The 57,671-nt window shown below is 71.2% G+C and carries 50 protein-coding genes and 1 pseudogene (1 of these 51 only partly in view); 36 read left to right on the forward strand and 15 right to left on the reverse strand.

Going from position 1 to position 57,671, the window contains the following annotated elements; translation table 11 throughout:
• Positions 1–71: 71 nt before the first annotated feature.
• The 4 genes from ACZ7GZ_RS10685 to ACZ7GZ_RS10700 form a co-directional block, all read right to left on the reverse strand.
• A complete protein-coding gene (locus ACZ7GZ_RS10685; protein WP_471022747.1) occupies positions 72–2,456 on the reverse strand; it encodes a transglutaminase TgpA family protein in 2,385 nt (794 codons plus the stop codon).
• The gene (locus ACZ7GZ_RS10690) at positions 2,453–3,814 is read right to left on the reverse strand and encodes a DUF58 domain-containing protein (RefSeq protein ID WP_471022748.1); all 1,362 of its coding nucleotides are present in this window, start codon (positions 3,812–3,814) and stop codon (positions 2,453–2,455) included. Before ACZ7GZ_RS10690 ends, ACZ7GZ_RS10685 begins: the two co-directional genes overlap by 4 nt.
• On the reverse strand, positions 3,814–4,857 hold the full coding sequence (locus tag ACZ7GZ_RS10695) for an AAA family ATPase (protein ID WP_471022749.1): 1,044 nt from the start codon (positions 4,855–4,857) through the stop codon (positions 3,814–3,816). The genes ACZ7GZ_RS10690 and ACZ7GZ_RS10695 overlap by 1 nt, the downstream gene beginning before the upstream one ends.
• Before the next feature lie 246 nt (positions 4,858–5,103).
• Positions 5,104–5,652: a beta-class carbonic anhydrase gene (locus ACZ7GZ_RS10700; RefSeq protein ID WP_471022752.1), complete on the reverse strand. Its 549-nt coding sequence runs from the start codon at positions 5,650–5,652 to the stop codon at positions 5,104–5,106.
• Between the two features lie 420 nt (positions 5,653–6,072).
• Between ACZ7GZ_RS10700 and rsmH the strand changes: the two genes are divergently transcribed.
• The 16 genes from rsmH to ACZ7GZ_RS10780 all read left to right on the forward strand — a co-directional run bounded on the left by rsmH (position 6,073) and on the right by ACZ7GZ_RS10780 (position 24,017).
• Positions 6,073–7,029, forward strand: coding sequence for a 16S rRNA (cytosine(1402)-N(4))-methyltransferase RsmH (rsmH, locus tag ACZ7GZ_RS10705; protein WP_471022753.1), 957 nt, complete (start codon positions 6,073–6,075; stop codon positions 7,027–7,029).
• A gap of 42 nt (positions 7,030–7,071) precedes the next feature.
• On the forward strand, positions 7,072–7,641 hold the full coding sequence (gene ftsL, locus ACZ7GZ_RS10710) for a cell division protein FtsL (RefSeq protein WP_471022755.1): 570 nt from the start codon (positions 7,072–7,074) through the stop codon (positions 7,639–7,641).
• A gap of 202 nt (positions 7,642–7,843) precedes the next feature.
• A complete protein-coding gene (locus tag ACZ7GZ_RS10715) occupies positions 7,844–9,808 on the forward strand; it encodes a peptidoglycan D,D-transpeptidase FtsI family protein (protein WP_471022757.1) in 1,965 nt (654 codons plus the stop codon).
• 164 nt (positions 9,809–9,972) lie between these two features.
• Positions 9,973–11,493: a UDP-N-acetylmuramoyl-L-alanyl-D-glutamate--2,6-diaminopimelate ligase gene (locus ACZ7GZ_RS10720; protein ID WP_471022759.1), complete on the forward strand. Its 1,521-nt coding sequence runs from the start codon at positions 9,973–9,975 to the stop codon at positions 11,491–11,493.
• Between the two features lie 28 nt (positions 11,494–11,521).
• Positions 11,522–12,928 (forward strand): UDP-N-acetylmuramoyl-tripeptide--D-alanyl-D-alanine ligase, encoded by a 1,407-nt coding sequence (locus tag ACZ7GZ_RS10725; protein WP_471022761.1) that lies wholly within the window; start codon positions 11,522–11,524, stop codon positions 12,926–12,928.
• Positions 12,925–13,998, forward strand: a complete 1,074-nt coding sequence (gene mraY / locus ACZ7GZ_RS10730; protein WP_450796611.1) for a phospho-N-acetylmuramoyl-pentapeptide-transferase — start codon at positions 12,925–12,927, stop codon at positions 13,996–13,998. The genes ACZ7GZ_RS10725 and mraY overlap by 4 nt, the downstream gene beginning before the upstream one ends.
• Positions 13,980–15,416, forward strand: a complete 1,437-nt coding sequence (murD, locus tag ACZ7GZ_RS10735; RefSeq protein WP_471022764.1) for a UDP-N-acetylmuramoyl-L-alanine--D-glutamate ligase — start codon at positions 13,980–13,982, stop codon at positions 15,414–15,416. The genes mraY and murD overlap by 19 nt, the downstream gene beginning before the upstream one ends.
• A 68-nt stretch (positions 15,417–15,484) precedes the next feature.
• Positions 15,485–16,846: a putative lipid II flippase FtsW gene (ftsW, locus tag ACZ7GZ_RS10740; protein ID WP_471022767.1), complete on the forward strand. Its 1,362-nt coding sequence runs from the start codon at positions 15,485–15,487 to the stop codon at positions 16,844–16,846.
• Positions 16,847–16,852: 6 nt separating this feature from the next.
• Positions 16,853–17,941 (forward strand): undecaprenyldiphospho-muramoylpentapeptide beta-N-acetylglucosaminyltransferase, encoded by a 1,089-nt coding sequence (gene murG, locus ACZ7GZ_RS10745; protein WP_471022768.1) that lies wholly within the window; start codon positions 16,853–16,855, stop codon positions 17,939–17,941.
• A 26-nt stretch (positions 17,942–17,967) separates the two neighbouring features.
• Positions 17,968–18,765: a cell division protein FtsQ/DivIB gene (locus tag ACZ7GZ_RS10750; protein ID WP_471022769.1), complete on the forward strand. Its 798-nt coding sequence runs from the start codon at positions 17,968–17,970 to the stop codon at positions 18,763–18,765.
• A 279-nt stretch (positions 18,766–19,044) separates the two neighbouring features.
• Entirely contained in the window at positions 19,045–20,253 is a 1,209-nt protein-coding gene (gene ftsZ, locus ACZ7GZ_RS10755; RefSeq protein WP_471022770.1) for a cell division protein FtsZ, read from the forward strand.
• Positions 20,250–20,978: a peptidoglycan editing factor PgeF gene (gene pgeF, locus ACZ7GZ_RS10760; protein ID WP_471022773.1), complete on the forward strand. Its 729-nt coding sequence runs from the start codon at positions 20,250–20,252 to the stop codon at positions 20,976–20,978. Before ftsZ ends, pgeF begins: the two co-directional genes overlap by 4 nt.
• 6 nt (positions 20,979–20,984) lie before the next feature.
• The gene (locus ACZ7GZ_RS10765) at positions 20,985–21,704 is read left to right on the forward strand and encodes a YggS family pyridoxal phosphate-dependent enzyme (RefSeq protein ID WP_471022774.1); all 720 of its coding nucleotides are present in this window, start codon (positions 20,985–20,987) and stop codon (positions 21,702–21,704) included.
• Between the two features lie 128 nt (positions 21,705–21,832).
• Positions 21,833–22,474 (forward strand): cell division protein SepF, encoded by a 642-nt coding sequence (locus ACZ7GZ_RS10770; RefSeq protein WP_471022775.1) that lies wholly within the window; start codon positions 21,833–21,835, stop codon positions 22,472–22,474.
• 60 nt (positions 22,475–22,534) lie between these two features.
• Complete coding sequence (locus ACZ7GZ_RS10775) at positions 22,535–22,825, forward strand: YggT family protein (RefSeq protein ID WP_363218714.1); 291 nt, start codon at positions 22,535–22,537, stop codon at positions 22,823–22,825.
• Between the two features lie 52 nt (positions 22,826–22,877).
• A complete protein-coding gene (locus ACZ7GZ_RS10780) occupies positions 22,878–24,017 on the forward strand; it encodes a DivIVA domain-containing protein (protein ID WP_471022776.1) in 1,140 nt (379 codons plus the stop codon).
• Between the two features lie 168 nt (positions 24,018–24,185).
• On the opposite strand, the gene ileS is transcribed toward ACZ7GZ_RS10780, so the two are convergent.
• On the reverse strand, positions 24,186–27,329 hold the full coding sequence (ileS, locus tag ACZ7GZ_RS10785) for an isoleucine--tRNA ligase (protein WP_471022778.1): 3,144 nt from the start codon (positions 27,327–27,329) through the stop codon (positions 24,186–24,188).
• Positions 27,330–27,935: 606 nt separating this feature from the next.
• Here ileS and ACZ7GZ_RS10790 point away from each other — a divergent pair.
• From ACZ7GZ_RS10790 to ACZ7GZ_RS10815, 6 genes and pseudogenes are all read left to right on the forward strand, one after another.
• Complete coding sequence (locus tag ACZ7GZ_RS10790) at positions 27,936–29,144, forward strand: TraR/DksA family transcriptional regulator (RefSeq protein ID WP_471022780.1); 1,209 nt, start codon at positions 27,936–27,938, stop codon at positions 29,142–29,144.
• 59 nt (positions 29,145–29,203) lie between these two features.
• Positions 29,204–29,803, forward strand: a complete 600-nt coding sequence (gene lspA, locus ACZ7GZ_RS10795) for a signal peptidase II (RefSeq protein ID WP_471022781.1) — start codon at positions 29,204–29,206, stop codon at positions 29,801–29,803.
• A gap of 64 nt (positions 29,804–29,867) precedes the next feature.
• On the forward strand, positions 29,868–30,812 hold the full coding sequence (locus tag ACZ7GZ_RS10800; protein WP_471022783.1) for an RluA family pseudouridine synthase: 945 nt from the start codon (positions 29,868–29,870) through the stop codon (positions 30,810–30,812).
• Positions 30,809–31,294: a GNAT family N-acetyltransferase gene (locus ACZ7GZ_RS10805; protein ID WP_471022784.1), complete on the forward strand. Its 486-nt coding sequence runs from the start codon at positions 30,809–30,811 to the stop codon at positions 31,292–31,294. The genes ACZ7GZ_RS10800 and ACZ7GZ_RS10805 overlap by 4 nt, the downstream gene beginning before the upstream one ends.
• 76 nt (positions 31,295–31,370) lie before the next feature.
• A complete protein-coding gene (locus ACZ7GZ_RS10810; protein ID WP_471022786.1) occupies positions 31,371–32,957 on the forward strand; it encodes a Na+/H+ antiporter in 1,587 nt (528 codons plus the stop codon).
• Positions 32,958–32,973: 16 nt separating this feature from the next.
• Positions 32,974–33,063: pseudogene (locus ACZ7GZ_RS10815) on the forward strand (oxidoreductase); the annotation flags it as partial.
• Positions 33,064–33,131: 68 nt separating this feature from the next.
• Here the strand turns inward: ACZ7GZ_RS10815 and ACZ7GZ_RS10820 are convergent.
• Positions 33,132–34,238 (reverse strand): mechanosensitive ion channel family protein, encoded by a 1,107-nt coding sequence (locus ACZ7GZ_RS10820; protein ID WP_471022788.1) that lies wholly within the window; start codon positions 34,236–34,238, stop codon positions 33,132–33,134.
• A gap of 104 nt (positions 34,239–34,342) precedes the next feature.
• Here ACZ7GZ_RS10820 and ACZ7GZ_RS10825 point away from each other — a divergent pair, with 104 nt between their 5' ends.
• Positions 34,343–34,921 carry a dienelactone hydrolase family protein gene (locus ACZ7GZ_RS10825; RefSeq protein ID WP_471022790.1) on the forward strand — a complete coding sequence of 193 codons (579 nt, stop codon included), beginning with the start codon at positions 34,343–34,345 and terminating at the stop codon, positions 34,919–34,921.
• A gap of 7 nt (positions 34,922–34,928) precedes the next feature.
• Here the strand turns inward: ACZ7GZ_RS10825 and ACZ7GZ_RS10830 are convergent, their stop codons facing one another.
• The 4 genes from ACZ7GZ_RS10830 to ACZ7GZ_RS10845 form a co-directional block, all read right to left on the reverse strand.
• On the reverse strand, positions 34,929–36,599 hold the full coding sequence (locus ACZ7GZ_RS10830; protein ID WP_471022792.1) for an alkaline phosphatase D family protein: 1,671 nt from the start codon (positions 36,597–36,599) through the stop codon (positions 34,929–34,931).
• Between the two features lie 106 nt (positions 36,600–36,705).
• Positions 36,706–37,518 carry a DsbA family protein gene (locus tag ACZ7GZ_RS10835; RefSeq protein ID WP_471022794.1) on the reverse strand — a complete coding sequence of 271 codons (813 nt, stop codon included), beginning with the start codon at positions 37,516–37,518 and terminating at the stop codon, positions 36,706–36,708.
• A gap of 80 nt (positions 37,519–37,598) precedes the next feature.
• Positions 37,599–38,288: a hypothetical protein gene (locus ACZ7GZ_RS10840; RefSeq protein ID WP_471022795.1), complete on the reverse strand. Its 690-nt coding sequence runs from the start codon at positions 38,286–38,288 to the stop codon at positions 37,599–37,601.
• A 68-nt stretch (positions 38,289–38,356) separates the two neighbouring features.
• Positions 38,357–39,682: a DUF2252 domain-containing protein gene (locus ACZ7GZ_RS10845; protein WP_471022797.1), complete on the reverse strand. Its 1,326-nt coding sequence runs from the start codon at positions 39,680–39,682 to the stop codon at positions 38,357–38,359.
• A 223-nt stretch (positions 39,683–39,905) separates the two neighbouring features.
• On the opposite strand from ACZ7GZ_RS10845, the gene dnaE reads away from it, so the two are divergent.
• Complete coding sequence (gene dnaE / locus ACZ7GZ_RS10850) at positions 39,906–43,445, forward strand: DNA polymerase III subunit alpha (RefSeq protein ID WP_471022798.1); 3,540 nt, start codon at positions 39,906–39,908, stop codon at positions 43,443–43,445.
• A 71-nt stretch (positions 43,446–43,516) separates the two neighbouring features.
• Here the strand turns inward: dnaE and ACZ7GZ_RS10855 are convergent, their stop codons facing one another.
• On the reverse strand, positions 43,517–43,693 hold the full coding sequence (locus ACZ7GZ_RS10855; protein ID WP_450796587.1) for a hypothetical protein: 177 nt from the start codon (positions 43,691–43,693) through the stop codon (positions 43,517–43,519).
• A gap of 226 nt (positions 43,694–43,919) precedes the next feature.
• Here ACZ7GZ_RS10855 and ACZ7GZ_RS10860 point away from each other — a divergent pair, with 226 nt between their 5' ends.
• The 4 genes from ACZ7GZ_RS10860 to ACZ7GZ_RS10875 all read left to right on the forward strand — a co-directional run bounded on the left by ACZ7GZ_RS10860 (position 43,920) and on the right by ACZ7GZ_RS10875 (position 47,900).
• Positions 43,920–45,134, forward strand: a complete 1,215-nt coding sequence (locus ACZ7GZ_RS10860) for an NYN domain-containing protein (protein WP_471022799.1) — start codon at positions 43,920–43,922, stop codon at positions 45,132–45,134.
• 112 nt (positions 45,135–45,246) lie between these two features.
• Positions 45,247–46,260 (forward strand): ABC transporter ATP-binding protein, encoded by a 1,014-nt coding sequence (locus ACZ7GZ_RS10865; RefSeq protein WP_471022801.1) that lies wholly within the window; start codon positions 45,247–45,249, stop codon positions 46,258–46,260.
• Positions 46,261–46,408: 148 nt separating this feature from the next.
• Positions 46,409–47,230 carry an ABC transporter permease gene (locus tag ACZ7GZ_RS10870; protein WP_471022803.1) on the forward strand — a complete coding sequence of 274 codons (822 nt, stop codon included), beginning with the start codon at positions 46,409–46,411 and terminating at the stop codon, positions 47,228–47,230.
• 34 nt (positions 47,231–47,264) lie between these two features.
• Positions 47,265–47,900, forward strand: a complete 636-nt coding sequence (locus ACZ7GZ_RS10875) for an AAA family ATPase (protein WP_471022805.1) — start codon at positions 47,265–47,267, stop codon at positions 47,898–47,900.
• A gap of 95 nt (positions 47,901–47,995) precedes the next feature.
• On the opposite strand, the gene ybaK is transcribed toward ACZ7GZ_RS10875, so the two are convergent.
• The 4 genes from ybaK to ACZ7GZ_RS10895 form a co-directional block, all read right to left on the reverse strand.
• Entirely contained in the window at positions 47,996–48,550 is a 555-nt protein-coding gene (ybaK, locus tag ACZ7GZ_RS10880) for a Cys-tRNA(Pro) deacylase (protein ID WP_471022808.1), read from the reverse strand.
• A 17-nt stretch (positions 48,551–48,567) separates the two neighbouring features.
• Positions 48,568–49,308: an LON peptidase substrate-binding domain-containing protein gene (locus ACZ7GZ_RS10885; RefSeq protein ID WP_471022810.1), complete on the reverse strand. Its 741-nt coding sequence runs from the start codon at positions 49,306–49,308 to the stop codon at positions 48,568–48,570.
• An 11-nt stretch (positions 49,309–49,319) separates the two neighbouring features.
• Positions 49,320–50,405 carry a hypothetical protein gene (locus tag ACZ7GZ_RS10890; RefSeq protein ID WP_471022812.1) on the reverse strand — a complete coding sequence of 362 codons (1,086 nt, stop codon included), beginning with the start codon at positions 50,403–50,405 and terminating at the stop codon, positions 49,320–49,322.
• 123 nt (positions 50,406–50,528) lie between these two features.
• Positions 50,529–52,106, reverse strand: a complete 1,578-nt coding sequence (locus ACZ7GZ_RS10895) for an oxidoreductase (protein ID WP_471022813.1) — start codon at positions 52,104–52,106, stop codon at positions 50,529–50,531.
• Between the two features lie 163 nt (positions 52,107–52,269).
• Here ACZ7GZ_RS10895 and hisD point away from each other — a divergent pair, with 163 nt between their 5' ends.
• The 8 genes in view from hisD to hisF are tightly spaced (at most 25 nt apart) and all read left to right on the forward strand, a layout consistent with a single transcriptional unit that may run on beyond the window.
• A complete protein-coding gene (gene hisD / locus ACZ7GZ_RS10900; protein ID WP_471022815.1) occupies positions 52,270–53,595 on the forward strand; it encodes a histidinol dehydrogenase in 1,326 nt (441 codons plus the stop codon).
• On the forward strand, positions 53,592–54,698 hold the full coding sequence (locus tag ACZ7GZ_RS10905) for a histidinol-phosphate transaminase (RefSeq protein WP_471022817.1): 1,107 nt from the start codon (positions 53,592–53,594) through the stop codon (positions 54,696–54,698). The genes hisD and ACZ7GZ_RS10905 overlap by 4 nt, the downstream gene beginning before the upstream one ends.
• A 3-nt stretch (positions 54,699–54,701) precedes the next feature.
• Entirely contained in the window at positions 54,702–55,295 is a 594-nt protein-coding gene (hisB, locus tag ACZ7GZ_RS10910) for an imidazoleglycerol-phosphate dehydratase HisB (protein WP_031166423.1), read from the forward strand.
• A 4-nt stretch (positions 55,296–55,299) separates the two neighbouring features.
• Positions 55,300–55,464 (forward strand): hypothetical protein, encoded by a 165-nt coding sequence (locus tag ACZ7GZ_RS10915; RefSeq protein WP_351247034.1) that lies wholly within the window; start codon positions 55,300–55,302, stop codon positions 55,462–55,464.
• Positions 55,461–56,105, forward strand: coding sequence for an imidazole glycerol phosphate synthase subunit HisH (gene hisH / locus ACZ7GZ_RS10920; protein ID WP_471022820.1), 645 nt, complete (start codon positions 55,461–55,463; stop codon positions 56,103–56,105). Before ACZ7GZ_RS10915 ends, hisH begins: the two co-directional genes overlap by 4 nt.
• Before the next feature lie 3 nt (positions 56,106–56,108).
• Positions 56,109–56,831 carry a bifunctional 1-(5-phosphoribosyl)-5-((5-phosphoribosylamino)methylideneamino)imidazole-4-carboxamide isomerase/phosphoribosylanthranilate isomerase PriA gene (gene priA / locus ACZ7GZ_RS10925; protein WP_471022822.1) on the forward strand — a complete coding sequence of 241 codons (723 nt, stop codon included), beginning with the start codon at positions 56,109–56,111 and terminating at the stop codon, positions 56,829–56,831.
• 16 nt (positions 56,832–56,847) lie between these two features.
• Positions 56,848–57,240, forward strand: coding sequence for a RidA family protein (locus tag ACZ7GZ_RS10930; protein WP_471022823.1), 393 nt, complete (start codon positions 56,848–56,850; stop codon positions 57,238–57,240).
• Positions 57,241–57,265: 25 nt separating this feature from the next.
• Positions 57,266–57,671 carry the 5' portion of an imidazole glycerol phosphate synthase subunit HisF gene (gene hisF, locus ACZ7GZ_RS10935; RefSeq protein WP_471022824.1) on the forward strand. It continues 350 nt past the right edge of the window, so 406 of the gene's 756 nt are visible here — the first part of the coding sequence; it begins with the start codon at positions 57,266–57,268; its stop codon lies off the right edge, out of view.

Raw genomic sequence — 57,671 nt, forward strand, 5'->3', positions numbered from 1 at the left:
GAACAGGAAAAACACCCAGATAAAAAAAGTAGGGGGACACCCAAAGGGGGGGGCCCCCCCTCGGCGTTGTCTCAGCCCTGCTGTTGCGACGGCCGGCGCAGGCCGGGCCTGGCCGCCGCCGCCCGCGCCCGGAGCGCCGACCAGCGGGCCGCCGCCGCCCACAGCACCCGCACCGACGACCGGGGCAGGAACAGGGCCCGTAGCCGGGTGCCGGTGCCCACCGTGCCGCGCAGCCCCTCGATCACCCGGCGCACGTCCTCGACCGCGCCGGCCGCGGGGCGCGGCCGAGGCGCGTACAGCACCTGCTCCACCGCGTCCGCGACCCGGTGCACCGCGGCACCGGCCGCCGGGTCCAGCTGCCCGAGCCCGACGATCCGGGCGGCCGCCCTGCGCGGGGTCAGCGACTCGTCCGGCGGGATGCCGTGATCCCAGGCGCTGTCCGTCAGCTCCTGCCAGGCGGCCAGGGTGTGCGCCGCCGCGCCCTGCTCGGTCCGGGCGTGCCCGCCCAGCCGCACCGACCGCACCCGCAGCCGCCACAGCAGCGGCGACAGCGGCACCGCCAGCACCAGCAGCGCGGCCAGGCCGATCAGCAGATACCACCCCGGGCCCGGGCCCCCGCCGCTGCTGCTGGGGGCCGCCGCGGCGGACGCCGTGTCGCAGCCCTGCACCTTGACCAGCTGGGGCGTGCAGCTCTCGCCCGCCGAGGGCGCCGCCGAGGGCGCCGTGGACGAGTGGTGCGAGGGCAGGTCCTGGTCCGGCAGCGACGTGCCGGGCGTGTCCGACTGGGTGTACGACGGCGTCGTACCGCGGGTCGGGGTCGGCTCGAAGCGGGTCCAGCCGACGCCCTCGAAGTACAGCTCGGGCCAGGCGTGCGCGTCCTTCTGGCTCACCGCGACCGTGCCGTCCGCCTGCGGGGTGCCCGGCGCGAAGCCCACCGCGACCCGGGCCGGGATGCCGAGGGTGCGGGCCATCGCCGCCATGGCGAAGGAGAAGTGGACGCAGAAGCCCTCCTTCTTCTTCAGGAAGTTCGCGATGGCGCCCGGGCCGCGGCCGACCTCCACCTGCGTGTCGTACTGGAAGCCGCCGTTGACGGAGAAGTAGTCCTGGAGCTTGACCGCTTCCTCGTAGTGGCTCCTCGCGCCCTCCGTGACGTCCTTGGCGGTCTTGGCGACCACCTTCGGCAGCGCGGACGGCACCTGGGTGTACTCGCGCTTGAGGGCCGCGGGCGGCTCCGGCGCTGAGGACAGCTGCTCCGCGGTCGGCCGCACGTCCAGGCTGGTCACCTGGTAGGCCGCCCCGCGCGTGGTCTGGCCGTGGTCGCCGACGACGGTCATGCCGACCGGCTCGTAGCGCCAGCGTCCATCGATCTTCACCCCGCTCGGCGGGTACGGCATCGGCAGCCAGTCCTGGGCGTACCAGTCCGCCGCCGTGACCGTGGTCGTCACCGTGCTGCGCTTGACGTCCGGGCCGAGGCCGATGGGGGTGGGGAACCGGTCCGGTACCCCGACGATGCGCCGCTGGGCCGGCTTCCAGGTGGTGCCGTCGAAGTCGTCCAGGGACGCGATCCGCAGATACAGGTCCGAGGTGTCGTTGCTGCTGGTCTTCAGGGACAGCACCTGGCGGTCGTTGTCCGTGTTCAGGTTGTCGCGCAGCGCCACCAGCAGGTTGACCGAGCCGACCCCGCTTCCCCGGCCGCTGCCCACACCCACGCCCGTGCCGGCGGCGTCCAGCAGGCCACCCTGCATCGCGGGCAGGGCCAGCGGGACCATCAGGGACACACCCAGCGCGACCGCGCCGATCCGGCGTCCGGTGCGCACCGGGGCCACCGCGCCGCCCTCGGGGGAGCCGGTCGGACGGGCAGCGCCGCCGAAGACCCGGCCCCACTGGGCCAGCCGGTCCCGGCCCTCGGCGAGCAGCAGCATCAGATAGCCGGCCGCCGCCACCAGGAACCACAGCCAGTCGGCCCCGCCGTTGGACAGCCCGGCGGCCACCGAGTACAGCGCGAGCAGCGGCAGCCCGGCCGGGGCCGCGCTGCGGAAGGTGACCGCGAGCGTGTCCACCAGCAGACCGATCAGCAGGGCACCGCCGATCAGCATCAGCTTGATGCCGTCGGTGAGGGGCGCCGGTATCGCGTACTCGCTGACGTCGTTGGAACCCTGCTGGAGCAGGTCGGCGAAGTGCCGGAACGCTTCCGGGCCGGGGATCAGTCCAATGACCGCGTGCTGCCGTGCGAAGACCAGGGTCAGCAGCACCAGCGTGGCCAGCGCCTGCGCCGCCACGGTCAGCAGCCGGCCCAGCGGCACCCGGCGGGCCGCCGCACCCACCCCGGTCTGCACGGCCACGAGCGGCACCAGCTGCAGCAGCCAGGTCGGCTCGGCCACCAGGGGCAGCAGCGCGCAGGAGGCCATCAGCGTGGCCGCTGCCGCGCACAGTGCCAGCCGTGCCCGCCCGCTCATGCCCTCGCCTCCCCGCTCACGGCGGCCAGACCGGAACGCTCCCGGTCCGCCTGCTGCCACAGTGCGTTCAGGGCGGCGCCACGCGGCACGCCCAGGGCCGTCCAGCCCGCCTCGCGCAGCATGCGCAGCCGCTCGGCGTGCCGGTCGTCCGGCCGCGGCACCTCGGTCGCCTCCCGCACCCAGGTGTCCGGGTCCAGGACGAAGGCGACGGCACCGCCGCTGCGCCGGCTCATCTTGGCGACCGTCGCGGCCTGCTCCTCGTCCAGATCGCCGAGGAAGGCGACCAGCAGCCCCTCGTTGCCGCCGCGCAGCACGTCGTAGGCCCGGGACAGGCCCGTGCCGTCGGAGTGGTCGATCACCGCGAGGGTGTCCATCATCAGCCCGGCCGCCTCCGCGGTCTCCTGACCGGTGCCCGCGAACCCGTCGGCCCCCTCGCCGGGCACCACGCTGCCGCTGTCGGTCAGCATCCGTACGGAGAAGCCGCGTTCGAGCATGTGCACCAGCACCGAGGCGGCAGCGGAGACGGCCCACTCGAAGGCCGAGTCGGGGCCCGCACCCTCGTAGGCACCGCCACGGGTGTCCAGCAGCACGGTGCAGCGGGAACGCCGGGGCTGCTCCTCGCGGCGCACCATCAGCTCGCCGTAGCGCGCGGTGGACCGCCAGTGCACCCGGCGCAGATCGTCGCCGTAGCGGTAACCGCGCGGGATCACGTCGTCCTCGCCGGCCAGGGCCAGCGAGCGCTGGCGCCCGTCGCCGTACCCCTGGGCCTCGCCGCTGAAGCGGACCGGGGCGAGCGGTTCCACGCGCGGTATGACCGTGAGGGTGTCGAACGTCGAGAAGGAGCGGGTCAGTTCGCACATCCCGAAGGGGTCCGTCAGCCGCAGCTGGAGAGGGCCCAGCGGGTAGCGGCCGCGCAGGTCGGAGCGGACCCGGTAGGACACCTCGCGGCGGCCGCCCGGCTCCACCCGGTCCAGCACGAACCGGGGACGCGGCCCCAGGACGTACGGCACCCGGTCCTGAAGCATCAGCAGTCCGGTGGGCAGCCGGGAGACGTTGTCCATGCGCAGATGCACCCGTGCCTCGCTGCCGGCCGGTACCCGCGCGGGGGCGAGGCGGCGGGTGCCGGCCACCCGGTAGCGCGTGCGGTACACCACCGTCGCGCAGATCAGCGGCAGCGCGGCCAGCAGCAGGCCGACCCGCAGCAGGTCGCTCTGGCCCAGGACGTACGCGCAGACGGCGGCCGCGATCCCGGCCGCCAGGAAGGAACGGCCACGGGTCGTCAGACCCGCCAGGGCCGTACGGACGCCGCCCGTCTCCCCGCGGTCGGCCTCCGCCTGCCCGGTCCCCCCGGCACTCATCACAGACTCCGCGGGGGCTGCCGGGGATACGCCGGGACGGCCCGCCCGAGGCCGCCGAAGCCCGGTGCCTGCTGTCCCGGTGCCGCGGGCACCGCGGTGCGCTGGAGGATCTCCTGCACGACCTGCTCGGCCGTACGGCGGTTCAGCTGGGCCTGCGCGGTGGGCAGCAGGCGGTGCGCGAGGACGGCGACGGCGAGCGCCTGGACGTCGTCCGGCAGCGCGTACTCCCGGCCGGCGAGAGCCGCGGACGCCTTCGCCGCGCGCAGCAGATGCAGCGTCGCGCGCGGGGAGGCGCCGAGTCTGAGGTCGGGGTGGCTGCGGGTGGCGGCGACCAGCTCCACCGCGTACCGCCGGACCGGCTCGGAGACGTGCACGGTGCGCACCGCCTCGATCAGCTTCACGATCTCGTGGGCGTGCGCCACCGGCTGCAGGTCCTCCAGCGGGCTCACCCCGCCGTGGATGTCGAGCATCTGCAACTCGGCCTCCACGCTGGGATAACCGACGGAGACGCGGGCCATGAAGCGGTCGCGCTGGGCCTCGGGCAGCGGGTAGGTGCCCTCCATCTCGACCGGGTTCTGCGTGGCCACCACCATGAACGGGCTGGGCAGTTCGTACGTCTGCCCGTCGATGGTGACCTGCCGCTCCTCCATGGACTCCAGCAGCGCCGACTGGGTCTTGGGCGAGGCGCGGTTGATCTCGTCGCCGATCACGATCTGCGCGAAGATGGCGCCCGGCTTGAACTCGAAGTCCCGGCGCTGCTGGTCCCAGATGGACACACCGGTGATGTCCGAGGGCAGCAGGTCCGGTGTGAACTGGATGCGCCGCACCGAGCAGTCGATGGACCGCGCCAGCGTCTTGGCAAGCATCGTCTTGCCGACCCCGGGAACGTCCTCGATCAGCAGGTGGCCCTCGGCGAGCAGCACGGTCAGCGCGAGCCGTACGACCTCGGGCTTGCCCTCGATCACGCCCTCCACCGAACCGCGTACCCGCTCCACCGTGGCGGTCAGATCAGTGAGGCTCGCTCGATCGTCATAGGTCGTCACCCGGCCCTCCTCGGCCCGTACTTTCCGGGCCGACGCTGCTTGCGAAACCGGCCCACCCCGAAACACGGACACCACGCGGGAAAAGTTCCGCGTGATGCCACACCCCGCATTCTTGCCGCCGTTACCGATTCGTGTCACTCGCCTGTGGACAACTGCCCGCACGATGTCGGCCTTACGTCTTTTTCGACCGCATTTTCGATACGAGGGCGGCGGGATGTCTTCGGGGCGGCCGGCCGGTGTGCCCGGTCAGGCCCGGTCGACCTCGCGCAGCGCGCCGGTGCGCACGTCGAACACGAAACCGCGCACGTCGTCGGTGTGCAGCAGGAACGGCGAGGTGCGCACGCGCTGCATGGACTGGCGCACGTCCTGGTCGACGTCCCGGAACGCCTCCACCGCCCAGGCCGGGCGCTGGCCGACCTCCATCTCGAGGTCGTGCCGGAAGTCCTCGGTGATGGACTCCATGCCGCAGCCGGTGTGGTGGATGAGTACGACGCTGCGGGTGCCGAGCGCGCGCTGGCTGATGGTCAGGGAGCGGATCACGTCGTCGGTGACGACACCGCCCGCGTTGCGGATGGTGTGACAGTCGCCGAGTTGCAGGCCGAGTGCCTTGTGGAGGTCGAGCCGGGCGTCCATGCAGGCCACCACGGCGACCTGGAGAACGGGACGGGCGTCCATGCCGGGGTCGGCGAACTCGGCGGCGTACCGCTGGTTGGCCTCCACCAGGCGATCCGTCACGGTGCCGCCGTTCGTTATGGCGCCTTCGGATCCAGTGGGAACTGCTGCGGAAGTCGTCATACTCATGACGTTACTGGTCACGCCCGGTCCCGGCCCGCTGTGAGTCGGGACAAAGAACGTCATCGCGGCTTGTTGTGAGCCAACCCACAGGTGGGGTAAACCTGGTCCGGACGGGTGAACCCCGCCGAATTGCGGCTCCCGCCGCGATGCGGTAGGCGACGCGCAGGCCGGTTGATTGACCGCGAGACACGGTGGACTAAAGTGGCGCGAAGCGGGAGACGCGGCTCTCCCTGCTGGTGAAACCCCCGGAGACGCCGGCTCACACCGGGCCGTCTCCCCACGTGCGCGGCGCGTACGTACGGCTCGGCCTCCTCCCGCTCCCGGTCCGGCTGACGCTTCCGGCGCCGGCAGGCCTCCCCTTCACGAGCTGGCGGGGACCCGGCGGTGCGTGCGGCCCGCGCCGGAAGATGAGAGGCCCCCTTGAGCCAGAGTCGACACGTCCCGGTGATGCTCCAGCGGTGCCTGGACCTGCTGGCGCCCGCCCTGGAGCGCCCGGGAGCGGTGGTCGTCGACTGCACACTCGGCCTCGGCGGACACAGCGAGGCGCTGCTGACCCGGTTCCCCGAGGCGCGGCTGGTCGGCCTCGACCGGGACAAGGAGGCGCTGCGGCTGTCCGGCGAGCGGCTGGCGCCCTTCGGTGAGCGCGCCAGCCTGGTGCACGCCGTCTACGACGAGCTGCCCGACGTCCTGCACCGGCTTCGCATCGCACGCGTGCAGGGTGTCCTGTTCGATCTCGGGGTCTCGTCCATGCAGCTGGACGAGGCCGGCCGCGGCTTCGCCTACGCCCAGGACGCGCCGCTGGACATGCGGATGGACCAGACGAGCGGCATCAGCGCCGCCGAGGTCCTCAACACCTATCCGGCAGGCGAACTCGTGCGCATCCTGCGCGCGTACGGCGAGGAGAAGCAGGCCAAACGGATCGTGGCCGCGATCGTGCGCGAGCGCGAGAAGGAGCCGTTCAGCAACAGCGCCCGGCTGGTCGAGCTGATCCGCGACGCGCTCCCGCAGGCCGCCAAGCGCACCGGCGGCAACCCCGCCAAGCGCACCTTCCAGGCGCTGCGCATCGAGGTCAACGGGGAACTGTCCGTCCTGGAGCGGGCGATCCCGGCGGCGGTGAAGGCCCTCGACGTCGGCGGGCGCATCGCCGTCCTGTCGTATCACTCGCTCGAGGACCGCCTGGTCAAGCAGGTGTTCGCGGCCGGCGCCGCGTCGACCGCGCCGCCCGGGCTGCCGGTCGTGCCCGAGCGCTACCAGCCGCGGCTCAAGCTGCTCACCCGGGGTGCCGAACTTCCCACCGAGGAAGAGGTCGCCGAGAACCGCCGGGCCGCACCGGCCAGGCTGCGCGGCGCCGAGCGCATCAGGGAGGACGCCGAGTGAGCGAGACGGGTCGGTTGGATTCCCGAACTGACCGGGGGAGCCGTGAGTAGGAAACCCGCGCTGAGGGGGCGGGCCGCGCGGCTCGCCCGGCTCTTCCCGGCCGGCCGCGCCCGGGCCGCCCGCACCCCGTTCGTCCTTCTCGTCGTCCTGCTGCTCGGCGGCGGCCTCATCGGGCTGCTGGTGCTGAACTCCGCACTCAGCGAAGGCTCGTTCAAGCTCGACGCCCTGCAGAAGGAGACGAGGAGCCTCACCGACCAGGAACAGGCCCTCCAGCGGGACATCGACGCCTACTCGGACCCCGCCGCCCTCCAGCGCCGGGCCCGCGAACTCGGCATGGTCCCCGGCGGAGACCCGGCCTTCCTCAATCCCGACGGCACCGTCAAGGGTGTACCGGGCGTCGCGAGCCCCGGGCCCGCCGCCCTCACCGCCCCGGTCGCCCCCGAGGCCCTGACCCCGGCCGCCGCCTTTTCCGCGCCCCCGTCCGCACCCGTCTCCGCCCCACCGGCGCAGGGACAGCCCCAGCCCGTCCCCGCACTCTCCGCCCCGGCAGCGGTCGCACCCCCGCCGCCCGCCATCCCCCAGCCCCTCCCGACCCCGACCCCCGGCAGGTGACGGAAGTGTCCGACAGGGAAGCGCCGCGCCGTCGTGTGCCCGGGTTTGCGTATGCGCTCGGCTCGGGTGCCGGCGGGGGTGGATGCCGGTTCCGGTACGGCGCCGGTGCGGTCCCGCGCGCGTGGCGGCGTCGTCCGGTCCGGGCCCAGGTGTCCGCCGCCCTCCAGTCCATCCCGACCCCGACCCCCGGCAGGTGACGGAAGTGTCCGACAGGGAAGCGCCGCGCCGTCGTGTGCCCGGGCCTGCCAAGCCGCCGCGGCCGAGGAGTGCCGTGCGGCGGCAGCCCGGGCCCGGGGCGCGTCCGGCCCGGCGGCCGGGCGGCGCACGGCCGCCGGCCCAGCGCCCCCTCCGGCTCGGCAGCGCGCGGCCCCGGCTGCGCATGGTCAGCCTCGCCCTGACCCTGGTCCTGCTCGCCTTCGTCGTACGGCTGCTCCAGGTGCAGGCCGTCGACGCCAGCGCGTACGCCGCGCGGGCCGAGCAGAACCGGTATGTCGTGCACACGCTGGCCGCCGACCGCGGCGGGATCACCGACCGCAACGGCGTGGCCCTCGCCATCAGCGAGGACGCGTACGACATCACGGCCGACCCCACGATGTTCAGCAGGAAGCAGCTGAAGATCGACGACGGTCCGGAGCAGGCCGCCGCGCTGCTCTCGCCGATCCTCGGGCGGAGCCAGGCCGAGATCGTGCACAAGCTGCGGCCCGAGAACAGCACCTCCCGGTACGCCCGGCTCGCCACCCGGCAGACCCCGCAGGTCTGGAAGCAGATCAAGGATCTGAAGGCCGCGCTCGCCAAGAAGGCGGAGACGGACAACAACACCGCCAACGTGCTGGCCGGCGTCTTCGCCGACCCCAGCAGCCAGCGCGTGTACCCCAACGGCGACCTCGCCGCCGGCATACTGGGCTGGGTCAACTCCGACGGCCAGGGCGGTGGCGGCGTCGAGCAGGAGATGAACAAGCAGCTGGCGGGCAAGGACGGCAAGATCCGCTATGCCCAGTCCGGCGGGCGCGAGGTGCCCACGGCCGGGTCCAACGAGACCCCCGCCGTGCCCGGCTCCGCCGTCGAGCTGACCATCGACCGCGACATCCAGTGGGCCGCGCAGAACGCCATCACCGAGCAGGTGAGGAAGTCCAGCGCGGACCGCGGGTACGTCGTCGTCCAGGACACCCGCACCGGCCAGATCCTGGCCATGGCCAACGCGCCCGGCTTCGACCCGAACAACCTGTCGAAGGCGGACGCGGAGGCCATGGGCAACGCGGCCCTCCAGGACGCCTACGAGCCCGGCTCCACCGCCAAGGTGATGTCCATGGCGGCCGTGCTGCAGGAGAACGCCGCGACCCCGCTCACCCACGTCGTCGTACCCAACCGGCTGCACCGCGGCGACCGGCTCTTCTCGGACGACGTCGACCACGACACCTGGTACCTCACCCTCAACGGCGTCCTCGCCAAGTCCAGCAACATCGGCACCATCCTGGCCACCGGCCAGCTCGGCAGAACGCAGGCCGAGGCGAACAAGGTCCTCTACTCCTACCTGCGCAAGTTCGGCATCGGCAGCTACACCGGGCTCGGCTTCCCCGGCGAGACCCCCGGCATCCTCTCGCCGTACCGGAAGTGGTCCACTTCGCAGCAGTACACGATTCCTTTCGGCCAGGGCTTCTCCCTCAACGCCCTGCAGGCCGCCTCCGTGTACTCGACCATCGCCAACGGCGGGGTCCGGATCCAGCCGACCCTGGTGCGCGGCACCAAGGGCCCCGACGGCCGCTTCACCCCGGCGCCCAAGCCCAGGCAGACCAGGGTCGTCAGCCAGAAGACCGCCACCTCCCTCGCCCAGATGCTGGAGTCCGTCGTGGACGACGAGCAGGGCACCGGCATCAAGGCACGCATCCCCGGCTACCGGGTCGCGGGCAAGACCGGCACGGCCAACCGTGTGGATCCGGCCACCGGCAGGTACCACGGTTACACCTCGTCGTTCGCCGGCTTCGCGCCCGCGGACAACCCCCGCATCACCGTGTACTGCGCCATCCAGAACGCCACCTCCGGCAGCTACTACGGCGGCCAGATCTGCGGTCCCATCTACAAGCAGGTGATGGAGTTCGCGCTGAAGACCCTGCAGGTGCCGCCGACCGGGGCGCAGCCCGCCAACCTGCCCGTCGACTACAAGCCCTGATCAGCACCGGAAACACCAGGAACCAGCCCGTGACAACGATCACCCCGGAACCCGGGAACCAAGGCGCCCCGCGCCCCTCACTTCGCTCCGGAGCGGGTGTGCCGGGTACGCTCACCGCCGTGCCACACGCTGATCAGTCCCAAACCACCCAGAAGGGCGCTTCCGTGACATATCCGGGACCGCCGCGACCGGTCGAGGTCTCCGCCACACCCCTCGCGGAACTGGCCGATCAGCTGGGTGCCGCCGTCCCGGACGCCGCCGCCGAGATCACGGGGATCACCCACGACTCGCGCGCCGTCCGCCCCGGCGACCTGTACGCCGCCCTGCCGGGCGCCCGACTGCACGGTGCCGACTTCGTCACCCAGGCCGCCGGACTCGGCGCGGTCGCCGTGCTCACCGACCCGACGGGCGCCGAGCGCGCCGCCGCGACCGGACTGCCGGTCCTCGTCGTGGACGGCCCACGCGCGCGGATGGGTGAACTCGCGGCCACCATCTACGGCCACCCCGGGCACGACCTGCTCCAGATCGGCATCACCGGCACCTCCGGCAAGACCACCACGGCCTACCTGGTCGAGGGCGGTCTGCGGACCGCGAAGTCCACCGGTCTCGTCGGCACGGTCGAGATGCGCATCGGCGACGAACGCATCAAGTCCGAGCGCACCACCCCCGAAGCCACCGACCTGCAGGCGCTCTTCGCCGTCATGCGCGAACGCGGCGTCGACGCGGTCGCCATGGAGGTCTCCAGCCACGCCCTGGTCCTCGGCCGGGTCGACGGCTGCGTCTTCGACATCGCCGTGTTCACCAACCTCAGCCCGGAACACATGGAGTTCCACTCCGGCATGGAGGACTACTTCCGGGCCAAGGCGCAGCTGTTCACGCCGGAACGCAGCAGACTCGGCGTGGTCAACGCCGACGACGAGTACGGCCGCCGGCTCGCCGAGGAGGCGAGCGTCCCGGTCGTCACCTTCTCGGCCGAGGGCCACCCCGACGCCGACTGGCGCGCCGAGCACGTCCAGGTCGGCCCCATGGACTCGACGTTCACCGTCGTCGGCCCGAACGGCGAGCGCGTACACGCCAAGTCGCCACTGCCGGGCCCCTTCAACGTGGCGAACACCCTCGCCGCCATCGTCGCCCTCGCCGCCGCCGGCCTCGACCCGCAGACCGCCGCCGACGGCATCGCCGCCGTACCCGGGGTCCCCGGCCGCCTGGAGCGCGTGGACGCCGGGCAGCCCTACCTCGCGGTCGTGGACTACGCCCACAAGACCGACGCGGTCGAGTCGGTGCTCAAGGCCCTGCGCAAGGTCACCAAGGGCCGGCTGCACGTCGTCCTCGGCTGCGGCGGCGACCGTGACCAGACCAAGCGCGCCCCGATGGGTGCCGCGGCGGCCCGGCTCGCCGACACGGCCGTACTGACCTCCGACAACCCCCGCTCCGAGGACCCCCTGGCGATCCTCGCGACCATGCTCCAGGGCGCGGCCTCCGTGCCCGCGCACGAGCGCGGCGAGGTGGTCCTCTTCGAGGACCGGGCCGCCGCGATCGCCGCCGCCGTGGGCCGCGCCCAGGCCGGTGACACCGTGCTGGTCGCGGGCAAGGGCCACGAGCAGGGCCAGGACATCGCCGGCGTGGTCCGTCCCTTCGACGACCGCCAGGTGCTCCGCGAAGCCATCCAGAAAACCCAGGGATGAAAATCCAGAAGACCCAGGGGATGAACTTGTGATCGCCCTCTCCCTCGCCGAGATCGCAGCAGTCGTCGGCGGGCAGACGCACGACATACCGGATCCGTCCACGCAGGTCACGGGCCCGGTCGTCCGGGACTCCCGAGAGGTGGAGCCCGGCAGCCTGTTCGCCGCCTTCGTCGGCGAGCGCGTGGACGGCCACGACTTCGCGGCGCGGGTCGTCGAGGCGGGCGCGGTCGCCGTACTGGCGTCGCGCCCGGTCGGCGTGCCCGCGATCGTCGTCGAGGACGTCCAGGCCGCCCTCGGCGCCCTCGCCCGGCACGTGGTCAAGCGGCTCGGCGCGACCCTCGTCGCCCTGACCGGCTCGGCGGGCAAGACCAGCACCAAGGACCTGATCGCGCAGGTGCTCCAGCGCAAGGCGCCGACGGTGTTCACGCCGCAGTCGCTCAACAACGAGATCGGGCTGCCGCTGACCGCCCTCACCGCCACCGAGGAGACACAGTTCCTCGTGCTGGAGATGGGCGCCCGCGGCGTCGGGCACATCCGCTACCTCACCGACCTCACACCCCCGAGGATCGGCGTCGTCCTCAACGTCGGCACCGCCCACATCGGCGAGTTCGGCGGCCGCGAGCAGATCGCGCAGGCCAAGGGCGAGATCATCGAGGGCCTCCCGGAGGACGGCGCGGCCGTCCTGAACGCCGACGACCCGCTGGTCAGGGCCATGGCACCGCGTACCAAGGCGAAGGTGGTCCTTTTCGGAGAGTCGGCCGAAGCGGACGTACGCGCCGAGAACGTACGTCTCACGGACAGCGGACAGCCCTCCTTCAGGCTTCTCACACCCTCCGGTGCATGCGATGTGACCATGCGCCTGTACGGTGAGCACCACGTGTCGAACGCGCTCGCCGCGGCCGCCGTCGCCCATGAGCTGGGCATGTCCGCGGAAGAGATCGCCACCGCGCTCTCCGAGGCGGGCACCCTCTCCCGCTGGCGCATGGAGGTCACCGAGCGCCCGGACGGCGTGACCATCGTCAACGACGCCTACAACGCCAACCCCGAGTCCACGCGGGCCGCCCTGAGGGCGCTCGCGGCCATGGGCAAGGGGCGCCGCACGTGGGCGGTGCTCGGCAAGATGGCCGAGCTGGGGGACGAGGCGCTCGCCGAGCACGACGCCGTCGGACGGCTCGCCGTCCGGCTCAACGTCAGCAAGCTCGTCGCCGTCGGGGGGATTGAGGCCTCCTGGCTGCAACTGGGCGCATATAACGAGGGTTCGTGGGGTGAGGAGTCGGTGCACGTGTCCGACGCACAGGCGGCGATCGACCTGTTGCGCAGCGAGTTGCGCCCGGGGGACGTCGTACTCGTGAAGGCGTCCCGTTCGGTGGGGCTCGAGAGCGTTGCCCAGGCGCTCGTCGAGACCGGTGCCGAGGGTGAGGTTGCCGCCCGATGATGAAGCAGATCCTGTTCTCAGGAGTCATTGGCCTCTTCCTGACGCTGATCGGCACCCCGCTGCTGATCAAGCTCCTCGCCCGCAAGGGCTACGGCCAGTACATCCGTGACGACGGCCCGCGCGAGCACGCCAGCAAGCGCGGTACGCCGACGATGGGCGGCATCGCCTTCATCCTGGCGACGATCGCCGCGTACTTCCTGAGCAAGCTCATCACCGGTTACCCGCCCACCTACTCCGGGCTGCTGGTCCTCGGCCTGATGTTCGGCATGGGCCTGGTCGGCTTCCTCGACGACTACATCAAGATCGTCAAGCGGCGTTCGCTGGGTCTGCGGGCCAAGGCGAAGATGGCCGGCCAGCTGATCGTCGGCATCGGCTTCGCGGTGCTGTCGCTGATGTTCGCCGACGCGCGCGGCAACACCCCCGCTTCCGACAAGCTGTCGTTCATCACCGACTTCGGCTGGAAGATCGGCCCGGTCCTGTTCGTGATCTGGGCGCTGTTCATGATCCTCGCGATGTCGAACGGCGTGAACCTCACCGACGGTCTGGACGGTCTGGCCACCGGCGCCTCCGTGCTCGTCTTCGGCGCCTACACGTTCATCGGCGTCTGGCAGTTCCAGGAGTCCTGCGCCAACGCGCAGACGCTGACCAACCCGGCCGCCTGCTACGAGGTGCGCGACCCGCTCGACCTCGCGGTGATCGCCTCCGCGCTGATGGGTGCCTGCCTGGGCTTCCTGTGGTGGAACACCTCGCCGGCGAAGATCTTCATGGGCGACACCGGCTCGCTCGCCCTCGGCGGTGTCCTCACCGGCCTGGCCATCCTCTCCCGCACGGAGCTGCTGCTGGCCATCATGGGCGGCCTGTTCGTCCTCATCACCATGTCGGTCGTCATCCAGGTCGGCTCCTTCCGGCTCACCGGAAAGCGCGTGTTCCGGATGGCGCCACTGCAGCACCACTTCGAACTCAAGGGCTGGTCCGAAGTCCTGGTGGTGGTCCGGTTCTGGATCATTCAGGGCATCTGTGTGATCGTCGGACTGGGCCTTTTCTACGCAGGATGGGCAGCGGACAAGTGACCACCTCCTCGGCGTCCTCCGACTTCCAGGGCAAGCACGTCACCGTCGCGGGGCTCGGCGTCTCCGGCGTCCCGGCGGCCAAGGTGCTGCACGCGCGCGGGGCGATCGTCACGGTCGTCAACGACGGCGACGACGCACGCGCGCGTGAACAGGCCGCGGAACTCCAGGCGCTCGGCGTCACCGTGCGCCTGGGAGACGGGGCCACCCTGCCGGAGGGCACCGAGCTGATCGTCACCGCGCCCGGCTGGCAGCCCGACAAGCCGCTGTTCCTGGCGGCCGGGAAGGCGGGCGTGCCCGTCTGGGGCGACGTCGAGCTGGCCTGGCGCCTCAGGGGCCCCGACGCGGCGCCCTGGCTGGCCGTCACGGGCACCAACGGCAAGACCACGACCGTGCAGATGCTCGCGTCGATCCTGAAGGCCGCGGGCCTGCGCACGGCCGCCGTCGGCAACATCGGCGTGTCCCTGCTGGACGCGGTCCTCGGCGAGGAGCAGTACGACGTCCTCGCCGTGGAGCTGTCCAGCTACCAGCTGCACTGGGCGCCCTCCCTGCGGGCGCATTCGGCCGCGGTTCTCAACCTCGCGCCCGACCACCTGGACTGGCACGGCTCCATGGAGGCCTACGCCCGCGACAAGGGACGTATCTACGAGGGCAACCGGGTCGCCTGCGTGTACAACGTCGAGGACAAGGCCACCGAGGACCTGGTCCGCGAGGCCGACGTGGAGGAGGGCTGCCGGGCCATCGGGTTCACCCTCGGCGCCCCCGCGCCCTCCCAACTCGGCGTCGTCGACGGCATCCTGGTCGACCGCGCCTTCGTGGAGAACCGGCAGAAGAACGCCCAGGAGCTGGCCGAGGTCTCCGACGTCAACCCGCCGGCCCCGCACAACATCGCCAACGCCCTTGCCGCGGCGGCCCTCGCGCGCGCCTTCGGGGTGCCCGCCAAGGCCGTACGCGACGGTCTCAGGTCCTTCCGGCCGGACGCCCACCGCATCGCGCACATCGCCGACATCGACTCGGTGGCGTACGTGGACGACTCCAAGGCGACCAACACGCATGCCGCCGAAGCGTCGTTGGCGTCATATGAGTCGATTGTATGGATTGCGGGTGGTCTGGCGAAGGGCGCGACCTTCGACGAGCTCGTCGCCAAGTCGGCGAAGCGACTTCGCGGTGCCGTCCTGATCGGCGCCGATCGCGCCCTGATCCGCGAGGCCCTCGCGCGACACGCGCCGGAAGTACCCGTCGTGGACCTCGACCGGACCGACACTGGGGCGATGCTCCAGGCGGTGACGGAAGCGAAGCGGCTCGCGCAGCCCGGTGACACGGTGCTGCTGGCCCCGGCCTGTGCCTCCATGGACATGTTCACCAACTACAACCAGCGCGGTGACGCGTTCGCGGCGGCGGTCCGCGAGCTCGAAGCCTGACCCCGGCCGCCTGCCGGGCGGATCATGGGAGGGACGCGTGGGACGGTCGACGTTCAGTGGAGGCGCCGATGCCCAGTAGCCGTACCGGCCGGCCGCCCGTGCAGCGGGCGTCGGGGCGTCCCGCCGTTTCCCGGTCCTCGCGCGACAACCCCGTACGACGGTTCTACACGCGCGCGCAGAAGGCCTGGGACCGCCCGCTGACCGCCTACTACCTGATCCTCGGCGGCAGTGTGCTGATCATCGTGCTGGGCCTGGTGATGGTCTACTCGGCCTCCCAGATCACCGCGCTGCAGATGTCGCTGCCGGGCTCGTACTTCTTCCGCAAGCAGCTGCTGGCCGCCGTGCTGGGCGGCGTACTGCTGTTCGTGGCCTCCCGCATGCCGGTGAAACTGCACCGGGCGCTGGCCTACCCGATCCTGGCCGGTGCCGTCTTCATGATGGCCCTGGTGCAGGTGCCGGGGATAGGGATGGCGGTCAACGGCAACCAGAACTGGATCTCCCTCGGTGGCTCCTTCCAGATCCAGCCCAGTGAGTTCGGCAAGCTGGCCCTGGTGCTGTGGGGCGCGGACCTGATCGCCCGGAAGCAGGAGAGGAAGCTGCTGACCCAGTGGAAGCACATGCTGGTGCCGCTGGTACCGGTCACCTTCCTGCTGCTCGGGCTGATCATGCTCGGCGGCGACATGGGCACCGCGATCATCCTCACGGCGGTCCTGTTCGGCCTGCTGTGGCTCGCCGGGGCGCCGACGCGGCTGTTCGCCGTGGTGCTGCAGATCGCCGCCCTGATCGGTTTCGTCCTCATCAAGACCAGCCCCAACCGGATGGCCCGGCTCTCCTGTATCGGTGCGACCGAGCCCAAGGCGGGTGCCGCCGACTGCTGGCAGGCCGTGCACGGCATCTACGCCCTCGCCTCCGGCGGACTCTTCGGTTCCGGGCTCGGCGCGAGTGTGGAAAAATGGGGACAACTCCCGGAAGCCCACACCGACTTCATCTTCGCCGTCACCGGTGAGGAACTGGGCCTGGCGGGGACGCTGTCGGTGCTCGCCCTGTTCGCGGCTCTAGGCTATGCGGGTATCCGCGTGGCCGGACGCACGGAGGACCCCTTCGTGAGGTACGCCGCGGGAGGCGTGACCACCTGGATCACCGCCCAGGCAGTGATCAACATCGGTGCGGTGCTCGGTCTGCTGCCGATCGCCGGCGTCCCCCTCCCGCTGTTCTCCTACGGAGGGTCCGCCCTGCTGCCGACCATGTTCGCCATCGGGCTGCTGATCGCCTTCGCACGTGACGAGCCCGCTGCGCGGGCAGCGCTTGCGATGCGGCAACCTCGCTTTGGTAGAAAGCGGGCGGGAGGCTCCGGCGGTGCGCGGGGGCCTCGGAGATGGAACACGATGCGACGGCGTGCCTCGGTGGCGCGTTCGTCCGGAGAGCGGTGAATTTCGGTGCATGTCGTACTCGCCGGCGGGGGCACCGCGGGCCACATCGAGCCCGCGCTCGCCCTCGCGGACGCCCTGCGCAGGCAGGACCCGACCGTGGGGATCACGGCCCTGGGCACGGAGCGCGGTCTGGAGACCCGGCTCGTCCCGGAGCGCGGCTACGAGCTGGCGCTGATCCCGGCGGTGCCGCTGCCCCGCAAGCCAACCCCCGAGCTGATCACCGTCCCGGGCCGGCTGCGCGGCACGATCAAGGCCGCCGAGCAGATCCTCGAGCGCACCAAGGCGGACGTCGTGGTCGGCTTCGGCGGTTACGTCGCCCTGCCCGGCTACCTGGCCGCCAAGCGGCTCGGCGTGCCCATCGTGATCCACGAGGCGAACGCCCGCCCGGGGCTGGCCAACAAGATCGGCTCCCGGTACGCCGCCCGGGTCGCCGTCTCCACGCCGGACAGCAAGCTGCGCGACGCCCGCTACATCGGCATCCCGCTGCGCCGCTCCATCGCCACCCTGGACCGTGCCGCGGCCCGTCCCGAGGGCCGCCACCGTTTCGGCCTCGACCCGAACCTGCCCACGCTGCTCGTCTCCGGCGGCTCCCAGGGCGCCCGGCGCCTCAACGAGGTCGTCCAGCAGGTCGCGCCCTGGCTGCAGCAGGCCGGCATCCAGATCCTGCACGCGGTCGGCCCGAAGAACGAACTGCCGCAGGTGCAGCAGATGCCGGGGATGCCCCCCTATGTCCCGGTAAGTTACCTGGACCGGATGGACCTCGCGTACGCCGCGGCCGACATGATGCTCTGCCGTGCGGGCGCGATGACCGTCGCCGAACTCTCCGCCGTCGGGCTCCCGGCCGCCTACGTCCCGCTGCCCGTCGGCAACGGCGAACAGCGGCTCAACGCCCAGCCGGTGGTGAAGGCCGGCGGCGGACTCCTCGTCGACGACGCGGAGCTGACGCCCGAGTGGGTGCAGCAGAACGTCCTGCCCGTGCTCGCCGACCCGCACCGGCTGTACGAGATGTCCCGCGCGGCAAGCGAGTTCGGCCGCCGGGACGCCGACGAGCTGCTCGTCGGCATGGTGTACGAGGCGATCGCCTCGCGCCGTTAGGACCGTATGACGAAAGGGCAGTAAGGGTGGCCGGACCGACTACCGCCGAGCGCGGTGAACGCCAGCAGGAGTCGTCCGGCCCGCCGCCCGGGCGCCGGTCCGGGAAACTGCGCCTTCGTACGATCGTCATCCTGGCTGTGGCAGCCGCCGTGCTCCTCGTCGCCGGTGCGGCATGGGTGTTGTACGGCTCCGCATGGCTGCGCGTCGGCCATGTGTCGGTGTCCGGCACGCGCGTGCTGACGTCCGCCGAGGTGCGCGACGCGGCGGCCGTGCCGGTCGGGGCCCCGATGATTTCCGTCGACACCGACGGCATCGAGGCCCGATTGCGCCGGAGACTGCCCCGGATCGACAGGGTTGACGTGGTCCGTTCCTGGCCCGATGGAATCGGGCTGAAAGTGACCGAGCGCACTCCGGTTCTGCTGCTCCGAAAGGGCGGGAACTTCACCGAAGTCGATGACGAAGGTGTCCGTTTCGCCACGGTTTCGCAGGCGCCGAATGCCGTACCGATGCTGGAATTGTCCGTCTCCCGCACGGGTTCCGGCGCCGCGGGCTTCCGGCGTTTCGGCACCGACCGGCTGGTGCGCGAGGCGGTCCGGGTCGCCGGTGACCTGCCGGCCGCCGTGGCGAAACGGACCCGCACCGTCCAAGTCCGTTCCTTTGACGCCGTCTCGCTGGAGCTGGCCGACGGCCGCACGGTCTTGTGGGGAAGTGGCGAGAACGGCCGCGCCAAGGCACGGACCCTCACAGCTCTCATGAAAGCAGCTCCCGCCGCGCGGCACTTCGATGTCAGCGTTCCCATCGCCCCTGCGTCATCGCGGAGTTGACGCACATCAGCGCAGGCCAGCACCCTGGTTGGGCACTGCTATGGCTGATCACATAGGGTGAAAAGAAAAACGGGAGGTTCGGCGTGTTCGTTGAACGGGCGCCACTTGTCGACTTAGTGTCCTGTTCAGAAGACTCCAGGGAACAGACACACTGGTAACCCTAAACTTCAGGGTTAGGGTTCGGGTCGGCGCTACGGACCGTCCCATTCGGCATCCGTCGTCCCGGCGCGGGGCACCGCACGGCGGCGACAACGTAATTCGAGGCGAGAGGCCTTCGACGTGGCAGCACCGCAGAACTACCTCGCAGTCATCAAGGTCATCGGTGTCGGCGGCGGTGGTGTCAATGCCATCAACCGGATGATCGAGGTCGGTCTCAAGGGCGTCGAGTTCATCGCCATCAACACCGACGCACAGGCGCTGTTGATGAGCGATGCCGACGTCAAGCTCGACGTCGGCCGGGAACTCACCCGCGGACTCGGCGCCGGAGCCAACCCGGCCGTCGGCCGCAAGGCCGCAGAGGACCACCGCGAGGAGATCGAGGAGGTCCTCAAGGGGGCCGACATGGTCTTCGTGACGGCCGGAGAAGGCGGCGGCACCGGCACCGGCGGCGCACCCGTCGTGGCCAGCATCGCGCGCTCCCTCGGCGCCCTGACCATCGGCGTGGTCACGCGCCCGTTCACCTTCGAGGGACGGCGCCGCGCGAACCAGGCCGAGGACGGCATCGCCGAACTGCGCGAAGAGGTCGACACCCTCATCGTGATCCCCAACGACCGGCTGCTGTCCATCTCGGACCGCCAGGTCTCGGTCCTGGACGCCTTCAAGTCCGCCGACCAGGTCCTGCTCTCCGGCGTCCAGGGCATCACCGACCTCATCACCACCCCGGGCCTGATCAACCTCGACTTCGCCGACGTGAAGTCGGTCATGTCCGAGGCCGGTTCGGCGCTCATGGGGATCGGCTCGGCCCGCGGCGACGACCGCGCGGTGGCCGCCGCCGAGATGGCGATCTCCTCGCCGCTGCTGGAGGCGTCCATCGACGGCGCCCGCGGCGTGCTGCTCTCCATCTCCGGCGGCTCCGACCTGGGCCTGTTCGAGATCAACGAGGCGGCCCAGCTGGTCAGCGAGGCCGCCCACCCCGAGGCCAACATCATCTTCGGCGCGGTCATCGACGACGCCCTCGGCGACGAGGTCCGGGTCACCGTGATCGCGGCCGGCTTCGACGGCGGCCAGCCGCCGGCCCGCCGGGACAACGTGCTCGGCTCGGCCTCGGCTTCGACGGCACCCCGTCGCGAGGAGCCCGCCCCGGCACGGCCGGCCGAGCCCAGCCGGCCGACCTTCGGCTCGCTCGGCAGCGTGACGCCGAAGGAGGAGCCGGAGCCGGCGCCCGAGCCGGTGCCCGACATCCCGGTCGCCCCGCCGGTCACGCCGGCGCCGCGGACCTACTCGGACAGCGCGGCCGAGGAACTGGACGTTCCGGACTTCCTCAAGTGATAGGACGGCGCGAGAGCGTGAGCGGCGCGCACTTCGCCTTCACCGACCGGTGGGGCGGGGTGAGCGCCGCTCCGTATGAGGAGCTCAACCTGGGCGGCGCGGTCGGCGACGACCCGGAGGCCGTACGGACCAACCGGGACATCGCCGCCAAGTCGCTCGGTCTCGACGCGGACCGGGTCGTCTGGATGAACCAGGTGCACGGCGCCGGCGTGGCCGCGGTGGACGAGCCCTGGGCCGACGGCCCGGTCCCGGAGGTCGACGCGATCGTCACCGCCCGCCGCGGACTCGCCCTCGCCGTCCTCACCGCCGACTGCGTGCCGGTGCTGCTGGCCGATCCCGTCGCCGGGGTCGTGGCAGCCGCGCACGCCGGACGGCCCGGCATGGTCAGGGGGGTCGTTCCCGCCGCCGTACGGGCCATGGCCGAACTCGGCGCCGAGCCCGGCCGGATCGTCGCGCGCACCGGACCGGCCGTCTGCGGGCGGTGCTACGAGGTGCCGGAGCCGATGCGCGCCGAAGTGGCCGCCGTCGAGCCGGCGGCGCACGCTGAGACGAGCTGGGGTACGCCGGCGGTCGATGTGAGCGCCGGGGTGCACGCGCAGCTCGACCGGCTCGGGGTGTGCGACCGGGCGCAGTCACCGGTGTGCACGCTGGAGTCGGGCGACCACTTCTCGTACCGCCGCGACCGCACGACCGGGCGGCTCGCGGGCTATGTGTGGCTGGACTGATGGGGCATGACGGACCGTAAGACCGAACTCGCCGCAAACCTGGCGAAAGTGGAGGAGCGCATCACCGCCGCGTGTGTGGCGGCGGGGCGCAGGCGGGAGGAGGTGACCCTGATCGTGGTCACCAAGACCTACCCGGCGAGCGATGTGCGGATCCTGTCGGAACTCGGTGTGCGTCATGTCGCCGAGAACCGTGACCAGGACGCGGCTCCGAAGGCCGCCGCGTGCGCGGATCTGCCACTGAAATGGCATTTTGTCGGTCAATTGCAGACCAACAAGGTGCGTTCGGTGGTCGGTTACGCCGCTGTCGTGCAGTCCGTCGACCGCGCCCGGCTCGTCACCGCGCTGTCGAAGGAGGCGGTGCGGGCGGAGCGCGAGGTCGGGTGCCTGATCCAGGTCGCGCTGGACGCGGGCGTGAGCGGCCGGGGTGAGCGCGGAGGCGTGTCCCCGGACGGAATCGAAGAGTTGGCCGACCTCGTCGGCGAGGCGCCGGGGCTGCGGCTCGACGGACTGATGACCGTCGCTCCGCTCACCGGGGAGTACGCGGGACGCGAACAGGAGGCGTTTCAGCGGCTCATGGATTTGTCGACTGACCTGCGCCGAGCCCATCCGGCTGCAACCATGGTGTCAGCAGGGATGAGTGCGGACCTCGAACAGGCCGTGGCCGCCGGGGCGACACATGTGCGCGTCGGCACTGCGGTACTCGGAGTCCGCCCCAGGCTCGGGTAACGTCGCCAGGAAGTCGGACCACAGCAGAAAATATGGTCAATGCCCGTGAATGCGGGCACAACGGCCACGTGGATCGCGGGCACTTGGCAGTCGTCAGTCGATCCACCACAGAGCGGAGGACTCAGAGCATGGCCGGCGCGATGCGCAAGATGGCGGTCTACCTCGGCCTCGTGGAGGACGATGGGTACGACGGCCGCGGATTCGACCCCGACGACGACTTCGAACCCGAGCTGGACCCGGAGCCCGAGCGGGACCACCGACGGCATGAATCGTCACACCCGTCGCACAGCGCACATCAGCCCCAAAGGGACGAAGAGGTGCGAATCGTGCAACCGCCCGCGCCGCGCGAGCCGGTGGCCCGTTCGACGGCGCTCGCCGCGGAATCCGGACGTCCGGCGCGGATCGCGCCCGTGGCATCCATCACACAAGAACGTCAGTCCCTCGAGAAGAACGCACCGGTGATCATGCCCAAGGTTGTGTCCGAGCGAGAGCCTTACCGGATCACCACGCTTCACCCGCGGACCTACAACGAAGCCCGTACCATCGGGGAACACTTCCGTGAGGGAACCCCGGTGATCATGAATCTGACTGAGATGGATGACACAGACGCGAAGCGACTTGTCGACTTTGCGGCCGGTTTGGTGTTTGGTCTTCACGGCAGCATCGAGCGGGTGACGCAGAAGGTGTTCCTGTTGTCTCCTGCTAACGTCGATGTCACGGCGGAGGACAAGGCCCGCATCGCAGAGGGCGGGTTCTTCAACCAGAGCTGAGACACACAACCGGATCGACGTTCGGAAGAGCACGGAGCAGGGGAGAGGGAAGCGCAGGCCATGAGCGTGTTCGTCACGGTGGTCCACACCGCGCTACTGGTGTTCCTCGCCGTGCTCATCTTCCGACTGGTCATGGATTACGTGTTCCAGTTCGCCCGCTCGTGGCAACCCGGCAAGGCGATGGTGGTCGTACTGGAGGCCACCTACACTGTCACCGATCCACCGCTGAAGCTTCTGCGGCGGTTCATCCCGCCGCTGCGTCTCGGGGGCGTGGCGCTCGACCTGTCCTTCTTCGTACTGATGATCATCGTCTACATCCTCCTCTCGATCACGGGGAACTTCGTGGGATGAGGATGGACGATACGGTCTTGCCGACTGCCGATGACTACGTTGAGGTGAAGAGATGCCGTTGACCCCCGAGGACGTGCGGAACAAGCAGTTCACGACCGTCCGCCTCCGAGAAGGCTATGACGAGGACGAGGTCGATGCCTTCCTCGACGAGGTCGAAGCCGAACTGACCCGTCTGCTCCGCGAGAACGAGGATCTGCGCGCCAAGCTGGCCGCGGCGACCCGTGCGGCCGCGCAGAACCAGCAGAACATGCGCAAGGGCCCGCCGGAGCAGGACCAGCAGCAGCACCCTCAGCAGCAGCATCCTCAGCAGCAGGGCATGCGAGGTCCCGGCGCGCCGGTGCCCGCCGGCATATCGGGCCCGCCGCAGCAGCAGATGGGTGGCCCCATGGGTGGTCCGCCCCAGCTGCCGAGCGGTGCCCCGCAGCTGCCCGCCGGTCCCGGCGGCCAGGGCGGCCCGCAGGGTCCCGGTCCGATGGGCCAGGGTCCGATGGGTCAGGGCCCGATGGGCGGTCAGCCGCCCATGCAGCAGCAGATGGGCGGTCCGATGGGCGGCCCCATGGGCGGTCCGATGGGCGGCCACGGTCAGGGCCCCGGTGGCGACAGTGCCGCCCGTGTCCTCTCGCTGGCCCAGCAGACCGCCGACCAGGCGATCGCCGAGGCCCGCTCCGAGGCCAACAAGATCGTAGGCGAGGCCCGCAGCCGCGCCGAGGGTCTGGAGCGTGACGCCCGTGCCAAGGCCGACGCCCTGGAGCGGGACGCGCAGGAGAAGCACCGCGTCGCGATGGGCTCCCTGGAGTCCGCCCGCGCCACGCTGGAGCGCAAGGTCGAGGACCTGCGCGGCTTCGAACGCGAGTACCGCACGCGCCTGAAGTCGTACCTCGAGTCCCAGCTGCGCCAGCTGGAGACCCAGGCCGACGACTCGCTGGCCCCGCCGCGCACCCCGGCCACCGCGTCCCTGCCGCCGTCCCCGGCGCCCTCCATGGCTCCGGCCGGCGCGAGCGCCCCGTCGTACGGCGGCAACCAGACGATGGGCGGCAACCCCGCTCAGTCCGCTCCGTCCTACGGCGGTCAGCAGCAGATGACCCCGGCCATGACCCAGCCCATGGCCCCGGTCCGTCCGCAGGGTCCGTCCCCGATGGGCCAGGCACCCTCGCCGATGCGTGGGTTCCTGATCGACGAGGACGACAACTGACCGGTCACTGAGACCAGTACGACAACGGCGTCGGCAGCGTCCAAAAGGGCGGGCCCCCGGACTTCGGTCCTGGGGGCCCGCCCTTTTTACGCGGGTTGCGTCACTCGGACTTCGAGAAGGGCCCGGCCTCCGAACCGGAGACCGGGCCCTTTTCCAACCGCTCGGCGCTTACGCCTTCCGCAGGCGGAACGTGAGGGACAGCCCCTCGTCGGTGAACGGCTCGCCGTACGTGTCGTCGGCCTCACCCTGGCCGAAGTCGGTCGACAGGACCTCCTCGGCGATCAGCCCCGCATGCTCGCTGAGCGCGGCGGCCACCGCCGGGTCCGTGGACGTCCACCGCAGAGCGATCCGGTCCGCCACATCCAACCCGCTGTTCTTGCGGGCCTCCTGGATCAGCCGGATCGCGTCACGCGCCAGGCCCGCCTGCCGCAGCTCCTCCGTGATCTCCAGGTCCAGCGCGACCGTGGCCCCGGAGTCGGAGGCCACCGACCAGCCCTCCCGCGGGGTTTCCGTGATGATCACCTCGTCCGGAGCGAGGGTGACCGTCTCACCGTCGACCTCCACGGAGGCCGTGCCCTCGCGCAGGGCGAGGGAGAGCGCGGCGGCGTCGGCACCGGCGACGGCCTTGGCCACCTCCTGCACGCGCTTGCCGAACCGCTTGCCCAGTGCACGGAAGTTGGCCTTGGCGGTGGTGTCCACCAGGGAGCCGCCCACCTGCGACAGCGACGCCAGCGAGGAGACGTTCAGCTCCTCGGTGATCTGCGTGTGCAGCTCGGGGTCCAGGGACTCGAAGCCGGTCGCCGCGATCAGCGCGCGGGACAGCGGCTGACGCGTCTTCACGCCCGACTCCGCGCGGGTGGCCCGGCCCAGCTCCACCAGCCGGCGCACCAGGACCATCTGCCTGGACAGCTCCGGGTCGATCGCCGACAGGTCCGCCTGTGGCCAGGAGGCCAGGTGTACGGACTCCGGCGCGCCCGGGGTCACCGGCACGACCAGGTCCTGCCACACCCGCTCGGTGACGAACGGGGTGATCGGGGCCATCAGCTTCGTGACCGTCTCCAGCACCTCGTGCAGCGTGCGCAGCGCGGCCTTGTCGCCCTGCCAGAAGCGGCGCCGCGAGCGGCGGACGTACCAGTTCGACAGGTCGTCGACGAACGCGGACAGCAGCTTGCCGGCGCGCTGGGTGTCGTACGCCTCCAGCGCCTGCGTCACCTGGTCGGTGAGGGCGTGCAGCTCGGACAGCAGCCAGCGGTCCAGCACCGGGCGCTCGGCCGGTGCCGGGTCCGCGGCGCCGGGCGCCCAGTTCGACGTACGGGCGTACAGCGCCTGGAAGGCGACCGTGTTCCAGTACGTCAGCAGGGTCTTGCGTACGACCTCCTGGATGGTGCCGTGGCCGACCCGGCGGGCCGCCCACGGGGAACCGCCGGCCGCCATGAACCAGCGCACCGCGTCCGCGCCGTGCCGGTCCATGAGCGGGATCGGGTCCAGGGTGTTGCCCAGGTGCTTGGACATCTTGCGGCCGTCCTCGGCGAGGATGTGGCCGAGGCAGACGACGTTCTCGTACGACGACTTGTCGAAGACGAGGGTGCCGACGGCCATCAGCGTGTAGAACCAGCCGCGCGTCTGGTCGATGGCCTCGGAGATGAACTGCGCCGGGTAGCGGCTCTCGAACAGCTCCTTGTTCTTGTGCGGGTAGCCCCACTGTGCGAACGGCATGGAACCCGAGTCGTACCAGGCGTCGATGACCTCGGGCACGCGCGTGGCCGTCTTGCCGCAGCCGTCGTGGCGGCAGGCGAAGGTGACCTCGTCGATGAACGGACGGTGCGGGTCCAGGCCCGACTGGTCCGTGCCGGTCAGCTCGGTCAGCTCCGCGCGGGAGCCGACGCAGGTGAGGTGGTCGTCCTCGCAGCGCCAGATCGGCAGCGGGGTGCCCCAGTAGCGGTTGCGGGACAGTGCCCAGTCGATGTTGTTGTTCAGCCAGTCGCCGAAGCGGCCGTGCTTGACCGTCGCCGGGAACCAGTTGGTCTGCTCGTTCTCCTGGATGAGACGGTCCTTGATCGCCGTCGTCCGGATGTACCAGGAGGGCTGGGCGTAGTAGAGCAGCGCGGTGTGACAGCGCCAGCAGTGCGGGTAGCTGTGCTCGTACGGCAGGTGCTTGAAGAGGAGGCCGCGCTGCTGAAGGTCCTCGGTGAGCTTTTCGTCCGCCTTCTTGAAGAAGACGCCGCCGACCAGCGGGACGTCCTCCTCGAAGGTGCCGTCCGGGCGGACCGGGTTGACGACCGGCAGGCCGTAGGAACGGCACACCTTGAGGTCGTCCTCACCGAAGGCGGGGGACTGGTGGACCAGACCCGTGCCGTCCTCGGTGGTGACGTAGTCGGCGTTCACCACGAAGTGGGCGGGCTCCGGGAACTCCACCAGCGCGAACGGACGCTGGTACGTCCAGCGCTCCATCTCGGCGCCGGTGAAGGTCTGCCCCGTGGTCTCCCAGCCCTCGCCGAGCGCCTTGCCCACGAGCGGCTCGGCGACGACGAGCTTCTCCTCGCCGTTGGTCGCGACGACGTAGGTGACCTCCGGGTGCGCGGCGACCGCCGTGTTGGACACCAGGGTCCACGGGGTCGTCGTCCACACCAGGAGCGCGGCCTCGCCGGCGAGCGGACCGGAGGTGAGCGGGAAACGGACGTACACGGACGGGTCCACGACCGTCTCGTAGCCCTGCGCCAGCTCGTGGTCGGACAGGCCGGTGCCGCAGCGCGGGCACCAGGGGGCGACGCGGTGGTCCTGGACCAGCAGGTCCTTGGTGAAGATCTCCTTCAGCGACCACCAGACGGACTCGATGTACTCGGGGGCCATCGTGACGTACGCGTCGTTGAGGTCGACCCAGTAGCCCATGCGGGTCGTGAGCGCTTCGAACGCGTCGGTGTGGCGGAGCACGGACGCCCGGCACTTGGCGTTGAACTCGGCGATGCCGTACGCCTCGATGTCCTGCTTGCCGCTGAAGCCGAGCTCCTTCTCGACCGTCAGCTCCACCGGGAGACCGTGGCAGTCCCAGCCGGCCTTGCGGGCCACGTGGTAGCCGCGCATGGTGCGGAAGCGGGGGAAGACGTCCTTGAAGACGCGTGCTTCGATGTGGTGGGCGCCGGGCATGCCGTTGGCGGTCGGCGGGCCTTCGTAGAACACCCATTCCGGTCGGCCCTGGGACTGCTCCAGGCTCTTGGCGAAGATCTTCTGGTCGCGCCAGAAGTCGAGCACGGCGTGCTCAAGAGCGGGCAGGTCGACCTGTGCGGGCACCTGGCGGTACGTCGGCGCTGTCATCTGCGAGCATCCTCCAACGGACTTGCTGCCTTCCGTCGGAGGGACGAGAGCCTTCGATCCTGCCTACGCCGTGTGCGGCGCGCTCCCGCGGTACCACCCTCCTTGGCCCTCCGTCGCGCCGTACGCGCCGGTGGGCCCCCTCATTGGGGTCGCGAAGCCGGGTCTACTCGCGCTGGCCTTGCGGCTGTGCCTTTCTTCCGGCGGCTCCGGGGTGATCTTCACGTCGCGCTCGCCCCCGGGCTCACACCGTCCCCGGATCGCTCTCGGCTGCGTACGCCGCTACTCGTCCCCATCCACGCTTTTCGCTCCGCCCAGTGTACGGCGCCGCGCGGACAGCGGCTGACCGGATTTCCGTGCGGTGCCACGGCGGGCGGTGCGACGGGCCGGGATGACCCGAATGGCGAGGCGGCGTGCGCTCGGGTCCGGCGAGGCTGGGCTCCGGCGGATTACCCGGCGGGGAGCTGGGCACAACGGATGCAGGCCTGCTGCGCGGGGGGTGCGGGCGGGCGAATCGGGCGGTGTGCCCCGTTGCCGCGGGACTCAAGTCGATTTATCGTCCCAGCACGATTCGCGAGCGAGATCACAATATGTGAAGGGGCCGCGGCCATGGTGGCGAAAAAGACCGCCGTACAGCAGCCGGCGACCGGCCGGCGCAGGGGCGTGGCTGCCTCCGGTGCGGCTGCCTCCGGCGGTGAGGCCAAGGGAGTGGCCGGGAAGAAGAGGGTGACCGGGGGAAAGGGCGCCGGGGGAAGGGACACCGGGGGAGCGGGCGCAGAGCCGGCCGCCAGGAAGGCGGCGGTGAAAGAGACGGCTGTGGGGGCGACGGGCGCCACCGGGAAGACGGCCGCAAAGAAGACCGCGCCGAAGCAGACGGTCGGTAGGAAGGCGCTGGTCGAGGAAGCGGCCGTCGAGAAGGGGACCGGAGAGAAGGCGGCTGCGGCTGCCAGGAAGGGGACCCGGGGGAAGGCGGCCGTGAAGGAGACGGCAGCCAAGACGGGTGCTGCCGGCAAGACCGCCGCCAAGGCCGGGACGGCTGCCGGGAAGGCGCCGGCCGGGAAGGCGGGTGCCGGGAGGGCGGCGGCCAAGAGGGCGGTCGCCGACGAGGCGGTGGCGGACAGGGTGGCGGTTCCGAAGAAGCAGGTGTCCAAGAAGGCCGTCGGGAAGAAGGCCGCGGCGAAGGGGGTGGCGGAGGCGGAGGAGACGGCCGTCAGGAAACCGGCCGCGAAGAGGACCGGCGGCAGGAAGACGGCCGCCGAGGGCGTCTCCACGGAGGCGGCCCACACGAGCAGGGCCAAGAAGGCGGGCGCGGCGCGGGCCGCGAAGCAGACGGGAGCCACGACGGTGGTTGCGAAGAAGACTCCTGGCACGGCCACGGCGGAGACCGCCGTTCCCAAGGCGCGGGTCGCCGCGGCGGAGCCCGGCGAACTGGCGGTGCGCCCCGGTGAGGATCCCTGGACTCCGGAAGAGGTGGCTCTGGCCCGTGCCGAACTGCTGTCCGAGGTGGAGCGGCTGCAGGACGAGATCAGCTCCTCCGAAGCCTCCCTGGTCGGCCTGATGCGGGATTCCGGGGACGGCGCGGGGGACGACCAGGCCGACACCGGCACCAAGAACATCACGCGCGAGCACGAGATGGCGCTGGCCGCCAACGCGCGCGAGATGCTGGTCCAGAACGAGCACGCCCTGGAACGGCTGGACGCGGGTACCTACGGCCTGTGCGAGAACTGCGGCAACCCCATCGGCAAGGCCCGGATGCAGGCCTTCCCGCGGGCCACGCTGTGCGTGGAGTGCAAACAGAAGCAGGAACGTCGCTCCTGAGCGTGCCGGGCCGTGCCGTAGTCTCGTCGTCAGTCAGGCACCTAGGTTGAGGGACTCACGTGGCAGAGGCGGAGCGCATCATCGGTACGCCGGACACCCCGGACGACAGCGGCGAGCGGACGGCGGCGGTCGGGGCGGACGAGCAGCAGGCCCCGGCCCAGGTACGGGACCGCCGCGGGCGCCGGATCGCCCTGCTGTTCGCGGTGGCCGCGTTCGCGTACGCCCTCGACCTGATCAGCAAGACGCTCGTGGTCGCCAAGCTGGAGGGGCACGAGCCGATCAGGCTGGTCGGGGACTGGCTGGAGCTGAACGCCATCCGCAACCCGGGCGCGGCCTTCGGCTTCGGCGCGGCCTTCACGATCATCTTCACCCTGATCGCCGCGGCCGTGATCGTGGTGATCATCCGCCTGGCCCGCAAGCTCTACAGCTACCCCTGGGCCATCGCGCTCGGTCTGCTGCTCGGCGGCGCCCTCGGTAACCTCACCGACCGGATCTTCCGTTCGCCGGGCGTCTTCGAGGGCAAGGTCGTGGACTTCATCGCGCCCAAGGGCTTCGCCGTGTTCAACCTGGCGGACTCGGCGATCGTGTGCGGCGGCATCCTGATCGTGCTGCTGTCCTTCCGCGGTCTGGACCCGGACGGCACGGTCCACAAGGACTGAGCCCCGCCGGGGGTTGTCCACAGGCGCGGTCGGGGCGCCGCGGCCCGTCCGGCATACTCGACGGGTGAGCACGATTCCCGAGATCCGTACCCTGCCCGTGCCCGACGGCCTGGAGGGCGAGCGCGTCGACGCCGCCATCTCCCGCATGTTCGGCTTCTCCCGCACGAAGGCGGCGGAGCTGGCCGCGGCCGGCAAGGTCCAGGTCGACGGCGCGGTGGTCGGCAAGTCCGAGCGGGTGTGCGGCGGCGCCTGGCTGGAGGTCGAGATGCCGCAGGCGCCCGCGCCGGTGCAGGTGGTCGCCGAGCCGGTCGAGGGCATGGAGATCGTGCACGACGACGAGGACGTGGTCGTGATCGTCAAGCCGGTCGGCGTGGCCGCGCACCCGTCACCGGGCTGGTCCGGCCCGACCGTCATCGGCGGCCTCGCCGCCGCCGGGTACCGGATCTCCACCTCCGGCGCCGCCGAGCGCCAGGGCATCGTGCACCGCCTGGACGTCGGCACCTCGGGCCTGATGGCGGTCGCCAAGTCGGAGCGGGCGTACACGTCGCTCAAGCGCCAGTTCAAGGAGCGCACGGTCGACAAGCGGTACCACACCCTCGTCCAGGGCCACCCGGACCCGACCAGCGGCACGATCGACGCGCCGATCGGCCGCCACCCGAACCACGACTACAAGTGGGCGGTCACGGCCGAGGGCAAGCCCTCCGTGACGCACTACGACCTGATCGAGGCGTTCCGCGCCGCCTCCCTGCTGGACGTGAAGCTGGAGACCGGCCGCACCCACCAGATCCGCGTCCACATGTCCGCCCACCGCCACCCCTGCGTCGGCGACCTCACCTACGGCGCCGACCCCACCCTCGCCAAGCGGCTGCGCCTGACCCGCCAGTGGCTGCACGCGGTGCGCCTCGGCTTCGAGCACCCCGCGGACGGCCAGTGGGTGGAGTTCGCCAGCGACTACCCCGAGGACCTGCAGACGGCCCTCGACCAGGTCCGCGAGGAGACGTACGGGTGAGCGTGCCGTACACCGTCCGGATCGCCGAGGACCCCGCCGACCGCGAGGCGTGCTTCGCGGTCCGCAAGCAGGTCTTCGTCGTCGAGCAGGGCGTCGCCGAGGACATCGAGTACGACGCCTACGACGCCGTCGCCGTGCATGTCCTGGCGGTCCGCGAGGACGGCGTGCCGCTCGGTACCGGGCGGCTGCTGTACGGCGAGGCCGCGGCGGCGAAGACGGGCGGGGACGCGTCGGTGGGCTCCCTGGGGCGGCTCGCCGTCTCCCGCGAGGCCCGCGGGCTCGGTGTCGGCGTGGCCCTGGTGCGGGCCATCGAGGACGCGGCACGCGCGCGTGGTCTCACCGCGGTGGACCTGCACGCGCAGACCCACGCCCTGGGTTTCTACGAGCGCCTCGGCTATGCGGCGTACGGCCCGGAGTTCCCGGACGCCGGCATTGCGCACCGGGCGATGCGCCGCGCCCTGCAGGCGCCGGCCGCGCCGTAGGGCGGCAGGCGTCGCCGGTGGCCGGATGGCAGGCTTGAGGCCTGCCGTGTGATCGTCGACCCCCGGAGCGCCGGCCGTGGATCAGTTGGCCCTGTTGTTCGTACTGCTGCTCGGGGCCCTGGTGAGCGTCCCGGTGGGGGACCGGTTCGGGGTGCCGGCGCCGGTGCTGATGACGCTGTTCGGCGGGGCCCTCGCGGTGGCCGACTTCGTGCCCAACGTGGACATCCCGCCGGACCTGATCCTGCCCGGGCTGCTTCCGCCGCTGCTCTACGCCGCCGTCCGGCGCACCTCCTGGCGTCAGTTCGCGGCCAACATCCGGCCGATCTTCCTGCTGGCCGTCGCCCTGGTGTTCGTGACGACGGTGTGCGTGGCGTTCGTCGCCAACGCGATCGTGCCGGGGCTGCCGATCGCCGCCGCCGTCGCGCTCGGAGCGCTGATCGCCCCGCCCGACCCGGTCGCCGCGACCAGCGTCGCCGGACAGCTCGGGCTGCCGCGCCGCCTGGTGTCGATCCTGGAGGGCGAGGGTCTCTTCAACGACGTCACGGCCATCGTGCTGTACCACGTGGCGATCGCCGCGGCCGTGAGCGGTTCCTTCTCGCCGTGGCGGGCCGGCCTGGACCTGGTCCTGTCGGGCGTCGTCGCGGTGGCGCTGGGCCTGGTGCTCGGCTGGGGCGCGAACAGGCTGATGGACCTGCTGGGCGATCCGACCCTGCAGATCGGCATGACCCTGCTGGTGCCGTACGCCTCCTACGTGCTCGCGGAGAGGCTGCACGGCTCGGGGGTGCTGGCGGTGCTCACCACGGCGCTCTTCCTCGCCGAGTACGCCACCGACGCCGACGACGTGATGACCCGGCTGGCCGGGCACACCTTCTGGGACATCATCGACACCCTCGTCACGGGTGTCGCCTTCGGGCTCATCGGCCTGGAGCTGCACAACGCCATCCGCACGGCCCAGGGGCGCTGGGGCGAGATGCTGGGCTGGGCCGCCGCCGTCGTGGGCGTGGTGGTCGTCGTACGGCTGCTGTGGCTGCTGCCCGCGACCTGGCTGACCAAGCGGCTGCATGCGCGGCGGGACTACGACGAGGAGATCCCGGTGAGCTGGCGGGAGACCGTCGTGATGTGGTGGTCCGGGATGCGTGGGGTGGCCTCGGTGGCGCTGGCGCTGGCCGTCCCGCTGAGGACCGCTGACGGATCCCGGTTCCCCGACCGGGACGAGATCATCTTCATCGCCTTCGGCGTGATCATCGTCACGTTGGTCCTGCAGGGACTCACGCTGCCGTCGCTGGTGAGGTGGCTCGGGGTGCGGGCCGACTCCGAGCGGGAGAAGGAGTTCGAGAAGGAGCTGGCGGTGCGGGCCGCCAAGGCGGCCAAGCGCCGGCTGCGGGAGATCGAGCAGGTTGAGGAGCTGCCCGAGGAACTGTCCGAGCAGATGCTGCGGCGCGCCTTCGACATCGGGATCCGGATCAGTCCGGACATCGGGGAGGAGGAGCGCAGGGAGGCGCAGCACCAGCGGGCCCGGCGGCTGAAGCGGGTGCGGCGCATCCAGAACGAGATGCTGAGCGCGGCACGGCACGAGGTGCTGGCGGCGCGCAGCGAGCCCGGTGCCGACCCGGAGATCGTGGACCGGGTGCTGCGGCATCTGGACGTGCGCAGCCTGCGGTGACCGTGACTGTGTGCGCGAAGCGCTCAAGGACCGGCTCGCCTCGCCCGGTGGCCGGGTGCTCTTCGTCGGTTCCATCGCCGCCTACCGCGGTTCGGGCAGCGGCGCCGGACCCGTCGCCTCAGAGGTCATCCAGGTCGACGGCGGTATCGAGCGCGGCCGTTGAAGGCGCCGGTGTCAGCCGCGGCCGGTGCGCGGGAACTCGCGCTCCTTGCGGAGCGGGGTGCCGTCGCGGGACGGGAGGCGTTGCGGCGGGAGCGCCGCCTCCAAGGTGTTGACGCGGGGGAGCGCGTAGGCGTGCTCGGCCGTCAGCCAGGTGATCATCTGCTCGCGGACCGTGACCCGCACCGTCCAGATGTCGTCGGCGTCCTTCGCGGTCACCAGGGCGCGCACCTGGATGGTGGTGGGCGTGCTGTCCGTCACCACCAGGCCGTAGGCGCGGCCGTCCCAGGCCGGGCACTGGCGCAGGATGTCGCGCAGCTTCTCGCGCATCGCCTCGACGGGCGCACTGTGGTCGAGGTGCCAGTAGACGATGCCCGTCATCTGCGGGGTCCCCCGCGACCAGTTCTCGAAGGGTTTGGAGGTGAAGTACGACACCGGCATGGTGATCCGCCGCTCGTCCCAGGTCCGTACCGTCAGAAAGGTCAGCGTGATCTCCTCCACCGTGCCCCATTCACCGTCCACGACGACCGTGTCGCCGATACGCACCATGTCACCGAAGGCGATCTGCAGCCCGGCGAACATGTTCGACAGGGTGGACTGGGCGGCGACGCCGGCCACGATGCCGAGGATGCCCGCCGAGGCCAGCAGGGAGGCGCCGGCCGCCCGCATCGCGGGGAACGTCAGCAGCATGGCGGCGATCGCCACGACGATCACGATCGCGGACACCACCCGCATGATCAGCTCCACCTGCGTGCGCACCCTGCGCACCCGGGCCGGGTCCCGGTGTGCGCGGGCGTAGCGGCTGTAGGTGGTCTCGACGATCGCCGCGGCGATCCGGATCACCAGCCAGGCGGCGGAGCCGATCAGCACCAGCGTCAGCGTCCGGCCGATGCCGGCCTGGTGCCGCTCCAGCAGCTTCGCCTGGTCGTACGACCCTCGCAGCAGGGCGGCGCACAGCACGAGCTGGTAGGGGACGCGGCCACGCCGCAGCAGCCCCCACAGCGGGGTGTCGCGGTCGCGCTCGTCGGCCTTGCACAGCAGCCGGTCGGTGGCCCAGCCGATGGCCAGGGTGATCAGCACCGAGCCGCCGATCACGATCACAGGGCGGAGCAGGTTCTCCATGCCTGCGCTTCTAACCGGCGCTCGGCGGCCATGAACATGTGAGTTCGGCGCGTTCCTGGGTACGGCCGCTCAGGCGGCGCCGCACCGGCTGGCACCATGGCCTCATGAACATCATGCTTTTTCACTCGACCTACGGCCTCAGGCCCGCGGTGCGCGACGCCGCGGACCGGCTGCGCACGGCGGGCCACGAGGTGTGGACGCCCGACCTTTTCGAGGGGCGCACGTTCGGCACCGTCGAGGAGGGCATGGAGTTCAACGAGCGGATCGGCAAGGAGGAACTGCTGAAGCGGGCCGTGCTGGCGGCGGCGCCGTACTCGGACCGCGGGCTGGTGTACGCCGGGTTCTCGCTCGGCGCCTCCATCGCCCAGACCCTCGCCCTCGGCGACGACAAGGCGCGTGGTCTGCTGCTCCTGCACGGCACGTCGGACATCGCGCCGACCGCGCACGTGGACGGGCTGCCGGTGCAGCTGCATGTGGCCGAGCCGGACCCGTTCGAGACGGACGACTGGCTGAGCGCCTGGTATCTGCAGATGGGCCGGACCGGAGCCGATGTGGAGGTCTACCGCTACGCCGGCGCCGGGCACCTCTACACCGACCCCGAGCTGCCGGACTACGACGCCGAGGCCGCCGAGGCCACCTGGCGGGTGGCGCTCGGCTTCCTCGACAGCCTGCGGTCGCAGTAGCCGCCGGCTACACGGGGTCGTAGGTCCGCTCGACCTTCTGCGTGCCGCTGCGGGTGCGGTAGGAGCGCACCCACTTGGAGGTCGCGTTCGCGTCGGTGCGGTCGGACAGGACGTAGTAGTCCATCTGCGCGCGGTCGGCGGTGATGTCCAGCACGCCGTAGCCGTGCCGGTCGGTGTCCACCCAGTGGACGTGCCGGTTGGCGGCCTCGATGACCGGCGCGGCGAGCGCGGAGACCGTGCCTTCGGGGACCTTGACGATGTCGTCGAGGTTGTCGGAGGTCACCGACGTGATGACGAACTCGGTGGCCGCCGACGGCGACAGCGGATAGGTGCCCGCGTCCACCGGCACGTCGTTGGCCCAGGACATGTGGATGTCGCCGGTCAGGAAGACGGTGTTGCCGATGGCGTTCGAGCGCAGGTGGTCGAGGAGCTCGCGGCGGTCGTGGGTGTAGCCGTCCCACTGGTCGGTGTTGACGCCGATGCCGTCCTGCGGCAGGCCGAGCAGCTTGGCGAGCGGCTTGAACAGGTCGGCGCTGAGGGAGCCGATGACGAACGGTGCGATCATCACGGAGTTGCCGACCAGCCGCCACCTGGTGTCGGAGGCCTTCAACCCGGCCTTCAGCCAGTCGAGTTGGGCCCGGCCGGTGATCGTCCGGTTCGGGTCGTCCACCGATCCGCTGCCGGTGGACGCCTGCAGGGAGCGGAAGGAGCGCAGGTCCATCAGGGACAGGTCGGCGAGCTTGCCGAAGCGCAGCCGCCGGTAGGTGGTGCCCTCGACGGCGGGGCGGACGGGCATCCACTCGAAGTAGGCCTGCTTGGCCGCCGCCTTGCGGGCCGTCCAGGTGCCCTCGGCGCCCTCGGTGTGGTTGACCGCGCCGCCCGACCAGGCGTTGTCGGCGAACTCGTGGTCGTCCCAGATCGCGATGACCGGCGCCTTCAGGTGCAGGGCCTGCAGATCCGGGTCGGTCTTGTACTTCGCGTGCCGGATGCGGTAGTCGGCGAGCGTGATGATCTCGTTCGCGGGCGCGTGCGGGCGGACGACCGTGCCGCGCGCCGCGTACTCGCCGGACTTGTACTCGTATATGTAGTCGCCGAGATGCAGCCAGGCGTCCAGGTCGCTGCGGGCCGCGAGGTGCCGGTAGGCGGAGAAGTAGCCGCCCTCCCAGTTGGCGCAGCTGACCACGCCGAAGCGCAGCCCGGACACGTTCGCGTCCGCCGCGGGCGCGGTGCGGGTGCGCGCCGCCGGGGAGTCGGTCCCGCCGGCCGAGAACCGGAACCAGTAGTCGGTCGCCGGCGCAAGGCCCCGGACGTCGGCCTTCACGGTGTGGTCGGAGGCGGCGGTCGCGGTGACCGAGCCCTTGGCGACGATGCTGGTGAACGCCTTGTCCCTGGCGACGACCCAGCTCACCTCGGTGTCCGCGCCGACACCCGAGCCGGGCGTGGCCTCCGGGCTCGGGGTCACCCGGGTCCACAGCAGGACGCCGTCGGGCAGCGGGTCACCGGAGGCGACGCCGTGCAGGAAGGCGGGGGCCTCGTCTGCGGCGCGCGCCGGAAGGGCGGCGGTGAGCGGGCCGGCCAGCACAGCGGTCGCCGCCGCGGCCTTGACGACCGTACGGCGGCGGGGGGAGAGGGAGTTGAGACCCTTGGGTGCCTCGGATGATCTGTTTCGACTGGTCACGACCGATCAGGTTACTGATCGGTATAAGCAAGAGCGGGCGAATCTCGAAAGTTCGCCCGCTCTTCATGCGAAAGTCCGGTGCCGAAGGCCGGCTTCCGACGAGCCGTCAGCCCTTGAGGGCCGCGTCGAGAGCCTTGTTGAAGTCGGCCGGGTTCGACGGCGCGTTCTCGCCGTCGGGGCCCGTCAGCTTCTTGCCGTCCATCTTCAGGGTCGGGGTGCCCTTTATCTTGTCCTCGTCGAATATCTTCGACTCCTCCAGCGCCCACCTGTCGTAGGTGCCGTCCTTCACGGCCTTCTGGAACGCCGCGTTGCCCTTCAGGGCGGGGACCGTGTCGGCGATCTCGAGCAGATACGCGTCGTCCTTGAACTTGTCGTCGGTCTCGCCGGGGTGCCACTTCGCCGAGTACATGGCGGCCTTGTACTCGAGGAACGCCTCCGGGCTGACGTTGAGCGCGGCGCCCAGGGCGCTGAGCGCGTTCTTGGAGCCCACGCCGGGCAGGTTCTTGTCGAGGAAGGTCGCACCGACGTAGCGCAGCTTGAACTTGCCGTCGTCGATGTCCTTCTTCACCGTCGAGCCGACCTGCTGCTCGAAGGCCGCGCAGACCGGGCAGCGCGGGTCCTCGTAGATGGTGAGGGTCTTCTTGGCGGTGCTCTTGCCGATGACGACGGTCGTGCCGTCGGCGCCCGTGGTGTTGGCCGGCTTCACCAGCTTCTTGGTCTTCGCGGCGTCCCACCCGGTGGGCTTGTTCATCTGGACGACGGCATAGCTGATGCCGAAGACCGCGCCCAGCACGGCCACCACCGAGGCGGCCACGATGGCCTGCCGCTTGGCCTTGTCGCGCTTGGCCTGCCGCTCGCGCTCCTGGCGCAGCCGCTCCCGGGCCGCCGTCTTCGCCGTCTGGCTGTTCCGCTTGCTCATGTTGGTGATCTCCGTGTGGGACGCGCACATGCCGTACGCGGGATACGTGTGGGGGACTGGGTGTGCTCAGATCCCGCCGCTCAGCCGGCGGCGAGGGCGGGCGAGCACGGCGGTCCACGCCGTCCCAGGGAGTGCACGAAAAGCCGGTCGCGGGCGGCGGCCCGGCGCGGGGCCGGACGCGGCAGCCGGCGGACCGGGGTCAGCCGCACGGTGACCGAGGCCACCGCGAGCAGCAGTGGCCGGAAGGTGGTGGCGGCGACCGCGCGCAGCAGCTGGACCAGCGCGCGCTCGCCCCGGCGCAGCCAGGCGGCGGCGAGCAGGCCCACGCCGATGTGCGCGGTGAGCAGCAGCCAGGCGGCGGCCGGACTGGCGTGCGCCAGCAGCGCCTCGGGGCGGCCGTGGGCCCCGGTCACCTGGGCCAGCGGGGTGCCGACGGCACCGCCCTCGCACAGCACCTTGAAGCCGAAGGCGTGCAGCGGCCCGGCGACCGGGCCGCCCGCCCTGCCGTAACAGGTGTGCTGGCCGGTGGTGAACACCGTGTCGGCGGCCAGTTCCAGCGGGACCAGCAGGGCCGCGATCCGGCCGAAGCCGCGCTCGCGGCCCGCCAGCGCGTACGCGGTGACGAACACGCCGGCACAGACCGTCAGCACGGTCGCCACCGGCAGCGGGGCCCGCGACAGCAGCACGTGCGACGCGGTGCTGAGCGTCACGACGACAGCCGTGAACAGCGCCGCGCGCACGGCTCTGAGGTGGGTCCCGGATATGTCCATAGCGAGAGGAGAGTCTGTCACGTAGGCGGTTAAGGGACCCCTAAAGGGTGCCTGTGCGGGCGCGAAGGTTACAGCCCCGGAATCCGGCCGTTGCGGAACAGGTCGAGGAAGATCTGGTGGTCGGCACGCGCGCGTGCGCCGTATCCGTGCGCGAAGTCCACCAGCAGGGGCGCGAAGCCCTCCTCGTCGGCCGCGAGCACCGCGTCGATGGCCCGCTCGGTGGAGAACGGCACCAGGGACTCGCCGGACTGGTCGTCCGCCGCCGCGTGCATGGTGGCGGTGGCCCGGCCCAGGTCGGCGACGACGGCCGCGATCTCCTCCGGGTCGTCGATGTCGCCCCAGTCCAGGTCGACGGCGTACGGCGAGACCTCGGCGACCAGCTGGCCGGCGCCGTCGAGCTCGGTCCAGCCGAGCCACGGGTCGGCGTGGGCCTGCAGGGCGCGCTGGGAGATCACCGTGCGGTGCCCCTCGTGGTGGAAGTAGCCGGCGATGGCGGGATCCGTGATGTGACGGGAGACGGCCGGGGTCTGGGCCTGCTTGATGTAGATCACGACGTCGTTCTCCAGGGCGTCGCTGTGACCCTCCAGGAGGATGTTGTACGACGGCAGGCCGGCCGAGCCGATGCCGATGCCGCGGCGGCCGACGACGTCCTTCACGCGGTAGGAGTCAGGGCGGGCCAGAGAGGAGTCCGGCAGGGTCTCCAGGTAGCCGTCGAAGGCGGCCAGGACCTTGTAGCGGGTGGCCGCGTCCAGCTCGATGGAGCCGCCGCCCGGCGCGAAGCGGCGCTCGAAGTCACGGATCTCCGTCATCGAGTCCAGCAGCTCGAAGCGGGTCAGCGAACGGGCGGCGCGCAGGGCGCCCAGCAGCGGGCCGTCGGCGGTGTCCAGGGTGAACGGCGGCACCTCGTCGCGCTTGGCGCCCGTGGCGAGGGCGTGGATGCGCTCGCGGTAGGCCGCCGCGTAGACCGTCACCAGCTCGGTGATCTGCTCGTCGCTGAGCGCCTTCGCGTAGCCGACGAGCGCGATCGAAGCCGAGAAGCGCTTCAGGTCCCAGGTGAAGGGGCCGACGTAGGCCTCGTCGAAGTCGTTGACGTTGAAGACCAGGCGGCCGTTGGAGTCCATGTACGTGCCGAAGTTCTCCGCGTGCAGATCGCCGTGGATCCACACGCGCGAGGTGCGGTCGTCCAGGAACGGACCACCGCGCTTCTCGGCGTCCAGGTCGTGGTAGAAGAGGCACGCCGTGCCCCGGTAGAACGCGAAGGCCGAGGCCGCCATCTTCCGGAACTTCACCCGGAACGCGGCCGGGTCGGCGGCCAGGAGCCGGCCGAAGGCGGTGTCGAAGACGGCGAGGATCTCCTCGCCGCGCTGCTCGTCGCTGAGCTGGGGGACCGACATCGCGAGATGCCTCCTGGTACGGGAGTGGTGCATGAATGTGCATGAATGGGTACGACAGCGCTTCCGCCGTCTCCAACGGGCGACGCCACGCGGGAGTGCCCGGTTCCCGCATGAAGGTACGCGGGGAAGCCCGCCGGGTGTCAGTGCCGGGGCATAGACTTCGACGCTGACCCCAGAACCGTCCGCCAGCCCGTCGCCCAGTGTTTCCGTTGGAGGCCATGCCGTGTCAAAGCCGCCGTTCACGCACCTGCACGTCCACACCCAGTACTCGCTGCTGGACGGTGCCGCGCGGCTCAAGGACATGTTCAACGCCTGCAACGAGATGGGCATGACGCACATCGCCATGTCCGACCACGGCAACCTCCACGGGGCGTACGACTTCTTCCACTCCGCGAAGAAGGCCGGAATCACCCCGATCATCGGGATCGAGGCGTATGTCGCGCCCGAGTCCCGGCGCAACAAGCGCAAGATCCTCTGGGGCCAGCCGCACCAGAAGCGCGACGACATCTCCGGTTCCGGTGGTTACACCCACAAGACGATGTGGGCCGTGAACAAGACGGGTCTGCACAACCTCTTCCGCCTCTCCTCCGACGCCTACGCCGAGGGCTGGCTGCAGAAGTGGCCCCGGATGGACAAGGAGACCATCGCCCGGTGGTCCGAGGGCATCGTCGCCTCCACCGGCTGCCCGTCGGGCGAGGTGCAGACCCGGCTGCGCCTCGGCCACTTCGACGAGGCCCTCAAGGCCGCCGCCGAGTACCAGGACATCTTCGGGAAGGACAAGTACTTCCTGGAGCTGATGGACCACGGCATCGAGATCGAGCGCCGGGTCCGCGACGGCCTGCTGGAGATCGGCAGGAAGCTGGGCATCCCGCCGCTGGTCACCAACGACTCGCACTACACCTACGCGCACGAAGCGGGCGCCCACGACGCCCTGCTGTGCATCCAGACCGGCAAGAACCTCTCCGACCCCGACCGCTTCAAGTTCGACGGCACCGGCTACTACCTGAAGTCCACGGACGAGATGTACGCCATCGACTCCTCGGACGCCTGGCAGGAGGGCTGCGCCAACACGCTCCTCGTCGCCGAGATGGTCGACACCACCGGCATGTTCGAGAAGCGCGACCTCATGCCCAAGTTCGACATCCCCGAGGGCTACACCGAGGTCACCTGGTTCAAGGAGGAGGTGCGCCGGGGCATGGAGCGCCGCTTCCCCGGCGGCATCCCCGAGGACCGCCAGAAGCAGGCCGACTACGAGATGGACGTCATCATCTCGATGGGCTTCCCCGGCTACTTCCTCGTCGTCGCCGACTTCATCATGTGGGCCAAGAACAACGGCATCGCGGTGGGCCCCGGCCGAGGCTCCGCGGCCGGCTCGATCGTCGCCTACGCCATGGGCATCACCGACCTCGACCCGATCCCGCACGGCCTGATCTTCGAGCGGTTCCTCAACCCCGAGCGCATCTCGATGCCCGATGTCGACATCGACTTCGACGAGCGCCGGCGCGTCGAGGTGATCCGGTACGTCACCGAGAAGTACGGCGCCGACAAGGTCGCCATGATCGGCACCTACGGCACCATCAAGGCCAAGAACGCCATCAAGGACTCCGCGCGCGTGCTGGGCTATCCGTACGCGATGGGCGACCGGATCACCAAGGCCATGCCCGCCGACGTCCTCGGCAAGGGCATCCCGCTGTCCGGCATCACCGACCCCAGCCACCCCCGCTACTCGGAGGCCGGCGAGGTCCGCGGGATGTACGAGAACGAGCCGGACGTGAAGAAGGTCATCGACACCGCCCGCGGTGTGGAGGGCCTGGTCCGGCAGATGGGTGTGCACGCCGCCGGCGTGATCATGTCCAGCGAGACCATCACCGAGCACGTCCCCGTGTGGGTCAGGCACACCGACGGCGTGACCATCACCCAGTGGGACTACCCGAGCTGTGAGTCGCTCGGCCTGCTGAAGATGGACTTCCTGGGCCTGCGCAACCTCACGATCATGGACGACGCGGTCAAGATGGTGAAGGCCAACAAGGGCCTCGACATCGACCTGCTCTCCCTGCCGCTCGACGACCCCACGACGTTCGAGCTGCTCCAGCGCGGCGACACCCTCGGCGTCTTCCAGTTCGACGGCGGCCCCATGCGCTCGCTGCTCAGGCTGATGAAGCCGGACAACTTCGAAGACATCTCCGCCGTGTCGGCCCTGTACCGGCCGGGCCCGATGGGCATGAACTCCCACACGAACTACGCGCTGCGCAAGAACAAGCAGCAGGAGATCACGCCGATCCACAAGGAGCTGGAAGAGCCCCTCGAAGAGGTCCTGGCCGTCACCTACGGCCTGATCGTCTACCAGGAGCAGGTGCAGAAGGCCGCCCAGATCATCGCGGGCTACTCGCTCGGCGAGGCCGACATCCTCCGCCGCGTGATGGGCAAGAAGAAGCCCGACGAGCTGGCCAAGAACTTCACCATCTTCCAGGCCGGCGCCCGCAAGAACGGTTACAGCGACGAGGCCATCCAGGCCCTGTGGGACGTGCTGGTCCCGTTCGCCGGCTACGCGTTCAACAAGGCGCACTCCGCCGCGTACGGCCTGGTCTCGTACTGGACCGCGTACCTCAAGGCGAACTACCCCGCCGAGTACATGGCCGCCCTGCTGACCTCCGTCAAGGACGACAAGGACAAGTCGGCGATCTACCTCAACGAGTGCCGCCGCATGGGCATCCGGGTGCTCCCGCCGAACGTCAACGAGTCCGAGTCGAACTTCGCCGCGCAGGGCGACGACGTGATCCTCTTCGGCCTCTCCGCCGTCCGCAACGTCGGTACGAACGTCGTCGAGTCGATCATCAAGTGCCGCAAGGCCAAGGGGAAGTACGCCTCCTTCCCCGACTACCTCGACAAGGTCGACGCGGTCGTCTGCAACAAGCGCACCACGGAATCGCTGATCAAGGCCGGCGCCTTCGACACCATGGGCCACACCCGCAAGGGGCTCACCGCGCAGTACGAGCCGATGATCGACAACGTGGTCGCGGTCAAGCGCAAGGAGGCCGAGGGGCAGTTCGACCTCTTCGGCGGCATGGGCGACGAGACCAGCGGCGAGCCCGGCTTCGGGCTCGACGTGGAGTTCGGCACCGACGAGTGGGAGAAGACCTACCTGCTCGCCCAGGAGCGGGAGATGCTCGGTCTGTACGTCTCCGACCACCCCCTCTTCGGTCTGGAACACGTCCTCGCCGACAAGGCCGACGCGGGCATCGCCCAGCTCACCGGCGGTGAGCACGAGGACGGCGCGGTCGTCACCATCGGCGGCATCATCTCGGGCCTGCAGCGCAAGATGACCAAGCAGGGCAACGCGTGGGCGATCGCCACCGTCGAGGACCTCGCCGGCTCCATCGAGTGCATGTTCTTCCCGGCGACCTACCAGCTGGTGTCGACCCAACTGGTCGAGGACGCGGTCGTGTTCGTCAAGGGCCGTCTCGACAAGCGCGAGGACGTGCCCCGGCTCGTCGCCATGGAGCTGATGGTCCCGGACCTGTCCCACGCGGGCACCAACGCGCCGGTGATCCTCACCATCCCGGCCGTGAAGGTCACTCCGCCCATGGTCAGCCGCCTCGGCGAGATCCTCAGTCACCACAAGGGCGACAGCGAGGTCCGTATCAAGCTCCAGGGCCCGCGCAAGACCACCGTGCTGCGCCTGGACCGGCACCGGGTCAAGCCCGACCCGGCGCTGTTCGGTGACCTGAAGGTGCTGCTCGGCCCGTCCTGCCTGGCGGGCTGAGCGGATGGCGGATGAAGGGGCGCACCCTCGGCGGGTGCGCCCCTTCACTGTGCCTGGGCTTCAACTGCCCTTTAGTTGTGGCCGAAGCTCTTCTGCTTCTTGCGAGCAACATCCGCGGGGCTGCCCTGGATGTGCGACACGGGAGACTCGTGGGTCTCCTGCGACCGCTGCGCGTGCTCGTGAGCCTGGTCGGCCTGCGGCGCGCGGTTCTGCGGGCCACCCTGCTTGCGGTTCTTGTTCTTGGCCATGGTGATCTGCCTCCTGTGGGGGATCTAGGGGCCAGGGCCGGGACCAGATTCACATACGCTGACATCAGGCGCATGTCGGATAATTACCGTGTGTAACAGGGGCGGTGGGCGAACGGGATCGCACAAACGCCACGCCGAAGATCGAGTTCGGGCCGTTAACCTCCGCGCCGTCGGGCAGACTCGAAGGAAGTCCGAAGCAAAGCCTCCCGGGAAGAGGGTGAGTCGCGTGGACCGCTGCATCGTCCTGGTGGACGCCGGGTATCTGCTGGGAGCCGCCGCCAGCCTCCTCGCCGGTGAGCCCTCGCGGTCCCGGATCACGGTCGACCACACCGCGCTGATCCAGGCCCTGCGCGAACGCGCCGAGTCGGAGACCGAGCGCCCGCTGCTGCGTATCTACTGGTTCGACGGCGCCCCCGACCGTGTCCCCCAACCGGAGCATCGCCGGCTGCGCGTGATGCCGCGCGTCACCGTCCGCCTCGGCGCCCTCACCCGCAGCGACGGGCGCTGGGCGCAGAAGGGCGTGGACGCCGCCATGCACGCCGAGCTGACCGAGCTGGCCCGCAACCGTGCCTGCTCCGACATCGTCCTCGTCACCGGCGACGGCGATCTGCTGCCGGGCATGATGGCAGCCAAGGAACACGGCGTCGCCGTCCACCTGTGGGCCGTACAGGCCGCCGACGGCGACTACAACCAGTCCGAGGACCTGGTCGCCGAGGCCGACGAGCGCCGCGTCCTGGACCGCGCCTGGATCATCCAGGCCGTCCGCGCCAAGGAGCTGACCGGCGTCTGCGCCCCGCCGCCCGCCCCCCGGCCCGAGATCGCCGCGATCCTCTCCGCGCCGCTGCCCGAGTCCGCGCTCGCCGCGGCGGCCGAGCGGCAGGCCGAGCAGGGCGCGCCCCCGCCGGCCGCCGCGACGGGGAACGGCGCCCAGGAGCGGGCCGGCGCCTCCAAGGGCGTACCGACACCGAAGGACCTGGCCGCGCTGCGCGCCCCCGGCAGCCAGCCCGTCCAGCACCCCGCGACCGCGACCCTGCGCTGGTCCTCCGACAAGGGCTGGGTGGACCGGCCGGGCGGGGTCGCCGAGCCGCCCGATGTCGCCTCCATGCCGACGCTCGCCCAGCTCACCACGGCCGAGCAGCGGTGGGCCGACCGCGAGGAGGACATCACCACCGTCGGCGGCGACCCGTACGAGGTGGGTCAGGTCTTCGCCCGCCGCTGGATGTCCCGGCTCGGCGACCAGGGCCAGCTGCAGAAGCTGTCGCAGATGTATCCGCGCATCCCGCACCGCATCGACGGGGAGCTGCTCAGGTATGCCGCGCGGTTCGGGCTGCTCGCCCACAAGGACGACCAGATCGACGAACACGACCGCTACGCCATTCGGGCGGGGTTCTGGCGGGAGGTTGACGTTCCGGCCGCGGCGGAGAGTATGACGGGGGAGTGAGCCTTCCGGGACGGGCACTTCCCGGGCGGCGATTCCGGACGACCGGCGAGACCGCCCCGGGATGCGGCCCCAAAGGCGAGTAAAGGGTCTCGACCCCGTACCCTCGTCCCTTGTGAGTACGCGCGCGGCACAGGCACTTCGGCATGACGAGGTCGTACGCGTGCGCGGGCTCAACAAGACCTATCCGGCCGTGAAGGGGCGGCGCGGCGCGCCGGGGACCCCCGAGGTGCGGGCCACCGACGAGGTAGAGCTGGACGTGCGGCGCGGCGAGGTGTTCGGGCTGCTCGGGCCGAACGGCGCCGGCAAGTCCACGCTCGTACGGCAGCTCACCGGGCTGCTCCGGCCGGACGCCGGCAGCATCGAGATCCTCGGGCACGACATCGTCAGGCACCCGGAGCGGGCCGCGCGCATCCTCGCCTACCTGGGCCAGGAGTCCTCCGCGCTGGACGAGCTGACCGTCTCCCTGGCCGCCGAGACCACCGGACGCCTGCGCGGCCTGGACGTACGCCGGGCGCGGGCCGAGCGGGACGCCGTACTGGAGGAGCTGGGGCTCACGCCGATCGCCGGGCGGGCGCTGAAGAAGCTGTCCGGCGGGCAGCGACGGCTCGCCTGCCTCGCCGCCGCCCTCGTCGGCGAGAAGCCGCTGCTCGTGCTGGACGAGCCGACCACCGGCATGGACCCCGTGGCCCGGCGCGCGGTCTGGGCGGCCGTGGACCGGCGGCGCGCCGAGCGCGGTACGACCGTGCTGCTGGTCACCCACAACGTCATCGAGGCCGAGACCGTGCTCGACCGGGTCGCCGTCATCGACGAGGGCCGCGTCATCGCCTGCGACACCCCGGCCGGGCTGAAGGAACGGGTCGCAGGCGAGGTGCGGGTCGAGCTGGTGTGGCGGCAGCGGGCACCGCTGGAGGTGCCCGAGGTGGCCGTGCTGCGCGAGCGTGCGGTGGAGTCCGGCCGGCGCTGGACGCTCCGGCTCGCGCCCGAGGAGGCACGCGCCGCCGTCGCCACCGTGACCGGCGGGGCCGCCTTCGCCGCCCTGGACGACTTCACGCTCGCCACGCCCAGCCTGGAGGACGTCTACCTGGCGCTGGGCGGCGCGGCACGGCAGGGGCTGGTGAAGGCGTGAGCGCGGCGGTCGTGCCATGCGTATGGGTCTACGGGACCGCCGTAGGGGTCTACGGGACCGCCGTAGGGGTCTACGGGACCGCCGTAGGGGTCTACGGGACCGCTGTAGGCGTCTACGGGACTGCCGTGGGGAAGAGGAGCAGCTCGTCGTGAGTGTCGTACCCGTCGAGGTTCTGCCGGGCGACGGCCGGGTCGTGCCGGAGGCGGCGCCGGGCGCGGCCGAGCTGGGGCCGCCCGCGCGGCTGTGGCCGTCGCTGGTGGCCGTCTACCGGGCGCAGCTCTCCCGTGCCCGGGTGGCGCGGATCCCGCTGCTGTTCGTGGCCACCTTCCAGTCCGTCGGCATCGCCGTGATGATGCGCGGTGTCGTCGACAGCGGCAGTGAGGCCCAGTCGGTGGTGGCGGGGTCGTCGGTGCTGGTCGTCGCGTATGTGGCGCTGAATCTGCTGTCCCAGTACTTCGGGCAGTTGCGGGCGAGCGGCGGGCTCGATCATTACGCCACGCTGCCCGTGCCGCCGGCCGCGGTGGTGCTGGGCGCGGCGGCGGCGTACGCCTCCTTCACGGTGCCGGGGACGCTGGTGACGGCCGTCTTCGGGTGCGTGCTGTTCGGGCTGCCGTTGTCCAACCTGTGGATCCTGCTGGCCGTGATCCCGCTGGCCGGGGCCGCGCTGTCCGGGCTCGGCGCCGCCTGCGGGCTGCTCGCGCCGCGGCCCGAGCTGGCCACGCTGCTCGGGCAGCTGGGCATGTCGGCGGCGCTGCTGCTGGGGGTGCTGCCGGCCGACCGGATGCCGGAGATCATCCGGCTGGCGCGGGATCTGCTGCCGTCGACCTACGGCGTGGAGGCGTACGCCCGCACCTTCGGGGCCCACCCGGACTGGGCCGTCGTCCTGGTCGACCTCGGTGTATGCGCGGGGGTCGGGGTGGTCTCGCTGGCCGTCGCGACCTGGGCGTACCGCAGGGCCGCCGTCCGGTGACGCGGCGCACAGCGTCACCTGGCACGATGGCAGGGTGACCGCACCGTTGACTCCGCCACCGCACGACAACTCCCCGCACCAGGTCTGGCAGGCATCGCCGCCCGCCGGGGCGCCGGGCGAGGGAAGGTACGAACAGGACGGCCCCGGGATGAAGACCGAAGTGCGGGACGCCGCCGTGATCACGGTGGCCGTGGCCTTGGGCGGGGTGCTGCTGGGGCTGCTGTGGTGGTGGCTTGCGCCGCATGTACCGCTGGTCGGCGACCGGGTCGGCAACGGCTGGGTGGTCTACCTCAAGGACAGCGAGGGCGAGCAGGCGATCGGGGTGGACGGCACGTTCGCCCTGCTGGGGCTGGGCTTCGGGGTCGTCAGCGCGGTGGCCGTCTTTCTGTTGCGGCGGCGTGGGGGTGTGCCGATAGCCGTGGCGCTGGGCCTGGGCGCGCTGCTCGGTTCGTTGCTGGCGTGGCGGCTGGGGGCGTGGCTGGGCCCCCAGTCCGATGTGCTCGCGCACGCGAAGGCCGTGGGGAGGGGGGTCACCTTCTCGGCGCCGTTGAAGTTGGGGGCGAAGGGCGCGCTGCTGGCGTGGCCGTTGGGCGCGCTGCTGGCCCACCTCGGGCTCACGGCCCTGTTCGGCCCCCGGGACCCGGAACTGCCGTATCCGCAGCAGCCGTAACCGCATGGGCACCGGCCCGGGCGGCCCCGGCCCCCGTTCCGCCCGTCAGCCCCGGGTCCCGTTCCGCCCGTCAGCCCCGGGTCCCGTTCCGCCCGTCAGCCCAGGGTCCCGTTCCGCCCGTCAGCCCAGGGTCCCGTTCCGCCCGTCAGCCCCCGGCCGATGGGCGCCAGGACGGCGCTTGTCAGCGTCGCCAGATCCCCCGGGGACACCTCCACCTCGAGACCCCGGCGGCCGGCCGACACGCAGATCGTCTCGTGGGCCGTCGCGGAGTCGTCCAGGACCGTCGGGAGTCTCTTGCGCTGGCCGAGCGGTGAGATGCCGCCCCGTACGTACCCCGTGGTCCGCTCCGCCAGCGTCGGGTCGGCCATCGTCGCCCGCTTGCCGCCCACCGCCGCCGCCAGGGCCTTCAGGTCGAGGGAGCCGGACACCGGCACCACCGCCACCGTCAGGGCGCCGTCGACGTCCGCCACCAGGGTCTTGAAGACGCGGTCGGGGGAGACGCCCATGGCCTCGGCGGCCTCCTCGCCGTAGGAGGGGTGGGAGGGGTCGTGGTCGTAGGAGTGGACCGTGAAGTCCATGCCGGCCGACGTCAGGGCGACCGTCGCGGGGGTGCCCCCGGACTGCTGCTGTTTCTTCGGCTTCTTCGCCATCGGTGCGTGCTGGTCTCTCAGTTCAGACTGGTCGGCGCCCGCGTCAGCTCGAACGCGGGCAGTGACGGCAGGCTACGGATGATGGCCGTCTCCCCGCGAAGGAGTTTCAGCTCGTCCCGCAGCCGGGACGCGGTGTCGGGAGCCTGGAGCAGCCGCTGCTTGGTCGGCGTGTCGTGCACCATCGCCGCCGCCACCAGGTAGGACACCACCGACGGGTCGTCGGGCAGGTCCGCGCCCGTGGACAGCGAGCGCTCGCGGGCCCCCGCCAGCCGCTTCTGGTACTGGCGGAAGGAGCGCAGCACCCCCTCGGCCAGTGCGCCCGCCTCGTCGCCCGGCTCCTCCTCCAGCTCCTCCAGTTCAGCCGTCAGGAACGGGCCCGACGCGTCGACCGAGAGCAGCCGTACCCGGGTCGTACCCGTCGCCAGCACCTCGAACGTGCCGTCGGCCCGCTCCCGGATGGTCGCCGCGTCCGCCACACAGCCCACCCCGTGGAAGGCCTTGAGCGGGTCCGGGCCGAAGCCCGCGGCCGGCCCGCGTTCGGGCTGTGCCGTGGGGTCCGGCATGCCGGGGGCGCTCGGCGCCACCTCGTGGCCGTCGCGGATGGCCACGACGGCGAACCGGCGTGGCTCGTCCTCCGGGGTCTTGAGCAGCTCGCGCATCAGGGCGCGATAGCGCTCCTCGAAGACGTTCAGCGGCAGCACGAGTCCCGGGAACAGCACTGTGTTCAGCGGGAAGAGCGGGAGACGGACGGTGGTCACGGCGCCCCAGCCTAGTGGTCACCGGCGCGGTCGTGTCCGCCGCGCTCATCGAGCGGGCCCGGCGGCCAGGTCATCAGCCCCGCGGGGACGGGCCGGGGCCCCGGCGTCAGCAGGTGCTCGCGCAGCCTCAGGAAGTGGCCGAGGGGGTCGTCGGAGAAACGCTCCCAGGGGAAGGACGTGGCGTACGGGCCGATCAGGCTCAGCTGGGCGCGGGCGTCCTCCCAGCGGTCCAGGCGCATCAGGACGTACAGGAGCTTGTTGCGGATCTCGGCGGGCCACGGGTCGGCCGCCGGGAAACGGGCGGACAGCGCGAGCGCCCGGTCGGCCGCGGCGTCCAGCCGGGCGCGCGGGACCTCCGAGCCGCAGCCGTCGGTCAGGTAGCCGAACGCGGCCCGGGCCGGCAGGGCCTGGACGAGCGCGTCGGCCGGGGCGTCCTGCGCGGCCTGGTCGGCGAAGTCGAGGCACTCGCGGTGCGAGGCACGCGGGGTGTGCGGGGTGTCCCCCCACCGGACGCAGCAGGAGGCGGCCAGGTAGCGCAGTGCGCCCACATGACAGCCGTAGTGGTGCGGGGCGCGCCGGACGGCCGCCTCCCACAGTTCCTCGAAGTACCGGTGGCCGGCCCGCGAGCCGCGCGCGTGGTCCAGCGCGATCCGCCAGGGCACCGGGTCGCGGTCGTCGGCACGGGCGGCGGCGGTGATCAGCGGGCTCACCTCGCGCAGCAGCTCGGCGCGGGCCGGCGAGGGCCAGACGCGGTCCACCGCCAGCTGCGCCCGGACCACCAGCAGGCCGGGGTCTTCCGGGGTGGCCGCGCGCCAGGCCTCGAACCACTCGCCGCGCGAGCCGGCGAAGGCGGCCATGCGCCGTACATACCGGTCGTGGTTCTCCCAGGCGGCTGCGGCGCGGGTGGCGGCCAGCAGGCGGGCCGCGGCGTCGTACTCGCCCCGGCCGGCCGCGACCAGCGCGGGCGAGAGCCGGTCGTCGGGCGCGTCGAGCACGGCCTCGTCCCCGGACGGCGGACGGCCGGCCGGGCGTGCGGAACGTTTGGTCATCCGGGTGGGGCGGATGAACGAAGGCAGCAGAGCCATGGTGTCGACCATTGAAAGACCGCAGGTCGACGGCGCGCCAGAGGGTTGGCGGAAGTCGCCGAAAGTTGTACGGTCCCGGGTCAAGGGCCGGTAAAGGGTGACTGTTCAACTTTTGTTCGGGTCGGGGTGCCCCGGTCAGCCCCGTCTCAGCAGCCGGGTCGCCCCCGCCGCCACCGTCGTCGCCAGGATCCAGCCGAGCAGGATCATCACGGCCGCCAGCCACTGCCAGGCGCCGCGCAGCTGCCACTGGCCGGCCTGGCCGAGGTCGATCACCGGCAGCAGCAGGTCCAGCGTGAACAGGGCCGGGCTCCAGTACGGGTGGCCGTCGTGGCTCATCGGCGGATGGTCCGCGTGTGCGAACGCCAGCGTGCCCGCCGCCCACAGCACCGCCATCCACACCGCCGCCCGGCCCGGCCGATAGCCGTAGGCGACCGTCCAGTCCTGTACGTATCCCCAGACCTTGGCGGCCGGTGGCAGCGTCTCGCGGCGCCGGCGCTGCTTGGCGAGCAGCACCTCCCGGGCGTCCTCGTCCTCCCCGGCCGCCCGCAGCACGGCGGCCAGCCGCTCGTACGGCTCCGGGTTGTACTCGGCGGTGGCCGCCGCCACCCACTCCAGCCGCCGGGTCAGCGGGAACGGGCCCCGCGGGACCAGGTTCTCGTACGTGAAGCCGCCCATGTGCAGGCTGCCCGGGCCCGGCCAGCTGGCCGCGCGGTCCACCAGGTTGACGATCCGCGCACCCGACAGCAGGACCTGGCCGCACTGCGGGGCGTCCCCGAGGAAGCGCAGCTCCGGCGTCTGCACCCGGCGCATCGACAGCACCTGGTCGTCGGTGAGGTCGAACCGCGCCCGCTCCAGGTCGACGGCGTCCCCGAACCGTCCGTCGTCCAGCCGCAGCCCGCCCCGGCACTCGAACGGCTGGATCCGTGTCCCGCGCGCGGGTGTCGTGCCGCTCAGCAGCGGGCTGCCCACGCCGGCCGGGGTCAGGTACAGGGTGCGCTCGACGGTCAGCTGGGGGGCGTTCAGGGCGTAGCGGGAGTACGGATTGTCGAGGTTCGCGCCGCGCAGGCTGAGCGAGACGCCGACCTGCGCGGCACGCAGGCTCAGCTCGCCGTGCGACTCCAGCAGCTCCGCCTGCAGGTCCTGGCCGACCGTCAGGCCGTCCGCCGCGATCGACCGCCCGCTGCGGTCGCGGTGCGCGACCGCCTGGTTGAGCAGCAGATCGGTGCCGATGTGCGCGTCCGTCAGCCGGACGCCGTGCTGGAAGCGGCAGCGCGGCAGATGCAGATCGCCCTCGGTGTGCACCCGGGCCGCCTCCAGGCGCGGCACCGCGCAGTCCACCATGCGCAAGGTCGTGAACCGGGCCTCCGGCAGCAGGACCTCCTGGTCGAAGCGGCAGCCGCGCAGTTCGACGTAGGGCTGTACCGTGCCGCCCGAGAGGTCCAGCGTGCCGGTGATCCGCACGCCGGTCAGCTTCAGCGAGGACACCCGGCCCGCGAGCGCGGGCGGACCGTCCAGCAGCAACCAGGCCACGATCCGCGCCCGCACCGCGCGCTCCGGGCCCCAGGGATGCCCGCCGTGCGGGTCGTCCACGACGGCGTCCCCGCTGCTCAGGTCGTACACCGTGCCGTTGCGGAAGGCCTGCCACATGCCGGCCTCGGCCGCGGTCAGCTCGTCCGGCAGGTCTCCGGCGCCGAAGCCGGCCCCCTCGGTCACCTTTGTCCTCTCCTGGTCCCGTACTTTCGTACAGCCGTTCATGCCCGCTCAGTGACGCCCGGAACACTAGACGTGAAGGTGATCTTCCGAGTTCGGCCACGTTCTGTATCAGCCATTGATACGCGCCAACGGCCCGCGACGCCGGTCTGAGAGAATTGGGACTGTGATTTCCCGAATCGATCTGCGCGGCGACGCCCTTCCCGAGGGCCCCGCCCTGCGCGACCTGCTGCCCCGAGCCGACTTCGACGTTCAGGCCGCCCTGGAGAAGGTGCGCCCGATCTGCGAGGCCGTGCATCATCGGGGCGACGCGGCGCTGATCGACTTCGCCGAGAAGTTCGACGGAGTACGGCTGGAATCGGTCCGTGTCCCGGCCCAGGCGCTCACCGACGCGCTGGAGGCCCTCGACCCGGCCGTGCGTGCCGCGCTGGAGGAGTCCATCCGCCGCGCCCGCCTGGTCCACCGCGAACAGCGCCGCAGCACGCACACCACCCAGGTCGTGCCCGGCGGCTCCGTCACCGAGAAGTGGGTGCCGGTCGAGCGCGTCGGGCTGTACGCGCCGGGCGGCCGGTCCGTCTACCCCTCGTCCGTGATCATGAACGCCGTACCGGCGCAGGAGGCAGGCGTCGCGTCCATCGCGCTCGCCTCCCCGCCCCAGGCCGAGTTCGGCGGCCTCCCGCACCCGACGATCCTCGCCGCGTGCGCGCTGCTCGGCGTGGACGAGGTCTACGCGGCCGGCGGCGCCACCGCCGTCGCGATGTTCGCCTACGGCACCGAGTCCTGCCCGCCCGCCAACATGGTCACCGGCCCCGGCAACATCTGGGTCGCCGCCGCCAAGCGCTTCTTCACCGGCAAGATCGGGATCGACGCCGAGGCCGGCCCGACCGAGATCGCGATCCTCGCGGACGACACCGCCGACCCGGTGCACGTGGCCTCGGACCTGATCAGCCAGGCCGAACACGACCCGCTCGCGGCGGCCGTGCTGGTCACCGACTCCGTCGAGCTGGCCCAGGCGGTGGAGAAGGAGCTGGAGCCGCAGGTCGCCGCCACCAAGCACGTCGAGGACCGGATCGTGCCCGCGCTGAAGGGCCGGCAGTCCGCGATCGTGCTGGTCGACGGCATCGAGGAGGGCCTGCGGGTCGTCGACGCGTACGGTGCCGAGCACCTGGAGATCCAGACCGCCGACGCCGCCGCGGTGGCCGACCGGGTGAAGAACGCGGGAGCGATCTTCATCGGGCCCTGGGCCCCCGTCTCGCTCGGCGACTACGCGGCCGGGTCCAACCACGTCCTGCCCACCGGTGGCTGCGCCTGCCACTCCTCGGGCCTGTCCGTGCAGTCCTTCCTGCGCGGTATCCACATCGTCGACTACACGAAGGACGCGCTGGCCGAGGTCGCGCACCACGTGGTGACGCTGGCGGAGGCGGAGGACCTGCCCGCGCACGGCGCGGCGATCAAGGCGAGGTTCGGCTGGAAGGTACCCGAGAGCAAGTGAGCGACGTGAGGATCGACGATCTTCCCGTACGGGACGAGCTGCGGGGCAAGTCCCCCTACGGCGCGCCCCAGTTGGACGTCCCCGTACGGCTGAACACCAACGAGAACCCCTATCCGCTGCCCGAGCCGCTGGTCGAGCGGATCGCGGAGCGGGTGCGGGAGGCCGCCCGCGACCTGAACCGCTACCCCGACCGGGACGCGGTCCAGCTGCGCACGGAGCTGGCCGCGTACCTGACGAAGACCGGGAAGTACCCGCTCGGCATCGAGAACGTGTGGGCCGCCAACGGCTCCAACGAGGTCATCCAGCAGCTGCTGCAGACCTTCGGCGGGCCGGGCCGTACGGCGATCGGCTTCGAGCCGTCGTACTCGATGCACGCGCTCATCGCGCGCGGCACCGGCACGGGCTGGATCCCGGGTCCCCGGGGCGAGGACTTCACGATCGACCTCGCCGCCGCCGAGCGGGCGATCGCCGAGCACAAGCCGGACGTCGTCTTCATCACCACCCCCAACAACCCCACCGGCAACGCGGTCCCACCGGAGACGGTACTCGCGCTGTACGAGGCGGCCCAGGCGGCCAAGCCCTCGATGGTGGTCCTGGACGAGGCCTACATCGAGTTCAGTCACGGCCACTCGCTGCTGCCGCTCCTGGAAGGCCGCCCCCACCTGGTCGTCTCCCGGACCATGTCCAAGGCGTTCGGCGCGGCGGGCCTGCGCCTCGGCTACCTCGCCGCCGACCCGGCGGTGGTGGACGCCGTCCAGCTCGTCCGGCTGCCGTACCACCTGTCGGCGATCACCCAGGCGACCGCGCTGGCCGCCCTGGAGCACACCGACACGCTGCTGAAGTACGTCGAGCAGCTGAAGGCCGAGCGGGACCGGCTGGTCGCCGAGCTGCGCGCGATCGGCTACCAGGTCACCGAGTCCGACGCGAACTTCGTGCAGTTCGGCCGGTTCGAGAGCGCCCACGAGGCCTGGCAGAAGATCCTCGACCGGGGCGTCCTGGTCCGGGACAACGGCGTACCGGGGTGGCTGCGGGTCTCCGCCGGAACCCCGGAGGAGAACGACGCGTTCCTCGACGCGGTCCGGGAACTGAAGAAGGAGCTGTAAGGCATGAACCGCGTTGGACGCGTGGAGCGCACCACCAAGGAGACCTCGGTCCTCGTCGAGATAGACCTCGACGGCACCGGCCGGACCGACATCGCCACCGGCGTCGGCTTCTACGACCACATGCTCGACCAGCTCGGCCGCCACGGTCTGTTCGACCTGACCGTGAAGACCGACGGCGACCTGCACATCGACTCCCACCACACCATCGAGGACACCGCCCTCGCGCTCGGCGCCGCCTTCAAGCAGGCGCTCGGTGACAAGGTGGGCATCTACCGCTTCGGCAACTGCACGGTTCCCCTGGACGAGTCGCTGGCGCAGGTGACGGTCGACCTGAGCGGCCGGCCCTACCTCGTGCACACCGAGCCCGAGAACATGGCGCCGATGATCGGCGAGTACGACACCACGATGACCCGGCACATCCTGGAGTCCTTCGTGGCCCAGGCGCAGATCGCGCTGCACGTGCACGTGCCCTACGGGCGCAACGCGCACCACATCGTGGAGTGCCAGTTCAAGGCCCTGGCACGGGCGCTGCGGTACGCCTCCGAGCGCGATCCGCGCGCGGCCGGCATCCTCCCCTCCACGAAGGGCGCGCTGTAAACCCATGAACGGTCTTTCGACCCTGCTGATCGTCGTCGGTCTGTTCCTGGTCGGCGGCATCATCTCCTTCGTCAAGCAGAAGATGCCCACGAGCCTCGTCGTGCTGCTCTCCATCGGCGCGGGACTGTGCCTCGTCGCGGGCGTCATGCGGCTGGAGGTGTGGAATTGAGCGCTGCCACGAAAAAGGTCGTCGTCTTCGACTACGGCTTCGGCAACGTCCGCTCTGCCGAGCGTGCCCTCGCGCGCGTCGGCGCCGATGTCGAGATAACGCGCGACTTCGACGAGGCCATGAACGCCGACGGCCTGCTGGTACCGGGCGTCGGTGCGTTCGCCGCCTGCATGCAGGGCCTGCGCGCCGCCCGCGGTGACTGGGTCGTGGACCGTCGGCTGTCCGGCGGGCGGCCCGTGATGGGCATCTGCGTCGGTATGCAGATCCTGTTCGCGCGCGGCATCGAGCACGGCGTGGAGGCCGAGGGCCTGGACGAGTGGCCCGGCACGGTCGAGCCGCTCCAGGCCGACGTCGTGCCCCACATGGGCTGGAACACCGTCGAGGCCCCGGCCGGCTCGCAGCTGTTCGCCGGCCTGGACGCCGACGCCCGCTTCTACTTCGTGCACTCCTACGCCGTCCACGACTGGGCCCTTCAGACGCACAACCCGGTGATCGAGGCCCCCAAGGTCACCTGGTCGACGCACGGCAAGCCGTTCGTGGCCGCCGTGGAGAACGGCGCCCTGTGGGCCACCCAGTTCCACCCCGAGAAGTCCGGCGACGCCGGTGCCCAGCTCCTCACCAACTGGATCGGAACCCTGTAGACCATGGCCAAGCTCGAACTCCTCCCCGCCGTCGACGTCCGTGACGGCCAGGCCGTCCGCCTCGTGCACGGCGAGTCCGGGACCGAGACCTCCTACGGCTCCCCGCTGGAGGCCGCCCTCGCCTGGCAGCGCTCCGGCGCCGAGTGGCTGCACCTGGTCGACCTGGACGCCGCGTTCGGCACGGGGGACAACCGGGAGCTGATCGCCGAGGTCGCCAAGGCGATGGACATCAAGGTGGAGCTGTCCGGCGGCATCCGCGACGACGCCTCCCTGGCCGCCGCCCTGGCCACGGGCTGCACGCGCGTGAACCTGGGCACGGCGGCGCTGGAGACCCCGGAGTGGGTCGCCAAGGTCATCGCCGAGCACGGCGACAAGATCGCCGTCGGCCTGGACGTGCGCGGCACCACCCTGCGCGGCCGTGGCTGGACCCGCGACGGCGGTGACCTCTACGAGACGCTGGAGCGCCTCAACAAGGAGGGCTGCGCCCGCTACGTCGTCACCGACATCGCCAAGGACGGCACACTGCAGGGCCCGAACCTGGAGCTGCTGAAGAACGTGTGCGCGGCGACGGACCGCCCGGTCGTGGCCTCGGGCGGCGTGTCGTCCCTGGACGACCTGCGCGCCATCGCCGGGCTGGTACCCCTCGGTGTCGAGGGCTCCATCGTCGGGAAGGCCCTGTACGCGAAGGCGTTCACCCTGGAAGAGGCCTTGGAGGCTACGTCTTGAACTTGGACACAGTGTCATGACGTCCGATGCCGTGCGGCGCGTGCAGAGCGGAAGTCCCTGGGAAGAGAGTTTCGGTTTCGCACGGGCCGTGGCGGCGGGCGACCGTGTGCTGGTGGCGGGCACGACGTCCTTCCGGGGCGATGTGCTGTACGGCGAGGGCGATCCGTACGAACAGGCCAAGGTGGCCTTCACCAGCGCCATGGAGGCGATCGGCGAGTTCGGACTCGGCACCGACTCCGTCATCCGGACGCGGATGTACCTGACCCATGTGCGGGACGTGGACGCCGTCGGCCGGGCGCACAAGGAGATCTTCGACTCCGTACGCCCGGTCTCGACCCTGCTGGTCGTCGAGGGCTTCGTCGACCCGCGCATCCTGGTCGAAGTGGAACTAGAGGCCTTCAGAGGCTGAAGGCCTTGTAAGGAGCTGTGACTTCATGACCCTGGCGGTCCGAGTCATCCCCTGCCTGGACGTGGACAACGGCCGGGTCGTCAAGGGCGTCAACTTCCAGAACCTGCGCGACGCGGGCGACCCCGTCGAGATGGCGAAGGTGTACGACGCCGAGGGCGCCGACGAGCTGACGTTCCTGGACATCACCGCGTCCTCGGGCAACCGGGAGACGACGTACGACGTGGTGCGCCGCACCGCCGAGCAGGTGTTCATCCCGCTGACGGTCGGCGGCGGTGTCCGCACGGCCGGGGACGTGGACAAGCTGCTGCGGGCGGGCGCCGACAAGGTGGGCGTGAACACCGCCGCGATCGCCCGCCCCGACCTGATCCGCGAGATCGCCGAACGCTTCGGCCGGCAGGTGCTCGTGCTGTCGGTGGACGCCCGCCGCACCG

The sequence above is a fragment of the Streptomyces sp. NPDC037288 genome (genome assembly GCF_055603265.1).

Excerpts from the sequence above, each read along its gene's own strand:
- ACZ7GZ_RS10685 (WP_471022747.1), bottom strand. The coding sequence starts at position 2,456 with ATGAGCGGGCGGGCACGGCTGGCACTGTGCGCGGCAGCGGCCACGCTG.
- ACZ7GZ_RS10690 (WP_471022748.1), bottom strand. The coding sequence starts at position 3,814 with ATGAGTGCCGGGGGGACCGGGCAGGCGGAGGCCGACCGCGGGGAGACG.
- ACZ7GZ_RS10700 (WP_471022752.1), bottom strand. The coding sequence starts at position 5,652 with ATGACGACTTCCGCAGCAGTTCCCACTGGATCCGAAGGCGCCATAACG.
- mraY (WP_450796611.1), top strand. The coding sequence starts at position 12,925 with ATGATGAAGCAGATCCTGTTCTCAGGAGTCATTGGCCTCTTCCTGACG.
- murD (WP_471022764.1), top strand. The coding sequence starts at position 13,980 with ATGGGCAGCGGACAAGTGACCACCTCCTCGGCGTCCTCCGACTTCCAG.
- ftsW (WP_471022767.1), top strand. The coding sequence starts at position 15,485 with ATGCCCAGTAGCCGTACCGGCCGGCCGCCCGTGCAGCGGGCGTCGGGG.
- ACZ7GZ_RS10765 (WP_471022774.1), top strand. The coding sequence starts at position 20,985 with ATGACGGACCGTAAGACCGAACTCGCCGCAAACCTGGCGAAAGTGGAG.
- ACZ7GZ_RS10770 (WP_471022775.1), top strand. The coding sequence starts at position 21,833 with ATGGCCGGCGCGATGCGCAAGATGGCGGTCTACCTCGGCCTCGTGGAG.
- ACZ7GZ_RS10775 (WP_363218714.1), top strand. The coding sequence starts at position 22,535 with ATGAGCGTGTTCGTCACGGTGGTCCACACCGCGCTACTGGTGTTCCTC.
- ACZ7GZ_RS10780 (WP_471022776.1), top strand. The coding sequence starts at position 22,878 with ATGCCGTTGACCCCCGAGGACGTGCGGAACAAGCAGTTCACGACCGTC.
- ileS (WP_471022778.1), bottom strand. The coding sequence starts at position 27,329 with ATGACAGCGCCGACGTACCGCCAGGTGCCCGCACAGGTCGACCTGCCC.
- ACZ7GZ_RS10790 (WP_471022780.1), top strand. The coding sequence starts at position 27,936 with ATGGTGGCGAAAAAGACCGCCGTACAGCAGCCGGCGACCGGCCGGCGC.
- ACZ7GZ_RS10820 (WP_471022788.1), bottom strand. The coding sequence starts at position 34,238 with ATGGAGAACCTGCTCCGCCCTGTGATCGTGATCGGCGGCTCGGTGCTG.
- ACZ7GZ_RS10825 (WP_471022790.1), top strand. The coding sequence starts at position 34,343 with ATGAACATCATGCTTTTTCACTCGACCTACGGCCTCAGGCCCGCGGTG.
- ACZ7GZ_RS10835 (WP_471022794.1), bottom strand. The coding sequence starts at position 37,518 with ATGAGCAAGCGGAACAGCCAGACGGCGAAGACGGCGGCCCGGGAGCGG.
- ACZ7GZ_RS10840 (WP_471022795.1), bottom strand. The coding sequence starts at position 38,288 with ATGGACATATCCGGGACCCACCTCAGAGCCGTGCGCGCGGCGCTGTTC.
- ACZ7GZ_RS10845 (WP_471022797.1), bottom strand. The coding sequence starts at position 39,682 with ATGTCGGTCCCCCAGCTCAGCGACGAGCAGCGCGGCGAGGAGATCCTC.
- ACZ7GZ_RS10855 (WP_450796587.1), bottom strand. The coding sequence starts at position 43,693 with ATGGCCAAGAACAAGAACCGCAAGCAGGGTGGCCCGCAGAACCGCGCG.
- ybaK (WP_471022808.1), bottom strand. The coding sequence starts at position 48,550 with ATGGCGAAGAAGCCGAAGAAACAGCAGCAGTCCGGGGGCACCCCCGCG.
- ACZ7GZ_RS10890 (WP_471022812.1), bottom strand. The coding sequence starts at position 50,405 with ATGGTCGACACCATGGCTCTGCTGCCTTCGTTCATCCGCCCCACCCGG.
- hisB (WP_031166423.1), top strand. The coding sequence starts at position 54,702 with ATGAACCGCGTTGGACGCGTGGAGCGCACCACCAAGGAGACCTCGGTC.
- ACZ7GZ_RS10915 (WP_351247034.1), top strand. The coding sequence starts at position 55,300 with ATGAACGGTCTTTCGACCCTGCTGATCGTCGTCGGTCTGTTCCTGGTC.
- priA (WP_471022822.1), top strand. The coding sequence starts at position 56,109 with ATGGCCAAGCTCGAACTCCTCCCCGCCGTCGACGTCCGTGACGGCCAG.
- ACZ7GZ_RS10930 (WP_471022823.1), top strand. The coding sequence starts at position 56,848 with ATGACGTCCGATGCCGTGCGGCGCGTGCAGAGCGGAAGTCCCTGGGAA.